Here is a 57,671-nt window from a genome sequence, read left to right as displayed (position 1 = left end):
GATCACGTTGCCGTGGCTGTCGGCCAGCACCTGGATCTCGATGTGGCGGGGGCTCTCGACGTACCGCTCGATGAGGAGGGTGCCGTCACCGAAGGCGGCGAGCGCGGTCCGCGCGGCCGAGGCGAGCGCGTCGGGCAACTCCTCCTTGGAGCGGACGAGCACCATGCCCTTGCCGCCGCCACCGGCCGACGGCTTGATCAGCGCGGGGAAGTCGCGGAAGTCCGCCAGGTTCGCCGACGCGCCCGGCACGACCGGGACCCCCGCGGCGGCGACCGTCTCCTTGGCCCGGATCTTGTCGCCCATGGCCTCGATCGCACCGGCGGGCGGGCCGACGAACACGATCCCGTGGTCGTGGCAGGCCGCCGCGAAGCCGGTGTTCTCGGAGAGGAACCCGTAGCCGGGGTGGATCGCCTGGGCTCCGGTCTTCCGGGCGGCCTCCACCACTTCGGCGGCGTCGAGATAGCTCCCGATCTCCACCGCCAGGTCGGCCGCGCCGGCGTGGGTCGTGTCGCCCTCGGTGTGGACGGCCACCGACCTGATGCCGAGACGGCGCAGCGTGGCGATGACACGCAGGGCGATCTCGCCCCGGTTGGCGACCAGAACGGTGTCGAACATGGCCCTCACATCCTGAAGACGCCGTAGCCGACCGGCCCCAGCGGTGCGTTCGCGCAGGCCCCGAGGGCCAGGCCGAGGACGGTCCGGGTGTCGGCGGGGTCGATGACGCCGTCGTCCCACAGGCGCGCGGTCGAGTAATAGGGGTTGCCCTGCGCTTCGTACTGGGCCCTGATCGCCTCCGGATCGGCGTCGCCCACCATCGACAGCACGGTCGCGGCCTGCTCGCCGCCCATGACCGAGATGCGGGCGTTCGGCCACATCCACAGGAACCGGGGCGAGTAGGCGCGGCCGGCCATCGCGTAGTTGCCCGCGCCGAACGACCCGCCGACCACGACGGTCAGCTTCGGCACCCGCGCGCACGCGACGGCGGTGACCATCTTCGCGCCGTGCTTGGCGATGCCGCCCTGCTCGTAGGCCTTGCCGACCATGAACCCGCTGATGTTCTGCAGGAACACCAGCGGGATCTCCCGCCGGTCGCAGAGCTCGATGAAGTGCGCGCCCTTCAGCGCCGACTCGGCGAACAGGATGCCGTTGTTGGCGACGATCCCGACGGGATGGCCGTGGATGCGGGCGAAGCCGGTCACCAGCGTCGGCCCGTATTCCTGCTTGAACTCCAGGAACCGGCTGCCGTCGGCGATCCGGGCGATGACCTCCCGCACGTCGTAGGGGGTGCGGGTGTCTGGCGGGACGATGCCGTAGAGCTCGCGGGCGTCGTACTTGGGGGCCTCGGTCTCGGTGCGCTCCCACGCCTTCGCCTTCGGGGCGAAGGTGGCCACGATGTCCCGGACGATGCGCAGCGCGTGGGCGTCGTCGTCGGCCAGGTGGTCGGTGACGCCGCTGATCCGCGCGTGGACCTCGCCCCCGCCCAGCTCCTCGGCGGTGACCTCCTCCCCCGTGGCGGCCTTCACCAGGGGCGGCCCGCCGAGGAAGATCGTGCCCTGGTTCCGGACGATGACCGCCTCGTCGCTCATCGCCGGGACGTAGGCGCCCCCGGCGGTGCAGGAGCCGAGCACGGCCGCGACCTGCGGGATGCCCTTCGCCGACATGGTGGCCTGGTTGTAGAAGATCCGGCCGAAGTGCTCGCGGTCGGGGAAGACCTCGTCCTGCTTCGGCAGGAACGCCCCGCCCGAGTCGACGAGGTAGACGCACGGGAGATGGTTGTCGAGGGCGACCTCCTGGGCGCGGAGGTGCTTCTTGACCGTCATCGGATAGTAGGTGCCGCCCTTGACCGTCGCGTCGTTGGCGACGACGACGACCTCACGGCCGCTCACCCTGCCGATGCCGGTGATGATCCCGGCGGCCGGGGCGGCGTCGTCGTAGAGCCCCGTGGCCGCGAGCGGCGAGAGCTCCAGGAACCGGGAGCCGGGGTCGAGCAGCGAGTCGACGCGGTCTCTGGGGAGCAGCTTGCCGCGCTCGACGTGCCGGACGCGCGACCGCTCGGGCCCGCCCCGCGCGGCCGTGTCGAGCCGCTCCCGCAGCTCGGCGACGAGCCGCTCGTTGACCTCGGCGTTCTTCTTGTACGGCGCCCCGCCCGGGTCACCCGAACTGGGCAGAACCGGCCACACGTCGACCACCTCCATCTGGCTACGGCGCTCACGTTAGTCGTCATTAACATTGACGTCTACCATGGGGGGCTGTGACCACACCTACCCGGAATCGACGGGCCGAGATCCTCGCCGCGGCGGCCGGACTGTTCGCCGAGCGCGGCTTCCACGGGGTCTCCATCGAGGAGATCGGCGCGGCGGTCGGGGTGTCCGGGCCCGCCCTCTACCGGCACTTCCGCGGCAAGGAGGCGCTGCTCACCGAGATCCTGCTCGACATCTCCGGCCGCCTGTCCTCCGCCGGGGAGTCGGCCGCGGCGCTGGATCCCGCCGAGGCGCTCGACGTGCTGCTCAGAGGGCACATCGAGTTCGCCCTCGGGCATCCCGAGCTGATCCGGGTGCACGAACGGGAGCTGCACAACGTGCCCGCGGCCGACCAGCGGGCCATCCGCCGGCTCCAGCGCCGCTACGTCGAGGAGTGGGTCGGGGTCGTGCGCGACCTCTATCCGGGGTGCGCGGTCGCGCGGGTGCGGGCGGCGGTGCACGCCGTGTTCGGCCTGCTGAACTCCACGCCCCGGAGCGTCGGGGAGCTCGGGCGGGACGAGATGGCGCTGGTGCTGGAGGTCATGGCCCGGGCGTCGCTGCGCGTCGCTGTTAGCGGCGATTAACGCGCACTCGACCCGACACCTTTACAAAGTAGATTTTTGTGGACGGCCGGGTGCGACGCAAGTAAGGCACTCATGCCATGCGCCCTGGGGCCAGGCCGTTGGCACGGCCACGATCGACTCTCAACGGGTGTCGTAGCCCGATCTCGACTCAAGGATGCCGACGGCGTTGGCCTCGGCCCAGCCGGCCAGTTCCCGGACCACCTTGAGCAGGCTGATCCCGCGCGGGGTCAGCGCGTAGTCGACCCGTGGCGGCTTGGTGTCGTGGACCGTCCTGGTCACCAGGCCGTCGCGCTCCAGCCCCTGGAGGGTCGCGCTGAGCATGCGTTTGGTGATGGGCCTGCTCATCCGGCTGAGCTCGTTGAACCTGCGGGTGGTGTCGTCGAGCTGGCAGATGACGACCACCGACCACTTGTCGCCGATCCGTTCGAGCACGTCGCGGATCAGGGCGAGGCGGCCCTCCTCGCACAGCTCGGCCGGTGGTGACATGAGCGCAGTATACGGCCGATACCAGGTTCCTCCCGGACGGTTCCGCCGGCGATACCTGGTCATGACGAAGTGCCTTCTTGCGGCCCGGCCCCACGCGGTGTGAAGGTACCGATGTCAGACCTGGTATACATCAAGAACCACTCAGGAGCTGGGACGATGCAAGCAATCGGGGTCCGTGAGTTCGGAGGACCCGAAACGCTCCGTGTTCTCGACCTGCCCACCCCCCACGCCGGCCCCGGCGAGGTCCGGGTGCGGGTGCACGCGGCGGCGGTGAACCCGGCCGACACACTGCTGCGCTCCGGCGCGAGCGCGCAGGCGTTCGCCGGCGTGCCGGGCCCGTACGTGCCCGGCCTGGACGTCGCCGGGGTGGTCGACGAGATCGGCCCGGGAACCGGGACCGGGTTGTCGATCGGCCAGCCGGTGATGGCCATGGTGACGCCGCAGGGCGGCTACGCCGAACACGCGGTGCTGCCGGCCGGCTGGGTCGTCCCGGCGCCGGGCGACACCGACCACGCCGCCGCCGCGACGCTCCCGATGAACGGCCTCACCGCGCTGCTGGCCCTCGACCTGCTGGCGCTCGCCCCCGGATCGGTGCTGGCCGTGGTCGGGGCCGCCGGGACCCTCGGCGGCTACCTCGTCGAACTGGCCGCCCACGCTGGCCTGACCGTGGTCGCCGACGCCGCGCCCGCCGACGAGGCGCTGGTCCGCGGGCTGGGCGCGGCCGAGATCGTGGCCAGGGGCCCCGGCGTCGCCGAACGCGTCCTGGCCCGCCGTCCCGGCGGCGTGGACGCCGTCGCCGACACCGCGCTGGTCGGGCCGAGCTTGCTGGCCGCCGTCCGCGACGGCGGCGCGTACGCCCGCTTCCGGACCGCCGAGGAACCCGGCGGCCACGCGTTCGGCGATACCGGCCGCGTCGCGGTGCGCACGGTGTTCGTCCCCGACTACGCAGGCCGGACGGACAAGCTGCACCGCGTCCGCGAGCTCGTCGAGTCGGGCGCGCTCACGCCGCGTGTCGCGGCGACCCTGCCCGCCGCCGAGGCGGCCACCGCCCACCGGCGGCTCGAAGCCGGCGGCGTGCGCGGCCGGCTCGTCCTCACCTTCTGACCACCACCCATCCGAAACAGGAGTCATCGTGTCCGCACGTCTCACCGGCAAAGTCATCCTCATCACCGGCGCCACCTCCGGCATGGGCCGCGCCACCGCCGAACGCCTCGCCGCCGAAGGCGCGAAGGTCGTCCTGGCCGCACGCGGCAAGGAGTCCGGCGACACCCTGGCGGCCGCCATCCGCGCCAGCGGAGGAGAGGCCACCTTCGTCCCCGCCGACGTGACGGTCGAAGGCGAGATGGCCGAGCTCGTCGGGCAGGCGGTGAGCCGGTACGGCCGCCTCGACGGCGCGTTCAACAACGTCGGCGCCGCCACCGCGCCCGGCCCCCTGACCGACCTGAACGCCGGCGCCTGGCACGCCGAGCTGGTCGTCAATCTCAGCAGCGTCTTCTACGGCCTCAAGCACCAGATCCCGGCCCTGAAGGCGAGCGGCGGCGGCGCGATCGTGAACAACGCCTCCGTCGCCGGCGTCACCGGACAGCCCGGCGCGGCCGCCTACAGCGCCGCCAAGCACGGCGTGATCGGCCTCACCCGGTCGGCGGCGCTCGAGACGGCCCCGGCCGGCATCCGCGTCAACGCCCTGGTGACGGGCGGCGTCGACACTCCGCTGCTGCGGTCGGGCATGGGCCCGACCCCGGAGGAGGCCCTGCGGGCGGCCGGAGCGATGCACCCGATCGGCCGGGTCGGGCGGCCCGACGAGATCGCCGCCTTCACGGCGTTCCTGCTGAGCGACGAGGCCCCCTTCATCACCGGGGCCGCCCTCGCGATCGACGGCGGCATGAGCGCCGCCTGACGGCCGGCTCAGGCGCGGATCACGTGGTCGGAGAGCATTCTGACCCGGTCGGCGTGCTTGTCGTGGGCGATGATGACGGGCGGCTCGTTGTAGGCCATCGCGTCGGAGGACCTTCTGAGCTTCACGTATTGGCCGCAGGCGTCGATGGCGTAGGGCTCCATGTCGTCCTGGAGGGCGCCGATCACGGTGATGCCGTAGGTCTCGCCGATGCGGCGGAACAGGGCCACGGCCTCGCGGCGGTGCTCCTTGCCCAGGTTGCGGCCGAGTTCGTCGAGGACCAGCGTCAGGTGCTTGCCGCCGCTCGACGCGATGGCCGCCGCGCAGACCAGTTTGACCGCCTTCTCGTCCATCAGCGCCGTGTTGGCCCGGCGGTTGTAGGGGACGTAGCCCTGGCCCTCGCCGCGTTTCCACTTCGGGACGACCCGCCACGACCAGCGCTGCTCCGGGTCGGCCGGGGCGGCGGGGACGGGGAAGTCGAGGGAGGCGCCGTAGCCGCCGTAGCCGGTGTCGAGGCGGTCGAACTCCTCGGAGACGCGGGTCAGGCGGGCGCGGATGGCCTCGGTGAGGGTCGCGCGGTGGACGGCCGTCGACTGGGCGGCCTCCTCCGCGCCTCTCGTGGCGGCGGCGAGGTCGCGGTGGCGGGTGGTGATCTGGGTCTCGATCTGGCGGCGCTGGTGGCGTTCGTACTCCTCCTGGGCGCGCAGGTAGGAGCCGAGGGCGTTGCAGACCGCCTGGAAGGTGGCCAGTTCCTCGGCGGCGCGGCCGTCCTTGCGGGCCGCGACGAGGTAGGCGAGCTCCTCGGGCTGGTCTTCACCGTCGTCGAAGGTGCCGCGGAGGGCGGCGTCGAGGTGGCGTTCGGCGGCGCGCCACCACTCGTCGGCGGTCAGCTCGTTGTCGGCGAGCCACTCGCGGGCGCCCTCGATCGTGCCGCCCCACTCCTTGACCAGGGTCTCGAGCTCGAGGGCGAGCCGCTGGGCCTCGATGCGGGCGGCCCCCGCGCGGGCCTCGTCGCGGCGGGCGGTCAGGGCGTGGCGGCGGGCCTCCAGGCGGTCGGCCTCGACGTCGCGGGTGCGGGCGCGGAAGTCGAGCGCGGCCACCTGCTCCTCGGCGGCGTCGAGGGCGGGGGTGAGCTCCCCGGCGGCGGCGGCCAGCTCGGTGAGGCGGTCGCGCTGGGCGGTCAGCCGGGTGGCCAGTTCGGCCAGGCGGCCGGCGGCCTCGGCGCCCTCGACCCGGCGTTCGGCCCCGGTGACGCCGTCTTCCGCCCTCCTGACGGCGGCGGCGGCGCTCGCCTGGGCCTCCTCGGCCCGCTCCACCCTTTTGTGGGCCGCCTTGACCCGGGCGTCGCGCCCGGTGACCTGGGCCTCGGCCTGGCCCACGACGGTCACGCCCGACGACGAGACCAGCACGGAACCGGGCAGCGAGGCCAGCGCTTTCGCCGCGGCTTCCAGGTCGGCGGCGTCGACGACGACCGCGTCCCGCGCGGCACCCGCTCCTTCGGCCGCGGCGGGCGCGGCCGGGTCGGGCAGGCCCACGCTGTCGCGGGCCTGTTCGGCGGCGTCGAGGGCGTCGAGCAGGCCGGTCGCCTGGACGCCGGCCAGGCCCAGCGCGGTGAGCTGGACGGCCGCCGGGCCGTTCTCGGCGTCGCGGAGGGCCGCCTGGGCGGTCTCGTGTTCGCGGTCGGCGACGCCGAGGGCCTTGAGCGCCTCGGCGTGGACCTTCCGGGCCTCCGCGAGTTCGGCGCGGGCCTGGCCGGGGTCGCGGCCGTCGGCGCGGCGGCGCTGCTCCTCCAGGGCGGGGATCTGGGCGCGGAGCTGGTCGGCGGTGTTCTGGGCGACCGCGCGTTCGGCCTCGACGCGGGCGGCGCTCGCCTGGGCGGCGGCCAGTTCCCTGCGGGCGGCGGCCAGCGCGCGGTCGAGCGAGTCGTCGCGCAGGGCCGCGATCTCGGCTCTGACCTCGGCGATCGCGCTCTCTGTGGTGTCGGCGGCGGCGTCGAACTCCGCCCGCTGGGCGGTCAGCACGGTGTCGGACGCGGCGGCGTCGACGGCCCGGCGGGCCAGCCTCCCGCGCCAGTGTTTCAATGCGTCGGCGAGGCGTTCGCGGGAGCGGTCGCGGCGGTCGAAGGTGGCCAGCAGGTGGCGGGACTCGTCTTCGAACTCGGCCAGGCGGCGGCGGGCTTCGTCGGCGCGGACCCGCTTGGCGTGTTCGTCGCGGCGGGCCTCGCGCTCCTGGTCGAGCTCGGCGTCGAGGCCGGTCAGCGCGGCGATGGCCTCGAAGATGCGGTCGGGCGAGATCTCGTTGAGGGGCTGGGAGAGGAGGTTGGTGGCGACCTTGCTGCGTACGGAGGTGGAGAGGAACGACACGCACCGGACGCGGTCGCCGTAGAGGACCCGGGTCAGGTCGCGGGCCACGACGTCGCGCCGCCCGGCGCTCCTGGGCAGGCTCGACCAGATGACGTCGGCGTGGGTGACCCGCTCGGCCTCGGAGGCGGCGCCGGCCAGGTGGACGCCCTCGGCCCACCGCACCTCCAGATGCGGGGCCTCCTGGTTGACCCGCACCCACACGGTCACCGGCACCCCGGCCGACGGCACGTCGAAGACCCCGACGATGTAGCCGTGGCCGGCGCTGGCCCACTGCTGGTCGCCGTGGGCGGCCAGTTCGGCGTTGAACAGGAGCTCGGAGACGGCCTTCGCGCCCGAGGCGAACCGCCACTGCTCGTCGCCGAGCAGCGCCGTGATCGCGGCGATGAACGACGACTTCCCGGCCCCGTTGGAGTCCTTCGGCCCGGCGCCCGCGACGACGACTAGTGTGCCCGGCACGATCGGGACGGTGTGGGTCGACAACCGCGAGATGTTGACCGGCTGGAACGCGACCAGCACCCGGTCGCCGACGATGTTGTCCTGTGGCGCCCGCACCGGCCGCACGTCGTCGATCGGCACGACGACCTGGAACAACCCGGAGGCCCCCGGCTCCCCCGGCTTGTTTCCACTCAGATCGACGACCTCGGTCATCCCCGTGCCCTTTCCGTCTCTTCCGTGCCCGCCGGTTCGTGGCGGCGGCGTCTGTCCCTGATGGCGACCGCCAGCGGTGTCTGCGGCCCGGCCGCCAGGATGAGCTCCTCCTGGAGCCGGGCGCGGGCCGCCCGGGTCAGCCGGTGGAACTGCGGTCCCGGCACGTAGCCGCCCGCGCCTTCCTCACTGGTCTTCTGCTGGGCGATCAGGCCCGCCTGGCGCAGCGCCCGCAGCGCGGCCTCCAGCTCGCCGATGGGCAGCAGGGTCCGCCGCCGCAGCTCCTCGGTCGCGACCGGGTGGGGCGACAGCCAGGTGTCCTCGCCCAGCAGTCCCTCGGCCCGGGGGATCGCCACCGTGTGGACCAGCACGAGCGCCAGCACGGCCCGCTCGGCCTCCGGCAGCGAGGTCGCCCGGTAGGCGTCGGTGTAGCCGGAGATCCACGAGTCGGCGCGCTGGAGCAGCACCCGGCCGCGCCGGGCCAGCATTTCCATGAGCGCCCGCCGCAGCGCCGGGTCGCGCAGCGCCGCGAACCGCGCCTCGTGGACCGGCTCGGCCGCCGTCTCGACCGCGACGAAGGCCGCCACGAGCTCGGCCCGCCGCCGCTCGTCGAACGCCCCCAGCAGGTCGCCGAACTCCTCGGCGCCCTCGTCGCGCGACGCGACGACCGGTGTGGTCTCACCCGCGGGCGCGGCGATGCGCCGCATCAGCTCGCGCAGCTGGGCGTGGCCGTCGGCCGTCCAGAGCACGCAGCGCGGGCCGAGGCGCAGGGTCCCGTCTCCGACGAGCACGATCCAGCCGGTGTCGTGGAGCCGCCGCAGCGCGCCGACGGCCCAGCTCCGCACCGAGTCGTCGGTCCGGCCGACCATCGTGCGGTAGCAGGCGAGCACGTCGTCGACCGCCGCCACCACGCCCGGCCACGGCTCGGCGTCGAGATCGGCCCAGCACATGCGCAGGCAGCAGGCCAGCACGCGGCGGGTCTCCCCCGCCCGCTCCACCGGCGCACCGGCGATCTGGTACTCCTCCAGCAGCGAGGGCGAGGCCCCGTCGGGCCAGACGGGCACCCCGACGCCCCCGACCCGGACGAAACCCGGGGGGACGGTCCCGGCCAGCGGCACCAGCCCGGACGACCGCGCCTCGGCATGAAGCTCACCCACGAACCAGGCCCTCCCCCGGCCGACCGGCCACCGGCGATCCGTCACCCATCGGTCCGCTCCAAGCGGCCGTGGGACAGCCAGCTCGGCCGCCCGGCCGGATCGGCCGTCAGCGTGTCGGACCACGCCAGCCGGTAGGGCGCCTCCGGATGCAGGTCGGCCGAGGCGAGGTCGGCCAGCACGCGGCGGATCGTCGACCAGTCGCCGGTGAGCACCTCTTCCAGCGCCACGGCGTCGCGCTCCCCCAGCAACGCCTCCGCCACCTCGGCGAACCGCCCGGGAGGGCCGGCCGCCAGGGACGAGGACGCCCCCTCATCCGGCAGCGACGATCGGGGCGGCGCGGGGCGGACCGGGGCCGGGCGCGGGGCCTCGTCGACCGCGCGGACGATCGCCCCCGGGTCGTGCCACGGCGCGGCGGCGTCGAAGACGAAACCCTCCAGCACGTCGGCGAGGCGTTCGCGGGAGGCCGTCTGGGCGAAGGTGCGCCAGGTCTCGGCGGGCAGCAGGGTGAGGTTGCGGGTCGTGCCGGCCGAGTCGGCCAGACGGCCGGCGGCGCGGCGGGAGGCGTCGCTGTAGGCGTAGATGGCCGAGCGCAGGTCGGTGCAGACCCGGTCGAGGTCGGGCCAGCGGGTCAGGATCGTGGTGTGGAGGCTCTGGGCGCGGCGGGCGATCTCCTCGGTCCCCCACAGCTTGGGGGCCTGTTCGCGCAGCTCCTCGATGGTGCCGGTGGTCAGGGTCACGAGTTCGAGGGCCCACAGGCGGAAGGCGCGGGCGAGCATGTCGGCCGAGCGGCGGGCCTGCTCCATCGTCGTGCGCGGCCCGGCGACGGTCAGGTCCTCCAGCTCCAGCAGGCGGTGCATCTCGCTCTGGCCGCCGTCGTCCATCATCCGCCGGATGAACATCAGGCCGACCACCGAGGTGAACGACGCCCGGTAGCGGAGCTGGTTGGGCTTCGGGAAGACCTCGCGGATCGCGCCCAGGCCGCGCAGCACCCGGAGCCGGTTCTCGAACAGCTCGACGGGGTGGGCGCGGCACGCGTGGCGCATCTGCTCGTGGGTCAGCCACTCCTCGCCCGCCTCGGCGAACGCCGCGAACAGGGTCTCGGCGATGTCGACCAGCGCGGGGTCGTCGATGACGGCGCCGCTGTCGCGGGCCAGCGCGGCGAACATCCTGCGGTAGGTGACCAGCACCGCCTCGTCGGACAGCGCCGAGTCGAGCGTCTCGGGAAGCACGCGCCCCACCGTAGGGCACCCCTCCGACATTCCGTGTTCCTAGGATCGTCCCGTGAACGATCCATGGCCGAGACGGGCCGCTGCGCAGCTTCTCGACCGGCCCAAGGTCGGCGTCGCCGAGCTGGTGGGGCGGCTCCTGGCCGTACAGGCCCAGGACTCGAAAGCGGCGGCGCTCGCGCTCCGCGCCCGGGGAACCGGGTTCACCAGGCAGGACGTGCGGGAGGCCGTCGAGAGGCGGGAGATCGTCCGGGCCTGGGGCCCGCGCGGCACGCTGCACCTGATCAGGGCCGACGACCTGCCCTGGCTGCTGTCGCTCACCCGGCCCTCGACGAGCACCGTCGACCGGCGTCTGGCCCAGCTCGGAGCCGCCCACCTAACCGGCCGGGTCGAGGAGGCCACCTTCGGGCAGGGCCCGCTCACCAAGGCCGAGCTCGGCGAACGGCTCGGGGCGCAGGGCCAGGCGATCATCCACCTGGCCGCCTTCGCGGCGGAGCGGGGGCGGCTGGTGCTCGGCCCCGACCGGGACGGCAAGGCCACCTACGTCCACACCGCCGACTGGCTCGGCGCCCCGATCGTCTTCGAGCCCGACCGCGACCGCGCGCTGCGGGAACTCGGCCTGCGGTACGCGGCGGCGCACGCCCCCGCCACGCCCGAGGACCTCGCCCACTGGTCGGGCCTGAGCCTGAAAGACGCGCGGAGGGCGCATCAGGTCGTACCGGAAAAGGAGCCGTGGACGGGAGTGCGGCTACTACCCGCCTTCGACGAGTTTCTGCTCGGGTGGAAGGAACGTGCCCCGATGACCGTTCCACCGGCCACGATCGCCCCCGGCGGAGGAATCATCCGCCCGGCCGTTGTCAAGGACGGGAAGATCGTCGGAACGTGGTCACTGGACGGAAACGGAGCCGGAATTCCCATTGATCAGGAAATCGCGGACATCGCGAATTTCCTTCACATCACCAGCAAATAGCCGCCGTATCCCAACGCCCCCATGGACACCAATAAGAACAGAAACACCCAGAACGCACCCGGAATGCGGGTCAGCCGGGCGAGCTGGTCGGCGTCGGAGTCGGGGGCCCGGCCGCGCCGTCGCTTGCGCTGGAGCTCGAAGATCGGCCGCACCCCGCCGAGCATGAGGAACCACGCCGTGCCGTAGGCCACCACGCCCTGCACGTCGGGCGGCGCGAGCCACGACACGCAGAACACCGCGCCGCCGACCGCCAGCAGGGAGACCACCCCGAAGACGTTCCTGATCAGCAGCAGCATGCAGGTGAGCAGGCCGAGCACCAGCCAGAGCAGCAGCGTGACGTGTCCGGCGTCGGTCAGCCTGGCCGCGCCCAGGCCGACGAGCGAGGGGGCGATGTAGCCGGCCGCCGCCGTCAGGACCATGCCGGGCCCAGTCGGCCGGCCGCGCGTCAGGGTCACCCCGGACGTGTCGGAGTGGAGCCGGATGCCGCGCAGTTTGCGGCGGGTCAGGACGGCCATCAGGGCATGGCCGCCCTCGTGGGCGATCGTGATCAGGCCCCGGGACAGATGCCACGTCTGCCGGTATGCCACGATGCCGAAGGCCACGACTCCCGCGACCGCGATCACCCACAGCGGCGGCGCCGGGTGGGTGTCGATGAGCTGGTTCCAGAGGGCTTTCAGGGGGGTCACCTCCAGGGAGAAGCCTAGGGGCTCCGGCACCTCCGAGGATTGATCCCGGAACAGGGGGATAACGTCACCATGTGGCAAAGCTCCGAATGCGGACATGGATGAGACGTGACGCCTCCCCCGAGGCCTCGATGGACCCCCGAAAGCCCGATGACAACCCCGTCAGGCAGAGCGTCATCGACAACGCGATCTACCTGAACGGACACCGGGTCGACTCGCCCCTGTCCCTCGCGGGCGCCTTCTCCGCGCTGCGGGCCAACCCCGGCTCGATGGCCTGGATCGGCCTCTACCGTCCCGAGGACAGCGAACTGCTCAAGGTCGCCGAGGAGTTCGGCCTGCACGACCTGGCCATCGAGGACGCCATCGTCGCCCACCAGCGCCCCAAGGCCGACCGCTACGGCGACACGCTGTTCATGGTGCTCCGCGCGGCCAACTACCTCGACGCCGAGGAGGAGGTCGCGTTCGGCGAGCTGCACATCTTCCTCGGGCCCGACTTCGTGATCACCGTCCGCCACAGCGAGGCCCCCGACCTGTCGCTGGTCCGCAAACGCATGGAGAACGACCCCGACCTGCTCCGCCAGGGCCCCCAGGCCGTGCTGTACGCCATCCTCGACACCGTCGTCGACGCCTACGCCCCGGTCGTGGCGGGCCTGCAGAACGACATCGACGAGATCGAGGTCCAGGTGTTCGGCGGCGACCCGGCCGCCCCCCGGCGCATCTACGAACTGTCGCGCGAGGTCATCGAGTTCCAGCGGGCCACCGTGCCGCTCACCCAGATGCTCGACGGGTTCATCCAGCACGCCCCCAAGTTCGGCGTCGACCCCGAGCTGCAGAGCTACCTGCGCGACGTGGCCGACCACGCGATCACGGTCACCGAGCGGGTGGCCGGGTTCCGGCAGATGCTCCAGGACATCCTGATCGTCAACTCGACCCTGGTCAGCCAGGCCCAGAACGAGGAGATGACCAAGCTCACCAGCGCGAGCATCGCGCAGGGCGACGAGGTCAAGAAGATCTCCGCCTGGGCCGCCATCCTGTTCGCGCCCACCCTGGTCGGCACGATCTACGGGATGAACTTCGACCACATGCCCGAGCTCCACTGGGCCCTGGGCTACCCGTTCGCGGTGCTGCTCATGGGCTGCGTCTGCCTGACGCTCTACCTGGTGTTCAAGCGCCGCGACTGGTTGTGAATCACATGACATCGCCAACTATCGAGATATATCTTTGAGAATATCTCGATAGTTGGAGGCTTCAGCATGCCCGCTCCCCCCATCCCGTCCCTCCTCCAGATCAGGCGCGGCAACGTCCGGGCCGCGCTGCTCGCCCTGCTCGCGGAGGAGCCCCGCAACGGCCATCAGATGATCGAGGAGATCTCCCGCCGCAGCGGCGGCCTCTGGCGGCCCTCCCCCGGCTCGGTCTACCCGTCGCTCCAGCAACTGGAGGACGAGGGCCTGGTCGTGGCCGTGGAGTCGGCCGGAACCCGCGTCCACACCCTCACCGAGGCCGGGCGGAAGATCGCCGACAGCCGCACCGGGGTCGAGCCCTGGACCGAGGTGGCCCAGGGCATGACCGAGGACCGCCACGAGATGCGGCTGCTCTGGGGTCAGCTCGCCGAGGCGTTCATCCACCTCACCCACGTCGCCACCGACGAGCAGGTGGCCCAGACCAAGAAGCTGCTCAAGAGCACCCGCCGCGAGATGTTCCGCATCCTGGCCGGCGACGACGACGAGGAAGGAGACCGATGAACGCCGTCGAGGTCGCCGGCCTGCGGAAGTCCTACGGCAAGGTCGAGGCGGTCAGAGGGATCAGCTTCGACGTCGCACACGGCGAGGTGTTCGGCTTCCTCGGCCCGAACGGGGCCGGCAAGTCCACCACGATCAGCATGCTCTGCACCCTGAGCAACCCCACCGGCGGCAGCGCCCGGGTCGGCGGCCACGACGTCGTCAAGGAACGGGACGAGGTCCGCCGCAACATCGGCCTGGTGTTCCAGGACCCGACCCTGGACTCCTATCTCACCGCCGAGCAGAACCTGCTGTTCCACGCCGAGCTCTACGGCGTGCCCAAGTCGGTCGTGAACGAGCGGCTGAGGCAGGTCATGGAGATGGTGGCCCTGTGGGACCGCCGCGACAGCAAGGTCAGCACCTTCTCCGGCGGCATGAAGCGCCGGCTGGAGATCGCCCGCGGGCTCCTCCACTCCCCCCGCGTGCTGTTCCTCGACGAGCCCACGGTCGGGCTCGACCCGCAGACCCGCTCGGCGATCTGGGGCTACATCAACGAGCTCCGCCGCACCGAGGACATCACGATCTTCATGACCACCCACTACATGGACGAGGCCGAGTACTGCGACCGCATCGCGATCATCGACCACGGTGAGATCGTCGTCATCGACTCCCCCGAGGCGCTGAAGGCCAGCGTCGGCAAGGACCGGGTGCAGATCCACACGTCCGACGACCAGGCCGCCATCGCGGCCTTGAAGGAGCGGTTCGACCTCGACGCGGCCGTCCACGACGGCGCGGTGACCTTCGCGGTGGCCTCCGGGGAGGAGTTCGTGCCGAGACTGTTCGCCGGACTCGGGCTGCCGATCACGGGGGTCAGCGTCCACCGACCGACGCTTGACGACGTGTTCATGAACTACACCGGCTCGACCATCCGCGACGCCGAAGAGGAGTCGGGCGGGATGAACCAGATGATGAGAGCGAGGCTGCGCCGATGACCGCGACCGAGATCGCCGCGGTGCGGCTGCCCACGGGCGGCCTGGCCCATGACGTGCGCGCGGTGAAGATCGTGCTGCGCCGCGAGATGCTGCGGTTCGTCAACGACCACACGCGGCTGGTGTCGTCGCTGGCCCAGCCGATCCTGTTCCTGTTCGTGCTCGGCACGGGGCTGGGCTCGGTCGTCAAGAACGCCATCCCCGGCGTGGACTACCGCACCTTCATCTACCCCGGCGTGCTCGCCATGACGGTGATCACGACGGCGATGTTCTCGGCCGGGTCGATCGTGTGGGACCGGGAGTTCGGGTTCCTGCGGGAGATGCTGGTCGCGCCGGTCAGCCGGGGCGCGATCGTGATCGGCAAGTGCCTGGGCGGGGCGATGGTGGCCACTGCGCAGGGGGTCGTCATCCTGGCCATGGCCGGGCTGGTGGGGGTGCCCTACAGTCCCGGGCTGATCCTGACGCTGCTGGCGGAGATGCTGCTGGCGGCGTTCACGATCACCGCGTTCGGCACGCTGCTGGCCGCCGGGATGAAGAACATGCAGACGTTCTTCGGCATCATGCAGATGGCGATCATGCCGATGATCTTCCTGTCGGGCGCGATGTACCCGCTGGCCAACCTGCCCGCCTGGCTGCACGTCCTCACGGTCGTCAACCCGCTGACCTACGCGGTCGACCCGATGAGGGAGGCCGTCTTCGGCCACCTCACCGTCGAACCCCAGGTGCTGGCCCTGCTGAACCCGGGGATCACCTGGTTCGGCTGGCGGCTGCCGGTCTGGTTCGAGCTGGTCATCGTGGCGCTGATCGGCTTCACGCTGCTGCAGCTGGCGATCGCGCGCTTCCGGCGTACCGAATGAGAGATGCCCGGGACGCGTGGGGTGTCCCGGGCATCCTCCTGTACGGGTGTTACTTCACGAGCACCCAGTCGGACTTGCTGGTGCTGGGCTTGGTGTCCTTGTCGCCCGCGAAGACGACGCGCCAGTCACCCGACTTCTTGGCCGTGGCCGTGGTCGAGAACTCGCCCGAGCCGTCGGTCCAGGCGGTCTTGACGTAGGTCCACTTGCCGGTCTTCGTCTTGAACCAGACGCTGACCTTGGACTTGTAGCCGTCCCAGCGGCCGTGGTCCCAGGTCTGCAGCTCACCGGTGAGGGAGAGCTTCTTGCCCTTCTTCACCGGCTCGGGGGAGGCGTTGAAGTCGACGACGCGGCTGGCGTCGTGCGGCTTCGGCGGCCTCGGGCGGAAGACGGTGACCTGGTCGCTGTCACTGCTGGAGCCGTGGGTGAAGCCCTTGACCCCGTCGTACTCGGCCTTCCACCAGCCCGACTTCAGGGCCTTGACGCGGACCGAGAAGTCACCGCGCCAGTTGGTGCGGTCCCAGGCGACGCGCTTCCAGCGGAAGTGGCCCTTCTCCTTGAACAGGATCGTCACCCGCTGGTTCTTCAGGCCGTCGTGGCCCTTGGAACCGTGGATGACCAGGCGGCCCGACGCGGTCAGGACGGAGCCGAACTTCGCCGGCTCGGGGCCGACGCCGAACCTGACGATGTCGGTGGACCAGACCTGGACCACCCGGAACTCCTTGGTGGCCTCGGTGGTGCCGCCGTCGTTGGTCGCCTTGACGACCAGCTTCCACTCACCGGCCGACTCGCCGCGGCCGAACGGGAACGTTCCGGAGTACTTGCCGTCCGGGGTGCCCTCCGGCTTGGTGAGGGTGAGGGCCTCGGCCTTGCCGTGCCTGGGCGCGATCGTCGCCTCGACACTCTTGGCCGCCTTGCCCACCACGAAGGTGAAGGTCGCGGTGACCTTGTCCCGGCCGGTGACGACCACGACGCCGGGGTTGATCGTGATGTCGCCGACGGTCGGCTTGTCCACCGTCGTGGCGTTCGCCGCGGAACCGGTGGCTAATCCCACCGACGCCACAGCCGCCGCGAGAATCACGGCGCTGATGCGTTTCAACATGCGGGTGTTTTCCTTCCCCCAGGTGTTGAACGCGACATGAGGGTGCCGCGCATTTCCTTCTAGTAGACGGCTTTTGCGCCGGAATGGTTTGATCCCATGACATGTTGTCATGAAAACTTGTCAAATCTGGCGCGTATGCGCAAGGGACAGGACGGCACCCGCGAGGTGGCGACATAATCGGGCATGTGGCGCGGGACACTGTTGAGACGCATTTCGCCGAGGTCGTCGGGGCGCTTCGCCCCCCGGAGGCGAAGGGAGACCCGGAGCTTCCGGTCCGTCCCGGTTCATCCCTGACAGGAACCCAGGCGATGCGGGTGTACGACGCCCAGCTCGCCAGCCGTCTCTGCGACGTGGCCGCGCGCTGGCTGCGGGAGAACGAGCTCGGCCACTACACGATCGGCTCGGCCGGCCACGAGGGCAACGCCGCCGTGGCCCTGGCCGTGCGGGCGACCGACCCCGCCCTGCTCCACTACCGGTCGGGGGCCTTCTACCTGACCCGGTCGGCGCAGGCCGGGCGGGTCGCCAACGAGGGCCTGCGCGACATCCTGCTCGGCCTGGCCGCCTCTTCTGAGGAGCCGATCGCGGGCGGACGCCACAAGGTCTTCGGCCACCCGGCGCTGGCCGTCATCCCGCAGACCTCCACGATCGCCAGCCACCTCCCCCGCGCGGTCGGCGTCGCCTTCGCCATCGAACGCGCCCGCCTGCTCGGCTCCGCCACCCGGTGGCCCGCCGACGCCATCGCGGTCTGCAGCTTCGGCGACGCGTCGGTCAACCACGCCAGCGCGCTGTCGGGGTTCAACACGGCGGCCTACGGCACCTACCGGGGCCTGTCGCTGCCGATCCTCTTCGTCTGCGAGGACAACGGCCTCGGCATCAGCGTCCGCACCCCGCCCGGCTGGGTCGAGGCGTCGCGGCAGGGCCTGATCGAGTACTTCTTCGCCGACGGCTCCGACGTCGCCGAGACCTACGACGTCGCCCTGCGCGCCGCCGCCCACGCCCGCGAGCACCGGGTCCCGGCCTACCTGCACCTGAAGACGGTCCGCCTGATGGGCCACGCGGGCTCCGACGTCGAGATCGGCTACCGCACCCGCCGCGAGATCGCCGCCGACCTCGCCCACGACCCGCTCGTGGCCACTGCCCGCCTCCTCGTGGAGGCCGGCCTGGAGACGCCGGAGGATCTCCTCTCCCGGTACGAGGCCGAGCGCGACCACGTGCTCAAGCTCGCCGTGGAGGCCTCCCGCCGCCCGAAGCTGACCAGCGCCCGCGAGATCACCGCCCCCCTCTCCCCCCGCGACCCGGTCACCGTCGCGACCGCGTCGGCCCAGTCCGGGACCGCCCGCGAGGCGAGCTTCCGGACCCTCCCCGAGGACGAGGGCCGCCTCACCCTCGCCCAGGCGATCAACCGCACCCTCGCCGACCAGATGCTCCACGACCCCGGCATGATCGTCTTCGGCGAGGACGTCGCCCGTAAGGGCGGCGTCTACGGCGTCACCCGCAACCTGGTCCGCCAGTTCGGCACCGACCGGGTCTTCGACACCCTCCTCGACGAACAGGCCATCCTCGGCCTGGCCCTGGGCTCCGGCGTCTCCGACCTGACGCCGGTCCCCGAGATCCAATACCTGGCCTACCTGCACAACGCCCTCGACCAGATCCGCGGCGAGGCGTCGTCGCTCAGCTTCTTCTCCCAGGGCGCCTACCGGAACCCCCTGGTCGTCCGGGTGCCCGGCCTCGCCTACCAGAAGGGCTTCGGCGGCCACTTCCACAACGACAACTCCATCGCGGCGCTGCGCGACATCCCCGGCCTGGTCATCGCCGCCCCCGCCCGCCCCGACGACGCGGCCGCGATGCTCCGCACCTGCCTGGCCACCGCCCGCTCCCACGGGACGGTGTGCGTCTTCCTGGAGCCCATCGCGCTCTACCACACGCGCGACCTGTTCGACGAGGGCGACAACGGCTGGCTGGCGGCCTACGCGCCGCCCTCGCGGTGGGCGGAGACGCACGTGCCCGTCGGCCGGGCACGCTCCTACGGCGACGGCACCGACCTGACGATCGTGACCTTCGGCAACGGCCTGCGGATGAGCCTGCGCGCGGCGGTCCGGCTCACCCAGGAGGAGAAGAAGTGCCGGGTCCTCGACCTGCGCTGGCTCTCCCCCCTGCCGATCGACGACCTGATGAGATCGGCCGAACTGACCGGCAACGTCCTCATCGCCGACGAGACCCGCCGGACGGGCGGCGTGTCGGAGGCGATCGTGACCGCACTGATCGACAACGGCTTCACGGGCCGGATCGCCCGGGTGACCTCCCAGGACAGCTTCGTGCCCTTGGGCGCAGCGGCGGAGCAGGTCCTGCTGAGCGAACAGGAAATCGAACACGCCGCCCACAAGCTCCTCTCCTGACGCGTGTACGACACGCTGGAGCAAGGGCCTCTCACGGAGTTGTTTTCCGCCTCATGTCAGCGGTTCCGCCGAGGCCATGCGCGAGGGCACGGCGGCCCGGCCCTCGCGGACGCGGAGCTGAGCCGCGACGCGGAGCCGGAGCTCTACCAAGTGGCTGACCACGCCAACCGCCCTCCTCGCGCAGCGAGTCAAGGATGTCGTCGAAGGTGCGGAGTCACCGCAACGTGGAGCCGGCCCGGCCCTTGTGGACGCGGAGCTGGGCCGGGATGCGGACCCGGAGTTCCGCCACGTGGCTGACGACGCCGACCGCCCGGCCGCCCTCGCGCAGCGAGTCGAGAATGTCGAGGACGTCGTCGAGGGTGTCCTCGTCGAGGGTGCCGAAGCCCTCGTCGACGAAGAGGGTGCCGATCTCGGCGCCGCCCGCCTCCGCCGCGACCACGTCGGCCAGCCCGAGGGCCAGCGCCAGGGAGGTGATGAAGCTCTCGCCGCCCGACAGGGTGGCCGGGTCGCGGTCGATGCCGGTCCAGGCGTCGAGGACGCGCAGCCCCAGGCCGCCGCCCGATCGGCTGCGGTGGCCGGCTGTCTTCCTGACGTCGTATTGGAGCAGGTAGCGGCCGCCCGACATGTGGGTGAGGCGTTCGTTGGCGGCGTCGGCGACCTGGCGGAGGCGTTCGCCGAGGACATAGGAGGACAGGGGCATGTCCCACTGGTTGTCCGAGGAGGTCCCGTTGGCGAGTTCGGCCATGCGGCGGGCCAGCCGGTGGCGGCGGTCGGCGGGGGCGCGGCGTTCCTGGGCCCGGGTGAGCTCGTCGGCCAGGGACCGGAGCTGGGCCAGCCGGGCGACGGCACGGTCACGGGTGGAGACCTGGGCCGATCGGGCGGCGTCGGCCTCGTCGTGGGCCTGCTGGAGGGCGGGGAGATCCGGTGCCGGCCGCGCGGCGGCGGCCATCAGCTCGGGGTCGGCGAGGGTGCGGACCACGGCGGCCAGCTCGTCGCCCAGTTCGCGCAGGCGGCGGCCCATCTCGTCGATCTCGGCCGGGGTCCGCCGGGCGGCGGCCACGTCGTCGAGCCCGGTGAAACCGGCGTCGACGGCGGCGGCCAGCGCGGTGTCCCTGGCGGCGGCCAGTTCCCTCTTCGCCTCGGCGAGGGCTTCGGAGACCTCGGCGGCGTGCCGGTAGGCCTCGGTCTCGGCCCGCAGCCGGGTGACCCGGTCGTGGAGGGAGGCGTCGTCGCCGCGCAGCCGGTCGAGACGGCCCCTGAGCTCGTGCTCCTCATGAGCGAACCGTCCTCGGGCGGCCCTGGTCTCCATGAGCAGGTTGGTGTCGCCGGTCTCCTGGGACCGGAGGTTCCTGACTTCCTCGATCAGGCGCTCAGCGGTCTGCTGCGCGGCGAACCGGCGACCGACGGTCGCGGCCAGTTCCTCGACCACTCGCTCGGCCTCGGCCAGGAGACCCTCCGCCGCGGGGACGTCAGGCCGGACCGCAGGATCCCAGCCCGCCGGGTCATCGATGAGAGCACTCACCTTGAGGTCAGCGGCTGCCCCAACCCTCGTTGAACCCGCGCTCAAGGAACGCACGCCGGTCTCGGTCAGGGAGTCGCCCGCAAGACCGGTCTCGGCAGGACCATCGCGCAGAGAACCCAAATGCGCCTGATCGTCGCCCCCGCCCGAGGAGCCCACATCCGCAGGGCCGACGGTCGTCGCGCCGGAGACATGGCCGGCGGAAGGCGCTCCGCCGGTGCTGGGCGTCGCATCCGTGACCTCTCGCATGGCCTCAGAGGATTGAGGTCCTTGCGCCAGAGGGGTGCCTCTTGTCGCTCTCGTAACTTGGCGGATGGCTTCGGCCAGGCGGTCGGACAGGGCGGTGGTCTCGACGGCCGCTGTCAGGGCCGCGCTGATCGCGGTGGCCTCCTCGGTGAGGCGGGTGCGGCGGGAGGCGACCGTCTCGCCCGGGTCCAGGGCGGCGGACAGGCGGACCGTGAGGCGGTCTTCCTCGGCGCGAGAGTTTTCCTCCCTCGTCTGGAGGTCGCGGAGCGCGAGGGCGGTGTCGGCGGCCCGTTCGCGGACCTCGGCCAAGGCCGCTTCCAGGCGGGTGACCTCCTCGCGGTGGCCGGGCTCACGGGCGGCGGCCGACTCCAAGGCGGTCAGGTCGGCCTCCGCCTCCTCGCGGGCCTGTTCGGCCTCGGCCGGGGAGAGGCCGTCGGAGGCGTCGGCGGCGCGTTCGTGCTGGTTGCCCAGGTGGACGACGGCCGCCTCGGCGTCTTCCCGTGCCGCCTGGGTGGCGTCGGCCTCGGACTGGGCCGCCTCCTCGTCGTCGGCGGTGGCCATCTCGGACCGGGGCTCGGCCGGGGCCGGGTGGTCGGGAGAGCCGCAGACCGCGCACGGGTCGCCCTCGGACAGGCGCAGGGCCAGTTCGGCGGCCATGCCGTCGATTCTGGCCTGGCGGATCTCGTGGAGGCGGTCGACGGCGGCCTGGGCGGCGTCGACCGCCGCACGGCGGGCGTCTTCGGCCGTGGCCAGGTCGGCGGCGAGTTCGTCGCGGCGGATCACCGCGCTCAGGCGTTCCTCCGCCGCCAGCAGGCGGGATCGGGCCGCCGGGAGGGCCGCCGCCTGTTCGCGGCAGGTGGCCAGGCGGGCGGCGGCCTCGGCCAGGAGGCCGGGCAGGGTGGTCAGGCGGTCGGCCAGCTCGGCCTCGACCCCGGCCAGGCGGGCGGCCTCGGTCTCGGCGGCCTCACGGCCGGCCCGCAGGGCGGACAGGCGGGCCTCTTCGGAGTCGAGCGCGTCGAGGCGGGCGAGTTCGTCGCGCCGGTGGCGTTCGAGGGCGGTGAGCTCGGACCCCGCCAGGCCCGGATGACCGGCCGCCGCCCGGACCGCCGTCGCCTCGGCCAATGCGGCCCGGGTGGCGTCGCGGTGGCGGACCGCCTCCAGCAGGCCCGCCGCGCGGTCGCGGAAGGCCTCGGCTCCGGGGAGGGCGGCTTCGGCGACGGTGGCGGCGGCGCGCTGCTCCTCGGCCTCCGAGAGTTCGGCGGTGGCGGCCTCCAAACGGTCGGCCATGCTCTGGAGGCGCTTCTCCAGGGTGACGATCTCGTCGTTCAGATGGTCCTGTTCGCGGATCACGCCCTGGAGGCGGGCCTCGTCGCCGAGCGCCTCCTCCAGGCGGATCAGTTCGTCGTGGCGGGCCCGTTCGGCCCGGCGGTGGTCGGTCTCGGTCAGGCCCGCCGTGCCCGCGTCGAAGGCGGCCGACGCGGTGGCGGCGGTCCGGTCGCGCGCGGAGAGCTGGTCGAGCAGGGGGACCACGCGGGCGGCCGAGGCCGCCTCGGCGAGGATCACCTCCAGGTCGGCGCGTTCCTCGGCGCGGGCCTCCAGCTCGTCGCGGCGGACTCGGGCGGCGGTGTGGCGGCGCTGCCGGTCGGCCAGGTCGCGGGCCTCGGTCAGCTGGTCGCGGGCGATGCGCAGGGCCTCGTCGGAGACGGCCGCCTCGGCCGAGGCGACGGCGGCCGAGGCGGCGGCGAGCAGGGCCGACGACCACTCGACGGGGTCGTCGGAGTCGGCCACCTGGGACAGCAGGTCCGGTCCTGCCGCGCCGCGCATGCGGTCGGCGCGGGCGCGGACCTCCTCGGCCGTCTGCTCGGCGACCCGGCCGGTCTCGCGGCGCTGGTCGGCCAGCCATTTCTCCATGTCGGTGAAGACCCGCACGGTGAACAGGCGCTCCAGCAGCTTGCGGCGGTCGTCGCCGTGGGCCTTCAGGAACTTCGCGAAGTCGCCCTGCGGCAGCATCACCACCTGGCCGAACTGGTCGGCGTTCATGCCGAGCAGCCCGCCGATGAAGTCGCCGGCCTCGTCGAGGCGGGTCGTCACCGACGCCCAGTCGCCGCCCTTGAACTCCTGGACGATCACCTTCGCCTGTTCCTGGCGGGTGCCCTCGCCCCGGAGCTTCGGCCGGGACCACGCGGGCGAGCGGGTGACCCGCAGCAGCCGCCCCCGGATGGTCGTCTCCACCACGACCTGCGGGCCGACGCCCGGCGGCGCGTGGTCGCAGCGCAGGGACCGCGCGTCGTTGCGCTGGCCGGGCACGACGCCGAACAGGGCGCAGCAGACGGCGTCGAGGATGGTCGTCTTGCCCGCGCCGGTCGGCCCGTGGATGAGGAACAGCCCGGCCTCGCCGAGCCGGTCGAAGTCGACCTCCTCCGTGCCGGGGAAGGAGCCGAAGGCCGAGATCGTCAGCCGGTGGAGGCGCATCAGGCCATCGTCTCCCTGATGCGGCAGGCCATGGCGGCCTCTTCGAGGAGGCGCCGCTCGTCGGGGTCGGCGGGCTCGCCGCGGACCTCCCGGACGAAGTCGAGCGCCACGTCGATCTCGGGCCGCCCGGCCAGCCGGGGGCGCGCGGGCGCGGCCTCGGCCGCCTCGTCGGGGGCGAAGTGGAGGTCGACGGTGTGGGGGAACCGGGCCCGCAGCCGCTCCATGGCGGCCTTCGGCCGGACGGGGTCGGTCAGGGTCGCCTGGATCCAGTCGCCGAGGGGCGGCAGGGCGAGCAGGTCGTCGAGGCGGCCCCGCAGGCGGGTGAGCGGGCGGGGCACCGGCGCGGGCACGAACTCCACCGCGCCGCCCAGCTCGACCAGCCACGACCCCTTGAGGTGATCGGCCTCGGAGAAGGAGTAGGCGATCGGGGAGCCCGAGTAGCGGACCGTCTCGCTCATCGTCTGGCGGCCGTGGAGGTGGCCGAGGGCGGTGTAGGAGACCCCGTCGAAGACGCGCAGCGGCACGTGGGCGACCCCGCCGACCCTGATGTCGCGCTCGCTGTCGCTGGCCGCGCCCCCGGTGACGAACGCGTGGGCCAGCACCACCTTCGCTGGGGCGGCGTCGGACCGTACGCGATCCATGACGTGGGTCATGGCGGCCGTGTGGGTGCGCTCCGGGAGGCCCCACGGGGTGCGGACGAGCTCGGGCTCCAGGTAGGGAATCCCATAGAAGGCGACGTCGTTCACGACGACGGGGACCCAGGCCTGGTGGGGGTCGGTGCGGAGGTGGATGCGGTCCATCAGGCCGGCGCCGAAGCCGAGGCGGACCGGGGAGTCGTGGTTGCCGCTGATGATCACGGTGTGCGCCCCGAGGCCCCGTAACCGCCGTAGGGTGTCGTCGAACAGGGCGACGGCGTCGACCGGCGGCAGGGCCCTGTCGTAGACGTCACCGGCCACGAGCACGGCGTCGACCCGCTCCGCCCTGACCGTCTCGACCAGATGGTCGGCGAACGCCGCCTGGGCCGAAAGGAGGCTTTCGCGGTGGAACGACCGGCCCAGGTGCCAGTCAGACGTGTGCAGCAGCCGCATGGCGCACGAAGCTAACAGGTCCCACCGACAAATGGGGCCTCCCCTGAGACATGGTCATCACGTAATGACTTAACCTGGCGACCAGGGGGCATCGTAAGGAAGAGGGCACGACTCGGACTATGGATGATCCATCGGGGAGCGGCCTGATGAGCATGGGGCGGGGCACGCTGACGGTTCTCGCCGGTGTCCTCGTCGCACTGCTGGCGGTGATCGGCTATCTGCTGCCGCCGCCGACGTTCGACCCGCCGCCGCTCGAACCGCCGGCCGCGTTCCGCGATCTTCCGGCCCAGCCGTCGAGCGAGACGCGGCCCCCCGCGACCCTCTATCCGATCACCACCCAGACGCTCACCGTGCCGGTCCGGGGCGACGAGCTGGTCACCACGATCCGCAGCCCCCAGGGGCCAGGCCCGTTCCCGGCGATGGTGTTCGTGCAGGGGTCGGGGTCCGGCGACCGGGGCGAGTTCACCACGCAGGCCGAGTGGCTGGCCCGCCACGGCATCGTGACGCTCGCCTACGACAAGCGCGTCAACGGCTACTCCTTCCGCAGCCGCGACTTCACGCTGCTGGCCGACGACGCGGTCACCATGATCAAGCTGCTGCGCCAGCGGCCCGGCGTCGACCCGGCGCGCACCGGCCTGTGGGGAGTCAGCGAGGGCGGCTGGGTGGTCCCGATCGCGGCGTCCGCGACGCCCGACATCACCTACACGGTGCTGGTCTCCTCCCCCAACGTCTCGCCGATGCGCCAGGTCGCCTGGGCGCTCAACGAGCAGCTGCTCCGGCTCCACGCCCCCACCGGCGTCCGCGACCTGCTGACCCGGGCCATGGGCGGCGTCGGTTTCAACTTCCTCCGGTACGACAGCGCGCCCGCCCTCCACGGCATGCGCCAGCCCACCCTCGCGCTCTACGGCACGGGCGACCCGTCGATCCCGTTCGTGGAGAGCACCCAGACGCTGATCGACGCCAAGCCCGCGCCCAACTACACGATCCGGTTCTTCGCCGGGGCCGACCACGCGATGCGCCGGCACGGCGGGCCGTTCGTGCCCGACTACCTGCCGACGCTGGCCAACTGGATCACCGGCCTGCCCGCCCAGTCGCCGGTCAAGATGGCCGGGGCGAAACCGGTGCAGCGGTTCGAGGCCAGCGACGTGCCCGCCGCGCCCTGGTACGGCGGCAGCACCTTCCTCGGCCTGACCCTGTCGCTGGCGGCGTTCGGCTACGTCGCGGCCCCGGTGACCGAGATCTTCGTCCGGCTGCGCGGCCGGGATCTCCAGCACCAGACCAACGCCCGCGTCTGGCCGCCGATCCGGCGACGGCTGCGGCACCTGATCTGGACCGGCCTGGCCCTGCTGGCCTCGGTGCTGGCGTTCATCATGCTGATCGTGCTGTTCTCGGTGAACCAGGCCGGCGCGTGGCCCGCCGTCCAGGCCGGATGGCTGGTGGTGCGGGTGCTGGCCGTGGTCATCCTGGCGCAGCTCGTGGGGGCCACCGGCGCGGTGCTGGTCGGGTTCCGCGACGGCTGGCAGACGACCGGCGGGCAGCAGGTCGCGATCACCGGCGTGCTGGGCGGCACCGCGCTGATGCTGATCACCGCCGCCTACTACGGCCTATTCGGCTTCCCCTGGTAGGACCTCCGGCAGCGCGTAGGCCAGCCAGCGGTCCATCTCGTCGAACACCTGCTTGCGCACCGGCTCGGCCGACAAAACCAGGTCGTGGACGCCGCCCGCGACCCGCACCACCGTCACGCGGTGGCCGATCCGGGTGGCGTAGCGGGCGATGTGCTCGACGTCGAGCACGGTGTCGGTGCTGCGGACCTCCGGCGCGAAGTCCTTCACCCGCAGGCTCTGGCCGGAGCAGAGCACCAGCACCGGCACGTCGACCCTGAGCCCGCCCTGCAGCCGGTGGTGGGCGCGGCGGATCGCGGCCAGCCAGGCGGCGTGCACCGGGAACCCGCCGAGAGGCTTCCACTCCAGGTCGAAGTCCCACTCGCCCTCGCGGGAGCGGTGGATGCTGTCGCCGTAAACGGTGGAGACGCCCAGCGGGATCACCGCCCTGGCGGGCAGCCGCGCGAACACCCCCTTCAGCGCGTCGGCGACCCCCCTGACCAGCACCGGGACGTTCAGGTCGAGGAACGGGCTGTTCAGCACGAGCGCCTGCACGAGCCCCCGGCCGCGCACCCGGTCGGCCCACAGGGCGGCGACCAGTCCGCCGGTCGAGTGGCCGTTGATCACGACCTCGTCGTGATCGGCCCGGATGATCCGCACGGCCTCGTCGATCTCCGGGAAGTACTCGGTGACGCTCCGGACGAACCCCCGCGTCTGGTACGGCAGCAGCGACCGCCCGTATTTGCGCAGGTCGAGCGCGTAGAACGAGACGCCCTGGCCGACGTAGTGGTCGGCCAGATGGGCCTGGAAGAAGTAGTCGGTGAAGCCGTGGAGGTAGAGGACCGCCCGGCGGGAGCCCGGCACGACCCGGCGGACCAGAGCGGCGACGACCTCGCCCTCGTCGTCGGGCGGCAGGGGGATCGTGATGACGTCATAGTCCGCGCCAAGGATGTCCTCCGACATAGCCGACAGGGTACGCGAACGGGGTGAATCGGCTGCGAACTCGCCGGTGTCTGGAAGGTAAAGGCGTTCGGCCCCCTCGGACGGTTCAATGTAATCGTGGCGACACGGTCCGTGACCACTAAATCGAGCTCTTCGGGGATGGGCGTGCGGAAACCAGGTCAGGTGATCGGATGGGTCGCGTTGTCGGTGCTGTTCCCGGGGGTGGCGCATCTGCGGGCGGGATGGCGGCGGACCGGCGCGTCGGTGCTGGCGATCTATCTGTCGGGCGTGGCGGTGGTCATCACGGTGGCCCTGATGTCGGGGGCCGACCTGGCCGGGCGGCTGATCGGGCGGCTCGGGCTGGTGGCGGTGATGTCGGGCACGCTCGGCGTGGCCTGGTTCGTGCTGGTCGTCCACTCCTACGTGGTGCTGCGGCCGGGCCGCCTCTCGGTGCCGGGACAGCTGGTCTCGGGGGTGCTGACCGGCGTGCTGGCGGTCGTGTCGGCGCTGCCGTTCGGGCTGGCCGCCCACTACGCGGCCGTGTCGCAGCGGACGATCGACGGCCTGTTCACGAGCTCGGGCGAGGTGCCGGCGGGTGAGCCGTTCGGCGGGCGCGAGCGGGTCAACATCCTGCTGCTCGGCGGCGACCTGGCCGGGAACCGGGTGGGGGTGCGGACCGACAGCATCAACGTGGCCAGCGTCGACGTGCGGACCGGCCACACGGTGATGTTCGGGCTGCCGCGCAACCTCGAAGGCGTCCGGTTCCCCGAGGGGAGCCCGATGTACAACCACTTCCCGTTCGGCTTCCGGCTGCCGTCCGGGCCCGGCGGGGCGCGCGAGGACCTGCTGTTCTCGGTCTGGGAGTACGCCGACCAGCACCCGGAGGTGTTCGGGGGACGCACCGGCATGGGGGCGCAGACGCTGAAGGAGACCGTCGGCGAGATCCTGGGGATGCGGATCGACTGGTACACGCTGGTCAACATCGGCGGCTTCGCCAAGATCATCGACGCGATCGGCGGGCTGGAGCTGACCGTCGGCCAGAACGTCGTCTACGGCCGCCACCACGAGGGCCTCATCCCGGCCGGGACCCGGCGGCTGACCGGCGAGCAGGCCCTCTGGTTCGCCCGCTCCCGCACCTTCTCCGACGACTACGCGCGGATGAAGCGGCAGAAGTGCGTGTTCGCGGCCCTGCTCGACCAGGCCGAGCCCGCCACGGTGCTGACCCGCTTCACCGAGATCGCCACGGCGACCGAGGGGCTGCTGGAGACCGACATCCCCGTCCCGATGCTGGAGCACCTGGTGCCGCTCGCGGCCAAGGTCAAGCGGGCGGGCGTGACGAGCGTCCAGTTCGTCCCGCCGATGATCAGCACCGCCGCGCCCGACTGGGAGATGATCCGCGCCGCCGCCGCCAAGGCGATCTCCGGCGGCACCGGAGGGCACGGCCCGGCCAAGCCTCCCAAGATCACCGAAGGCTGCGCCGCCGTCGAGCCGTGACGCGCCCCTGGCGGAAGCGGGGGTCGACGCCGGATGCGGTGAGGACCGGGCGCGGGGGCCGGGGTCGCGGCAGGCGGAGCCGTAACGGAGAAAGCCTTCATCACGCGGAGGCGTGACGGAGCGGCCTCAACGCGCGGAGTGCGGGAAGGGAAGCCTCTAGCGCAGGGCGAAGCTGTCGCGGGCCATCCGCCTGACCCGCTCCTCGTCGACCGTGTGGCCCAGCCCCGGCTGGGTCAGCGGGATCGCGACCACTCCTCCCGACGCGCCGACCGGCGGGTCGACGATCTGGGCGTTCCTGGGCGGTTCGGTCACGTCGCTCGGGAGGGTGCAGCCCGGGAGCGCCGCGACGGCGACGGTGGCGGCGCGGGCCAGGCCGGTGCCGCGGCCGTCGGCGCAGGTGATGTCCCAGCCGGCGCGGCGGGCGCGGTCGTGGGCGGTCTTCACCCTGGCGAGCGAGCCGAACAGCGAGGGGCGGAGCATGAGCGCGCGGCCGGCCCGCGCCGCGATCGCCTCGTCGAGCTCGGCCAGCGACCGCGCCTCGACGACGACCGGGATGGTCAGCCGCGACTGGAGCTCGGCGCTCAGGTCGAGGTCGTCGCAGGGCCGCTCGATGCCCGACAGGTCATATCCGGCCAGGGACTCCAGCTGGCCGATCTCCGTGTACGCCCGCCGCGCGTCTACCGTGATCGCCAGCGCCGGGTAGGCGGCCCGGATCGCGCGGAGCGGCTCGACGTCCCACCCCGGGTGGATCTCGACGGTGACGTGGGCGTATCCGGCCCCGACGAAGCGGTTGACCCCGTCGACGGCCGACTGCAGCGACCGGACGGCCGGCAGCCGGACGGTCGCCATGAGGGAGGTGCGGGTGCCGCCCAGCGCGTGGGCGAGCGGCACGCCCGTCATCCTTGTCGCCAGGTCCCAGCAGGCCATGTCGGCCGCGGACCCCAGCTCGGGCAGGTCGTGGGGGGTCTCCCAGTCGACCCCGATGAGGATCTGCGCGAGGCTCTCCTCCAGCGTGCTCCAGACCTTGGGATCGGGGTGGACGACCTCGCCCCACCCCGCCATCCCGCCGTGGTCGGTGAGCTTGACCAGGATGCTCTCCGGCCGCCTGCCATAGGGCAGGACCAGCCTGAAGACATCGACCTCACGGACACGCGGCACAGATGGTCCCCCTAGTTCTCAGAGTTCCATGGTGACACGCCGGGACAGCAGCGCCCCCGCCAGCGCCATCACCACGAGCAGGGCGAAGCAGACGGCATAGGCTCCCGTCGCGGTCAGCACGGCCCCCGTGACGGCCACCGCGACCACGGTCATCCCCGACTCGCCGACACTGAGCGAGGCGCTGTTCTTGCCCTCCTCACCGGGCCGGGACAGCTCCAGGACCAGCACGGACAGCGTCGGGTAGATCATCCCGATGCCGAGCCCGCAGACCACCCAGCCGATGAACGCCACCCAGATCGGGACGGCGGGCAGGAAGGCGAGCGCGGTCACCGAGATCCCGGCGGCGACCAGCAGGTGGCCGCCCCACAGCCGCAGCAGCCGGCCGCCCGGGTACTTGCCCTGCAGCCACGACCCGGCCGACCAGGCCAGCGCCCCGCCGGTCAGCGCGATGCCCGCCTCGGTCAGCGACAGGCCGCGCTCCTTGACGAGCATGAGCGGCACCAGCACCTCGGCGGCGAAGAACGCGCCCATGCTCAGCCCGCGCAGCGCGACGACGGTCGGCAGCCCCCGGGCCGCCCGCAGCGTCCCGGCCGGGACCAGCATCGGCAGCGCGACCATCAGCACGATCAGGCCGGCCGCCATCAGCGGGTAGTTCCGGTCGTCGGAGCCGTATTGGAGCACCGCCGCGCCCACCGCCGCGGCCCCGCCCCAGGCGAGCCGCGCGGCGAACGGTCCGGTGTCCGTCTTCTCCTCTTCGTGCTGGTGGGGCTCCCGGGAGGCCAGCCCCCGCCAGAAGATCACCGCGGCCGGGATCGCGAGCACCGCGACGCCCAGGAAGACGGCCCGCCAGGTCCACGCCTCGGTGACCGTGCCGGTGATGGCCGGGCCGACCACCGAGGGCAGCACCCAGGCGGCGGCCAGCAGCGAGAAGACCTTCGGGTGCATGGCGCCCGGGTAGACCCGCGCGACCAGCACGTAGATGGCGACGTTGAACATCCCGCCGCCCAGCCCCTGGATCAGGCGGCCGGCGATGAAGATCTCCATCGTGGGGGCCAGACCGGCGACGACCAGACCGGCGACGAACGCGGCCAGGCCCGTCCAGAGCGGCTTGTCGGGGCCGGAGACGTCACCCCAGCGGCCGCCGGCGACCGTGCCGACGAGCGCGGCGGCGACGGGGCCGCTGAAGGCGAGGCTGTAGAGGCCCCAGCCGCGCAGCTCCTCGCCGATCTCGGGCATGGCGGTCGCGACCGCCAGGTACTCGAACGCGACCAGCACGATGAGCGCGGTGATGCCGGTGCTCAGGGCCCGGTAACGGGCCGAGAAGACGGCCGGTGGCGGTGACGTGGATGTCATGAGAGAAACCATGATTCGGACATTACGGATGGGAAGCGTACCGGGCATCGGGCCCTGGCCCCAGAGGACATGAGACCTTCGGCCGAATCGTCAAGCGTTGCGTTCGGCCCAGGCCGTGATGTCGCGGCGTTCGATGGCGGCGGCCATCAGGTCGGGGAAGGCGTCGGGCGTGCAGGCGAAGGCGGGGACGCCCATGGCGGCCAGGGCCGCGGCGTTGTCGTGGTCGTAGAAGGGCGCGCCCTCGTCGGACAGGGCCAGCAGGACGATCACCTGGACCCCGGCGGCCGTCATCGCGGCGACCCGCCTGAGCATCTCGGCGCGGACGCCGCCCTCGTAGAGGTCGCTGATCAGGATGAAGATCGAGTTGGCCGGGCGGGTGATGAGGCCCTGGGAGTAGGCGATGGCGCGGTTGATGTCGGTGCCGCCGCCGAGCTGGGTGCCGAAGAGGAGCTCGACCGGGTCGTGGAGCTGGTCGGTCAGGTCGACCACGGCCGTGTCGAAGACGACCAAGGACGTCTTCAGCGAGCGCATCGAGGCCAGCACCGCGCCGAACACGCTCGAGTAGACCACCGACGCCGCCATCGAGCCGCTCTGGTCGATGCACAGCACGACCTCGCGCTGGACCGACTGCTGCTTGCGGGCGTAGCCGACCAGCCGCGACGGCACGACCGTGTTGCGGTCGGGGAGGTAGTTCTTCAGGTTGGCGCGGATGGTCCGGTTCCAGTCGATGTCGGCCGGACGCCGGGGGCGGTTGGTCCGGGCCGCCCGGTTGAGCGCGCCGGTCACCGCCGCGCGGGTGCGGTGCTGGAGCTTGCGTTCCAGCTCGTGGACGACCTTCCGCACCACCACCCGGGCCGACTCCCTGGCCTTCTCGGGCATCACCCGGTTGAGCGACAGGAGGGTGCCGACGAGGTGGACGTCGGGCTCCACCGCCTCGAGCATCTCCGGCTCCAGGAGGAGACGGCTGAGGTCGAGGCGGTCGATGGCGTCCTTCTGCATGACCTGGACGACCGTCGAGGGGAAATAGGTCCGGATGTCGCCCAGCCAGCGGGACACCCTGGGCGCCGACCCGCCCAGCCCGGCCGAGCGGGGCGACGACTCGCCGCCGTCGCCGTCGAGGTCGTAGAGGGCGGCCAGGGCGGCGTCCATGCCGGCGTCGGACCCCGACAGGCCGCCGAGGCCGCCGGGGGCCTGTTCGGCCGCCCCGCCGAGGACCAGCCGCCAGCGGCGGGCCCGCTCGTCGTCGTGCGTGTCCATCAGCCGCTCCCCAGGATTCCCATGACGGTCCGCACGGCCGGGGCGGCGCGGTCGTCGTCGTAGTCGATGTCCTTCTCGGTGGCCGAGCCCGACCGGACCCGGCTCGCGATCGATCGGCGCTCCGGCGGCGCGAAGGAGCCGAAGGTCCGCCGCAGCAGGGGCAGGACCTCGACGAACGCGTCGCCGCGCAGGCCCATGAGCCAGTCGTCGACCATGGCCAGCAGCCGGGGGTCGTGGACCAGCAGCAGCCCGCCGCCGGACAGGAACCCCTCGATCCAGGCCGCCGCCCGCGCGGGCGGATGGGCGATCGACACGGCCCGCGACATGCGCGCGTCGGCGTCGCCGAGCCGGTCGGCGTCGAAGAGGATGCGGACGATCCGGCCCTCGACCACCCCGGGCAGGCCGGCGCGGTCGGCGAGGGCGCGCAGGGCGGCGAGCCAGCGCTCCCGCCCCTCGTCGAGCAGCGCCGACGCGCTGGTCACGGCGTCGACGTGGACGACCATGCCGCGCGCGTTCTCGTCGTCGAGCCCCGAGACGGCGGCCGACAGACCGGCGCAGATCCGGGCCAGCAGCGACGTGGCGATCACGGCCAGGCCTTCGGCCGGGGTCCCCCGCACGTCGCCGTAACGCTGCGCGCGGACCAGCGCGGGCAGCGCCGCCATGAGGTGGCGGATGTCGGTGTCGACGGCCGCCCGGTCGCCGATCGCGGCCAGCACCGACGGCAGCGACCCCGGCAGGTCGGCGAGCAGCGCCCGCTCGACCAGACCGGTGAGGTCGGCCAGCGCGGCCCCCTCCTTGGCGGCCAGCTCGGCGATCCGGGCGACGGCGGCGGCCGGGACGGTCACCCCGAGCGGCGCGGCCTCGATGAGCGAGATGTCGAACTCGGGCCGCCACTGGAGCGCCCAGGCCTCCTTGAACGTGCCCTTCCCCCGGGTGTGCCGGGGTTCGCCCCACGGGACGCCGAGGAGCCGGAGGCGGTGGAGCAGGCGGCTGCGGTCGAGGTCGAGCGGCTTGCGCAGGTCGAGTTCGAGCTCGCGGTCGAGCGCCTCGGGCTTGAGGCGCAGCCGTCGCTGCTCCTCGCGGAGGTGCCGCTGGAGCGGGACCATGGGCGTGGAGTCGGGCACGTGGCCCAGCCGCTCCCCCACGACCATGCGCCGCTGGATGAGCTCGACGGGCAGCTCGTCGCCCTCGCACAGGACGGCCCGCGCGGCCTCGGTGACCTCGGCGAGCCCGGCCAGCGGCCGGTCGCGGACGACCGCGAGGCTGTGGGCGAGCCGGACCGACTCGATGACGTGGGCCGACGAGACGGGGATCCCCTCGTCGCGGAGCACTCCGGCCGCGTCGGTCAGCCAGCGTTCGACCGGGCGGTCGGGGGTGGCGAACAGGTGGGCGTACCAGCCCGGGGAGGTGACTCCCGCGCCGTAGCCGCTCCAGTGGGCGAGCCGGCCGTGGGTCCACGGGACCCAGGTCATCTCGGCCTTGACCTTGGGCAGGCCCTTGAGGATCCGGTCGTCGGCGGCGGCCGGTCCGATGGTGGTCAGCGCCGGGACGTGCCACGCCCCGCACACGACAGCGATGTTGCCGAAGCCCTCTTTGACGGCGACCCGGACGGTCCGGCGCATGTACGCCTCCCGCCGGGCCTCCCTCTCGTCGGGGGTGTAGCCCTCCCGGACGGCGGCCATGGCCTCGGCGATCACCTCGAAGGGGGTGTCGCCCCGGTGTTCGACGGCGTCCTCCCACCAGCGCTCGGGGTCGTCGTAACCGGCCGCCGCGGCGAGCGAGGCGATCGGGTCGATCCGGACGACCTGGGCCGGGGTGGGGTCGTCGTCCCCCGGCTCGGGCTCCTTCTCCGCCAGCGAGTGGGCCGCCGGGAGGTCGCAGAAGCGGGCCGGGACGCCGGCCTCGGCCGCGTATCTCAGCGCCTGCCATTCCGGGGAGAAGGTCGCGAACGGCCAGAACGCCGCCTTCGTCGGGTCGCCGGGGACGTGGGCCAGCAGCGCCACCGGGGGTTCCATGCCCGGGTCGGCGGCCAGGGCGACCAGGCCGTCGGCCTCGGGCGGGCCCTCGATCAGGACGATGTCGGGCTTGAGGCGGGCGAGCTCGGCCGCCACGGCGCGGGCGGAACCGGGGCCGTGGTGGCGGACGCCCAGCAGGGTGACGGTCACCGGGTCACCCGGCGTCGCGGCACGCGCGGTAGAAGTCACGCCACTCCTCCCGTTCGCGGACGACCGTCTCCAGGTACTCCTGCCAGATCACCCGGTCGGACACCGGGTCCTGCACGACCGCCCCGACGATCCCGGCCGCCACGTCGGAGGGCCGCAGCACCCCGTCGCCGAAGTGGGCCGCCAGGGCGATCCCGCTGGTCAGTACCGAGATGGCCTCGGCGGTGCTGAGGGTGCCGCTGGGCGTCTTGACCTTGGTTCGGCCGTCGGAGGTCACCCCCGAGCGCAGCTCGCGGAAGACCGTCACCACCCGGCGGATCTCCTCCAGGCCCGCCGGGGTCTCCGGCAGCTCCAGCGACCGGCCGAGCTGGGCGACCCGGCGGGAGACGATCTCCACCTCCTCCTCGGCGGAGGCCGGGACGGGCAGCACCACCGTGTTGAAGCGGCGGCGCAGCGCGCTCGACAGCTCGTTGACGCCCCGGTCGCGGTCGTTGGCGGTGGCGATGACGTTGAAGCCCTTGGCCGCCTGGGTCTCCTCGTTGAGCTCGGGGATCGGCAGCGTCTTCTCCGACAGGACGGTGATCAGCGCGTCTTGCACGTCGGAGGGCATGCGGGTCAGCTCCTCGACCCTGGCCAGCCGCCCCTCGGCCATGGCCCGCATCACCGGGCTGGGCGTCAGCGCCTCCCGCGAGGGGCCCTCGGCGAGCAGCCGGGCGTAGTTCCAGCCGTAGCGGACGGCCTCCTCGGCGGTCCCGGCGGTGCCCTGCACCAGCAGGGTCGAGTCGCCGGAGACGGCGGCGGCGAGGTGTTCCGACAGCCAGGTCTTGGCGGTGCCGGGCACGCCGAGCAGCAGCAGCGCCCGGTCGGTGGCCAGGGTGGCGACGGCGACCTCGACGATGCGGCGCGGCCCGATGTACTTCGGCGTGATCACGCCGCCGGGGTGGTCGGCGTCGCCCAGGATGTACGTGGTCACCGCCCACGGCGACAGGCGCCAGCCGGGCGGGCGGGGCCGGTCGTCGTGCTTGGCCAGGACGGCCAGTTCGTCGGCGTACTGGTCTTCCGCGTGGGGCCGCAGCACGGTGGGGGTCGTCACGAGAACTCCTTGATCATGTCGGAACGGAAGCGGAGCAGGGCGGCGGCGGTCCGCAGTTCGCCGATGTCGGGCAGCTGGTCGAGGTCGTAGTGGCCGGCCGGGTCTAGGCGTTCGCCCGCCAGGCGGGCCAGCTCGCCCGCGTTCCACGGCTGGCTGGAGGCGATGTCGGCGACCCGCTGGAGCACGGCCGCCGCCAGCGGGCCGCTCCACGGTCCGGGCACCCCGCCGAGCATCATGATCAACTGGCCGTCGACGTTGCCGGCCCGGACGATCTCGGCCGCCCGCCACGACCGTTCGTCGGGCGGCAGGACTGCCAGCAGGTCGGTCAGCGGTTCGACGTCGAAGAGGGCGCGGGCCCAAGCGGGGTCGTCCTGCAGGATGGCGGCCCGGATCCAGCCCATGTGGATCTCCCTGGCCCAGTCGCCGATGGTCATCCGGACCAGCTCGGCCGGGTCGGCGCCCAGGTGGCCGGGCCAGAAGCCCAGCGGCGTGTGCGCGATGACCTGCTGCAGCCACCAGCTTCGCGGCCCGGTGCCCGCGGGCGGCCGGGACCGGACGCCGTCGCGCTCCATGACCGAGTCGCACGCCGCCGGGGCCACCGCGTCGAGCCGGGAGCCCCGCCGGGTGAGCAGCCCGGCGGCCCGCTCGGCCATCCGCCTGCCGAGCCGGGAGTCGGGCAGCTTGGTGAGCAGGTCGGCGGCGGCCTGCCGGACCTCCCGGCGGCGGTCGTCGAGGGCCTTCTCCAGGAAGGGCTCGTCGGCCATGGTCAGCCCGTGGGCCAGGACGCCGATGAACACGGCCCGGTCGTCGGGGTTCTCCTTGGCCCAGGTGACCTCCAGCAGGTCTCTGGCGTCGCCGGGCGAGGCGGCCCGCAGCGCGGCGAGGAAGGTCTGGCGGTCGCCGCGGGTGCCGAACTCCCACGGCCCGTGGTCGAGGCTCTCCTGAGCCCCGGAGCTCTCCTGCAGCAGGTAGCCCCACTCGTGGTTGAGCCCGGCGAGCCAGCGGCCCCGCGCCCCGGTGACGACGGCGAGGTCGGCCCGGATGGACCTGTCGCGGGCCCCGGCGGCGAGCAGCTGCGGCAGCAGCCGGGCCGGGACCCGGAGCGACCTGCGGGCCGCCAGCTCCAGCCATTCGGGCAGCACCCGGGGGAACTCACCGCCGAGCAGCCGGGCCAGCCGGTCGGCGGCCGGACCGGGCACCGGGGGCGTCCCGTCGGCGGGCGCCTCGTCGAGCGGGCTCCCGCCGCCCGGCCGCTCCCCGGCCCGCCGGGCGACCACCTGGGCGGCGGCCTGCTCCAGCAGGTCGAAGGGGGTGTCGGCGCCCCGGCGTTCGGTCCCGACGAGAGCGGTGGAGACGAGCTCGTTCCACCCGTTGCGCCGATCGAGCCTCACAGCACCACCACCTCGTCGTTCTCGTCCCACGTCGTGAGGGGACGCAGGCCGTCAGGGGTCCATTCCACGGCCACCGTCACCGGACGGCCGCCCGAGACGGCGATCAGTCTCCACGGGTCGCCGGCCGACGGGCGCAGCCGGAGCCCCTGGCCCGAGCCGCCCAGCAGGCACCACTCCTTGCCGTCGCGGCCCACCCGCGCCCCGGTGATGACCAGCGGCCACGACTCGGTCCACGGGTCGCGGGTCAGCACGTCGGCGATCACCTGCGGCACGCCCTCGACCTCGACCCCCGAGGCCGGCGTCCTGGCCGGGACGGCGGGGCCGTAGCGGTCGGCGATCAGCGCCCTGAGCGGGGCCGCGCCCGGGTAGTAGGAGACGTCGGCGTCGATCCGGGTGCCGAGAACCAGCGACGCGTCGAGCGGCTGGCCCGGCGGGGCGAACGACAGCACGAGCGCCACCCGACCGGTCGCCCGGCCGTGGAGCCAGACCCGGCGCGACAGCAGCCGGTCGCGCTCCTCGTCGCGCCGGGCGATGACCTGCCACTCGTCGCGGATCGGCGGCAGGGCCAGCACCGTCTCCTTGGCGACCTGGTAGCCGACCCGCTGGCGGACCGTCTCGCGCAGGTCGCCGGGCAGCTCGGCGGCCCGGCGGTGGGCCACGGCCAGCAGGTGGACCATGGCGTATTCACCCAGCAGGCGGCCCGGCCAGTTCTCGTCGCGGAAGACGCGGGTGAGGCCGGTGAAGGTCCCGGCGAGGCCGGGCGCCTGGGCGTCGACGAGGCGCTTGGCCAGGTCGCTCCACTCGGCCAGGCCGGTCTGGCGGGCGTCGGCCAGGCCGCTCGCCACCTGGTCGGACAGCCAGCGTTCGAGCTCGGCCAGGCCCGCCGCGACGCGCTCCTCACGCTGCCTGACCCGGCTCTCGTCCTTCTCGGCGTCCTTCGCTGTAGGCGCTTTCGCGGCCTTCTCGGCCGCCTTCTCCGTGGCCTTCTCGGCGCGGGCGGTCCGCTGGGCGAACCATTCGGCCACCCAGGGGGCCGGTTCGGCCGCGGGCGGCACGCCGTCGGCGGACCACAGCAGGAGCAGGCCCAGCGCGTGTTTGCAGGGGAACTTCCTGCTGGGGCAGCTGCAGCGGTAGGCGGGCTCGGAAAGATCGACGCACGCCTGGTAGGGCTTGGACCCGGATCCGGCGCACTCGCCCCACAGCGCCGTTCCGGACACCCCCATGGCGGACCACTTCCTGGGCGCGCTCACCCCGCCGGCCGCCTTCTGCGAGGCGGCGTCGGGCGCGAGCGCCAGCACCTGGTCTCGACTCCATCTTTCGGTCACGCGCCGCACCCTAGCCCCGCCGGACGACAAAAAGCGCGCCGTGGATCAAGGCCTCCGGGATCTGTCGGGGTGACGTGCCATACTCGCAGCGTGGTGGGCCGAAAGACACAAAACGGGCTCGTGGGGCGGGCGCTCCAGCTCGACCGGCTGTCCCGGGTGCTCGACGCTGCGGTCGGCCGGATGGCCGGGGTGGCGCTCGTCGGGGGCGACGCGGGGATCGGCAAGACGCGGATCGTCCGCGAGCTGACCGCGATCGCGCGCGAGCGCGGCTTCACGGTGCTGGTGGGCCAGTGCGCCGAACTGGGCGACGCGCTCCCCTATCTGCCGCTCGCCGACGCGCTGCGCAGTCCCGACGCCGCCGCCGCCCTGGAGTCGCGGCCGGTCCTGCGGCGGCTGCTGCCGGGGGCCGACACGGGCGGGTCCGACGCGCTGAGCGGGGCGCTGGCGCAGCAGCGGCTGTTCGGCGCGACTTTGGGCCTGCTGGGCGAGCTGGCCGACCGGGCGCCGACGATGATGGTGTTCGAAGACCTCCACTGGGCCGACCACTCCACCCGTGACCTGCTGGTCTTCCTCACGCGCATGCTGCAGCGGGAGCGCGTCGTCCTGGTGGGCACCTACCGGACCGACGATCTGCACCGCCGCCATCCGCTGCGGCCGGTGCTGGCCGAGTTGCAGCGGCTGCCGCTGGTCGTGCCGGTGGAGCTGCCGCCGCTCGACGACGACGCGATGGCCACCCACCTCACCGCTCTGGGCGGCGGGAACGCCGGGCTGATCGGCGGCGTCGTCGGGCGGGCCGGCGGGAATCCGTTCTTCGCCGAGGAGCTGCTCCAGGCCGGCGCGAGCGGCGACCGGCTGCCCGCGACCCTCGCCGACCTGCTGATGGCCCGGGTCGAAGGGCTGTCCGACACCGCCCAGCAGGTGCTCCGGGTGGCGGCCGTGGCGGGGCGGCGGGTCGACCACAACGTGCTGCGCGCGGTGGCCGGGCTGGCCGACGGCCCGCTGGAGGAGGCGCTGCGCGAGATCGTCTCGCGCGGGCTGCTCACCGTCGACCAGCACATCGGCTACGACTTCCGCCACGCCCTCCTCCAGGAGGCGGTCTACGACGATCTCCTGCCGGGCGAGCGCACCCGCCTCCACATGGAGTTCGCGGCGCTGCTGACCGCCTCCGGCGGCCGGGCCGCCGAGCTGGCCCACCACTATTCGGCCGCCCACGACGTGCGCGGCGCGCTGATCACCTCGCTGGAGGCGGGCCGGCGGGCGGTCGGCATGGGCGCCCCGGCCGAGGCCCACCGCCACTTCGACCGGGCGCTGGAGGTGTGGGAGCAGGTCCCCGACGCCGAGGCGATCACCGCCACGACCCGGATCCGGCTCATCCTCGACAGCGCCGCGGCGGCGGCCGACAGCGGCGACAACCACCGCGCCATCGCCCACCTGCGGCGGCTGCGCCAGATCGTCACCGAACCCCAGCTGGTGGCCGAGACCAACGAGCGCCTGGCCTGGTACCAGGCCGACGGCGACGACTTCGCCGGCATGGCCGAGGTCGCCGAGACGGCCGTCAAAGCCGTCGACCAGGGCCCCGAGACGCCGATGCTGGCCCGCGCCCTGGCCACCCACGCCCGCACTTTGTGGGCCGTCGACCGCATCGACGACGCCCGCGAGGCCGCCGACCGCGCCCTCGCGGTGGCCCGCCGCACCGGCTCGGCCGACGCCGAGACCGTGGCGCTGGTCTCCCTCGGCCTCCTGCAGGAGGCGCTCGGCGACCTCGACCGGGCCGAGGAGCTGCTGTCGATGGCGGCGGCGAAGACCTCCGGTTCACTTTCCGGTCATCTGCGGGCGCAGTTCAGCCTCGCCCGGCTGCAATACGAGCGCGGCGACCTCGACGCGGCGGCCAAGTCGACGGAGCTAGGGCTCCAGGTGGCCCGCGAGAACGGCCTGATGTGGAGCACGTTCGGCACCGACCTGCGGTTCCTGCGCTACCTGATCTCCTTCGCCGACGGCGACTGGGACGCCGCCGAGAAGCGGGCCGCCATGTTCGGCGTGCGCGTCGGCACCCCGCCCGAGGCGCTGCTGTCGTCGTTCGCCCTGTTCGTGGAGGTCGGCCGGGGCCGCCCGGTGGCGGCCGAGCGGCTGCGCTGGCTGGAGCCCTTCTGGGGCGCCGATGACCTGGTCACCTACATGGCCCGGGGCATGGCCGCCGAGCTCGCCCTGTGGCGCGGCGACCCGCACGAGGCGCTCGGCCACGTCGACGCGGTCGTGGCCGTGCAGCAGCCCCACGACTCCGGCCTGATCCGCATCTCCGCCACCGGTCTGGCCGCCCTCGCCGACCTGCCTCCCGGCGACCCCGCCAGGGCCCGCGGCGCCGAGTTCGCCGAACGCGCCCGCTACGCCGCCACCCACGGCCCCGTGGGCGCCCGAACGGGTCTCGGCCCGGAGGGCCAGGGCTGGCTGGCCCGCGCCGAGGCCGAATGGCACCGCCTGAACGGCACCGCGACACCCGAGGTGTGGGAGCGCGCCCTGGCCGCGTTCGAGGGCGGTTACGTCTACGAGCAGGCCCGCATCCGCCGTCGCCTCGCCGAGACCCTCCTGGAGCGGGGCGACCGCGACCGGGCCCGCGCCGAGTGGGAGAAGGCGGTCGCCGTCGCCGACCATTTGGGCGCCGCGCCCCTGCGCCAGGCCCTCGACCTGCTGGGCCGCCGCGCCCGCTTCACCGTCCACGAATCCGCCGAACCGGAGGCGGCGAGCGTCCTCGACGCCCTGACCGGCCGCGAACGCGAGGTCCTCGCCCAGGTCGCGGCCGGCAGATCCAACCGCGAGATCGGCGAACGCCTCTTCATCAGCCAGAAGACGGCCAGCGTCCACGTCTCCAACATCCTGGCCAAACTCGGCGCCACCACCCGCACCCAGGCCGCCGCCATCGCCCACCAAGAAGGCGTGACCGCCGCCGACTGACCCGTTCGGCAGGAAGATCGCTACCCTCGGACCGGGCACCCCGCATTCCCGGGAAAGAGGAGCCGTGATGCAGAAGCCGCCGCTGGCCGAGGAGCTCGGGCTGGAGCCGCATCCCGAAGGGGGCTGGTTCGCGGAGACGTGGCGGTCGCCGGTGATGTTCTCGCCGGAGGGCTACGAAGGTCCCCGGCACAGCGCCACCGCCATCTACTTCCTGCTCGAACCGGGCGAGGAGTCGGCCTGGCACGTCGTCGCCTCCGCCGAGCTCTGGTTCTGGCACCGGGGCGGGCCGCTGGTCCTCACGTTCGGCGGCGGCGGTGACCAGCCGGAGGCCGGGGACAGCGTCGTGCTGGGACCGGACGTCCGGAACGGGCAGCGGCCGCAGGTGCTGATCCCGCCGGGTGTCTGGCAGGCGGCCAGGCCGGCGGGCGAGGAGGGCGTGCTGGTCAGCTGCGTCGTCTCGCCCGGGTTCGAGTTCGCTGACTTCAAACTGGCCGAGTAGGGACCGGGCGGTGGGCGACCTTCGCGTGGAGGTGCATGTCGTGCCAGCCGTCCGCGTGCAGGGTCGCGCTGTGGAGGAGGCCCTCCTGGCGGTAGCCGGTGCGTTCGGCGACGCGGCACGACGCGGGGTTGCCGACGCTGTGGCGGAGTTCGATGCGGTGGAGCCCCAGGTCGTCGAGGGCCCAGCGGGTCATCTCCGCGACCGCCGCCGTCGTGACGCCCTTGCCGCGGCCCTCGGGCAGCGTCCAGTAGGCGGCCTCGGCCAGGCCGAGTTCCAGGCTGAGGGAGCGGAGGGCGACGCGGCCCGCGACCACGCCCTGCCTCTCGACGACCCACGACGCGCCGGTCTCCAGCGTCCACCGGGCCCGCCAGCGGGCGATCACCGTGGCGGCCCTGGCGTGGTCGGCCTCGTGCTCCAGGTTCCACAGGCGGATGTCGGGGTCGGCGAAGGCGGCCACGACGACGGACTCGTCGCCCGACTCGCGGAAGGGGCGCAGCAGCAGGTCTCCGGTCCGCAGCACCGGCTGGGCCCGATCGCGCATGGCGCCGGCGGGGACGACCTCGGGGATGACGTACACACGCCCATCCTGCCGCCCGGAATAGGGTGAACAGCACGCGCACGACGAGGAGGTCGCACGATGGCCCGGCAGATCGTTTCCGTCATCGGGGGTAAGGACGAGGCGTTCGGAACGCCCTATGTGTCCATGAACCCCGCCCGGCTCACGCAGGTCGTCGCCGAGGTGGCGCTGGCCGACGCGGCGACGTTCGCGGCGGCGTGCCGGAGCGCGGCGGGGGCGCAGAAAGAATGGGCGAAGGTGCCGGCGCCGGTGCGCGGCCGGGTGATCGCCTCGATCGGGCGGCTCGTGGAGGCCAACGCCGAGTCGCTGGCGCGGCTGGTCACCGAGGAGATCGGCAAGCCCTACGCCGAGGCGCTCGGCGAGGTGCGGGAGATCGTCGACACGTGTGACTTCTTCCTCGGCGAGGGGCGGCGGCTCTACGGGCAGACCGTCCCGTCGGAAATGCCCGACAAGAACCTGTTCACCTTCCGCACCCCGGTCGGGGTCGCGGCGGTGATCACGGCGGGGAACTTCCCGGTGGCGGTGCCGTCGTGGTATCTGGTGCCGGCGCTGCTGTGCGGGAACGCGGTGGTGTGGAAACCGGCCGAGTACGCCGCCGCGACCGCCGCCGCGCTGCACCGGATCTTCTCCGCCGCCGGGCTGCCCGACGGCGTGTTCAACATCGTCTTCGCCGACGGCGAGCAGACCTACGCGGGGCTGGAGGCGGCCCTCGAAGAGGGCGTCGTCCACAAGGTCGGGTTCACCGGCTCGTCGGAGGTCGGGCGGCGGATCGGCGAGCTGTGCGGGCGGCACCTCCAGTCGGCGTGCCTGGAGCTCGGCGGCAAGAACCCGATGGTGGTCATGCCCGACGCCGACCTGACGCTGGCCGTCGAGGGCGCCCTGTTCTCCGGGTTCGGCACCGCCGGTCAGCGCTGCACCTCGCTCGGCACGGTGCTCGTCCACGAGTCCATCCACACCGACTTCGTGGCCCGGTTCACCGCCGCCGCGCAGTCGGCCCATGTCGGCGACCCGTCCCGGAAGGTGCTGATGGGTCCGCTGCTCGACCGGAAGTTCGCCGACCGCTACGAGGAGTTCCTGACCTGGATCGGCGACCACCACACGGTCGTCGGCCCGATCGGCCGGATTACCGAGTCGAACCCGTGTGGCCACTTCGTCGGCGACGACCCGAACGAGGGGCTCTACTACCACCCGGTGATTGTCGACGGCGTGAAGCCCACCGACCGGCTGTTCCTGGAGGAGACGTTCGGCCCGATCGTGGGCGTGACGACGTTCTCAACCCTCGACGAGGCGATCGACCTGGCCAACCTGCCCGGCTACGGGCTGTCGTCGTCGATCTACACGCGGAACCCGCAGGCCGCGTTCCGCTTCCGCGCCGGGGTGTCGGCCGGGATGGTCAGCGTCAACAACTCCACGTCGGGCGCCGAGGCGCACCTGCCGTTCGGCGGCAACGGCAAGTCGGGCAACGGCAGCCGCCAGTCGGGCATGTGGGTGCTCGACCAGTTCACCCGCTGGCAGGCGATGAACTGGGACTTCTCCGGGCGGCTCCAGAAGGCGCAGATGGATGTGGCGGAGATCGTCCCGGACCTGGAATTCAGGATTTGAAAGGCTTTCTTCCGTTACGGCTCCGCCTACACCGGCCCCGACCGCCGTCCCCGCCCCGCGCCGTCTCCGCGCGCCGGCCCCCGCTCCCGCCGCTCACCGTGACGACGTGAAAAGGTCCGGCCCCCACGCCGGAGCCGGACCTTTCCGATCAGGGGGTCACGCGCAGCGGGAGACCAGGTCCCAGTAACCGGAGCGGGTCTCCTGGAGACTGCGCTGCGTGCTGCCGGTGACGCCGAGGTAGTCGTTGGAGCCCTTGGCGTACACGAGGAAGAAGAACTCCACGTAGGCCCGCCCGGCGGAGACGTGGGCGTTGTTCGTGGCGGTCACGCACTTCCTCGCCGGGGCGGTCGGGGTGACCGTCGGGGACGCCGAGGGACGGGGCGTGACCGAAGGGCTCGGGACCGTGCTCGGGCTCGGGCTCGGGCTGACGGTCGGGGTGGCCGACGGGGTGGCCGACGGGGTGGCCGACGGTGAGGGCGACGGGGACGCGGTCCCGGTCCCCGTGTTCAGCAGCACGTTGGGCGAACCGCTGCCCGGGTTCGTCACGGCGCCGGTCACGCCTTCGCGGACCAGGGTGTCCCTGATCTGGGCGGGGGTCGCGGCGGGCGTACCGGCGAGAACCAGGGCGGCCGCCCCCACGACGTGCGGGGTCGCCATCGAGGTGCCGCTGATGGTGCTCTTGGCGGTCGGGGAGTTGTACCAGGCCGAGGTGATGTCGGTGCCCGGCGCGAAGATGTCGAGGCAGTCGCCGTAGTTGGAGTACGACGCCCGCGCGTCGTTCTTGGCGGTCGCGCCGACGGTGATGCCCTCGGGCACCCGCGAGGGCGACGACGAGCAGGCGTCGCGGCTCTCGTTGCCGGCCGCCAGGCCGTAGGTCACGCCCGACTTGATGGAGTTCTTCACAGCGGTGTCGACGGCGGTCGAGGCCGAGCCGCCGAGCGACATGTTCGCGACGGCCGGCTTGGCCGCGTTGGCGGTCACCCAGTCGATGCCGGCGATGACGCCTGAGTTGCTGCCCCGCCCGGCGCAGTCGAGCACCCGCACGCCGACCAGCTTCACGCCCTTCGCCACGCCGTAGGCGGTGCCGCCGACGGTCCCGGCGACGTGGGTGCCGTGGCCGTTGCAGTCGGCCGCGTCGTCGTCGTTCTGCACGAAGTCCCGGCCGGACGACGCCCGCCCGCCGAAGTCCTGGTGGGTGGTGAGGATGCCGGTGTCGATGATGTACGCCGTCACCCCCGCCCCCGTCCCGCTGTAGGTGTAGCGGGAGTTCAGCGGGAGGGCGCGCTGGTCGATGCGGTCCAGGCCCCACGACGGCGGGTTGGCCTGCTCGGCGTCGATCGTCACGACGGCGTCCTGCTCGACGTAGGCGACGTCGGGGTCGGCGGCGTAGGCGCGCGCCTCCTTGGCGGTGGCCTCGACGGAGAAGCCCTTGATGGCCCGGTTGTAGACGTTCGTCACCTCCCCGCCGTTCTCGGCGGCGAGGTCGCGGGACTGCGCGCGGACGTCCGTCGTCTGCTTCAGCACGACGATGTAACTGCCGGGGATCGCGTCGGGGTTGGCCGTCCCCATGACGGTGGCCGGGCGGGCCTGAGCAGGCACGGCCAGCGACGCGCCCGCGAGCGCGGTGGCAGCGAGCAGCGCCGCGACTCGGGGGATTCGGTGCATCGGGGGTCCTTTCCTGGGTGGCGCACGCAGACGAAACGCCCGAATGAGGGCATGACGAAACGCCAGGTCAGATGGGGCGGAATCACCCGCCTGTCCCGAGCTTCCAGGAAATTTCCGGTCAAAACCGGCGGTATATCATTTCCGGTCTGACGCCCTGAGGGCGCGGACGACTGCTAGTACAGTCGGCAGTTCGTCGTCGTCCAGCGCGTCGACCAGGTCGCGCAGCTGCTGCCGGATCGCCCCCGGATCGTGCGCCAGCCACCGCCCCCGGGGCCGCCGCGGCCCCAGCAGCGTGACGAGCGAGTCGGCCGGCAGCCCGAGGATCGACTCCAGCTCCCGCACCGCCGCCAGCGACCGCGACCGCTCCGGCCGGGACCGCCCACGCTGCCAGTTGCTCAGACTGGCCAGGCTGACATGGGCCCCCCGCTCGGCGAGCCGCGCGTGCAGCCGCTCCAGGGAAAGACCCCGGGCCGCGATGGCGGCCCGGAGCGCACGTTCGAACGGCCCGGTGCGGAGCAGGACGGCGAGCTCCCGTTCGGGGCCCCGCGACCGGTCGTTAATCACACATGCCACGTTTACACCGGTAAGGGTAGCTAGTCCATGATGTTGTCCCGAGACGGCCGTCACCTTTTTGAACGGCTCCGTTGCCGCCGATCGCCAAGTGACGGCAGGTGAGTAGTGCTGTACTGATCGCGCGGAATCATCGAGCGCGTGGGCGGTGCCGGGCGTACTCGCAGCCCGAACATCCGGACTCGGCCTATGTGCGGTTGCAGGGCGTCGGCCACATCCGCGTGCATCGCCACCGGCCCGTGGTCGGAACGGTGAAGACGATCAGTGTCAAACGGGGGGGCCACCGCTGGTTCGTCGTCCTGTCCTGGGATGACGTCCCCGCCACGCGGTTGCCCACGACCGGGACCGTGGTCGGCGTCGACCTGGGAGTCGCCAGGCTGCTGACGACCAGCGACGGCGATCATGTCGCCAACCCGCGCCACCTCGCGGCGAGCGCCGATCGGCTCGCGGCGGCCCAGAGGGGGCTCGCCCGCAAGGAACGGGGATCCCGGCGCCGCCGCCGGGCCGTGGCGCGCATCGCGGCTCTGCACGCGAAGGTCGGCCGTCAACGACTCGACCACGCGCACAAGGCCGCGAACACGCTGGTGCGAGACGACGACGTGATCGTGCACGAAGCACTCCAGATCGCGAACATGACCCGCCGTGCCAGGCCCGAACCGGACGCGGACGGGTTCCTTCCCAACGGCGCGGCCGCCAAGTCCGGACTGAACAGGAGCATTCTCGACGCGGGCTGGGGGGTGTTCCTGACGATCCTGTCCTACAAGGCTGAAAGCGCCGGTCGAGAGCTGATCGCGGTGAACCCGGCCGGCACGTCCCGTACGTGCGCCCGATGCGGGCACCGCGCTGCGGACAACCGTGTCAGCCAAGCCGAGTTCCGATGTACGGCGTGCGGTCACACCGCACATGCCGACGTCACCCTCCGCCGAGCCGTGACGGCTTTGCGGGAAACCGGCGCTTTCAGGCATCGGAGGAGTCACTACTGCTGGGTGATCTTCACATCATCAACGGCGGCCTCGACCAGTGAGGCGGTGCCGGTGTCGGCTGCGGAGACCGTGATCTGGACGGTCTGGCCGGCGAAGGCGGCCAGGTTGACCGAGGCCGCGGCCCAGGCGCCGTTGCGGTTGCTGGCCGCGCCGAGCTGCTGGAAGACCTGGGTTCCGTTGACCGAGACACGGAGGTAGTCGGTGGTGGAGGAGTTGCTGCCGTGGGCCAGGTACCAGGAGAACGACAAGGTCAGGGTGCCGGTGCTGGGCAGGGTGATCTGCGGGGAGCGGATCGAGGTGACGCCGCCGTCGAGGTCGTAGTCGCCCGCCGAGGCGCCCGCGAGGGGGCCGGTGACCAGGTCGAACGAGCCGCTGACGGTGGTGCCGAGCTGCTTGGCGCCGCTGGAGGTGGTGGCGTCGGGGTTGGCGCGGGTGAACTGGCCGAGGGTGGCGGTGTCGGTGCCGAGCGGGTTGGCCGTCCAGCCGGTGGCGGTCTCGAAGTCGTCGCTGTAGACGGTGGTGGCCGGCGGGCCGCCGCCGCAGTACTGCGACTGCTTGCCGATGACCTTGTAGACGCAGTCGGCGCTCTCCAGGAACAGCAGCGTGGCCTCGCGGTTGCGGGTGGTCTGCGGCACGATCGCCTCGTCGGGCGGGTAGAAGCCGGGGTTGGACGCCACGGGGTACATCTCGAACGTGTAGGAGAAGATCTTGTACGCGCCCCACATCCAGTCGTCGATCGACCCGTCGGTGATGTAGAGGTCGCTGGCCTGCTCGGGCGTGTAGTTGTTGGTGGCGGCCATCTGCTGGCCGAGCACGGCGTGGGCGTCGCGGTCGTCCTGGGTCAGGCCGGCGGCGGTGTTGGCGGTCGTGTAGCCGTAGGGCCACAGGATCAGCTCGCCGTAGGAGTGCCAGTCGATGTGCGCCTTGATCTGCTGCGTCCCGCTGACGACGCGGCCTCGCACGAAGTCGGCGATGGCCCGCACCTCGGGCGCCGACTCGGCCGACGGGCCCCGGTAGGTGTCGGAGGAGGTCGTGCCGGAGGAGCCGCCGCAGCAGCCCCAGTTGTAGGCCCAGTTGCGGTTGAGGTCGGTGCCGACCGCGCTCGACCCGGTGTTGGGCTGGCGGTTCTTGCGCCAGCTCCGGTAGGAGCCGGTGGCGATGTCGTACTCGCTGCCGTCGGGGTTGACGTTCGGGACGATCCAGATCTCGCGCGAGTTCACGATGTTCGTGATGCGCGTGTCGCTCCCGTAGGAGTCGGTGAGCAGGTTCAGCAGGTAGACGGCCATCTCGACGGTCAGGTGCTCGCGGGCGTGCTGGCCGTGGGTGAAGAGCACCTCGGGCTCGGCCTCGTCGGTGGCGACGTTGTCGCTGATCTTGACGGCGTAGATCTCCCGGCCCTGGTACGACGTGCCGATCGAGACCTTCCTGGCCAGGGTGGGATGGTCGGCGAGGACGGTGTTCACGACCGCGTTGAGCTCGGCGACGTTGTGGTAGGCGCTGTCGGCGGGCGGGAAGTCCAGGGGCTGCGGCACGACCGGGGTGAGCCGGTTGGGCGCGGCCTGGACCGTGTGGCCGAGGGCCCGGATCGCCGCGACCTCCTGGCTCGTGGCGGTGACCACGATGCGGTCGGCGGCCACCTCGTCGATGGCGGCGCCGGTGCGCGCGACGGCGGTGCGCTGCTCCTGGGTGCTCACCCCGTCGACGGTGTACTGGCGGTTGGGCGGGGGTTCGGCCCCGGCTCCGGCGCTCGTCAGCCCTGTGGTGAGGACCAGGACGATCAGTGAGAGAACAACTGTCAGGCGCTGCTTCATGAGGATTAACGTGAATCGGCCCTGCCGCCGAGGCAAGGCCGACTCGCGATCTTCCGGCAAGTCCGTCGTCCGGTGGACTCAGGACTGCGGTTCCTTCGTTCTAATCTGTGTTTTCTACTTCTCCCGGCCGTCGTATCCGAGCAGCCTCATGGCCACTTCGGGGTCCATCGCGGCGGCGAGGAGCTGGGCCCGTTCGTTGGCCCGGTCGCGTGCCTCCTCGGCGCGCCGCCGGTTGGCCTGCTGCGCACGGACGACCCCCACGATGATCGCCGCGATGGCGACGACCCCGAGCAGGCCCAGGAAGAACACGATGACCGTGTTGGCCGGCAGGCCCGGCACCAGTTCTGCCGTGGCGCTCGTGGCGCCGCCGGAGACGGCGATCACCACCAGCACCAGCGCGGCCAGCGCGAGCGCGGCGCCGAACAGGCCCCACAGCAGCCCGCGCGACCGCGAGCTGGCGGGCTTGGCCGCCGCCGTCTCGGGCGGCGGCGGGGCGCCGTTGCCGTTGGAGGTGGCCCACGGGACGAAGTCGACCGCGCCGTTGCCGTTGACGGGGACGACCGCGCCGGAGATGGTCCCGGCCGGGGCGAAGGCGGGCGCGGCGCCGTTGCCCACGATCACCGAGGCCGGCTGGAGCGCGAGCTGGCGCACGCGCGGCTGCGGCATCGTGACGGTGACCTTGGCGTGCTCGCGGTGCGCCGTGACGGCCGCCTCGTGGTACTCCTCCAGTTCCCGCTGGAAGTCCTCGTCGTCGTAGACGGTGCCGTCGATGAGCGGGCCGTGGGTCCGCTCGATGACGGCCATGACGTCTTCGCCGTTGAGGGTCTTGTGGGTCTCCAGCGCGTGGGCGACGGCCAGGACCTGCGCGCGGTTCTCGCGGAGCAGCTCCTCGGTCTTCTCCAGCAGCCGCGCCAGGGTGAACTCGATGCGGGTCGGCGCGCTCTCGGGCCCGATGTCGCTCTGCCGGTCCTTGAGGTTGGGCGCGAGGAACCCGATGGTCCCGGGGGGCCGCCGCCGGCTCTGGTCGGGGGTGCCCATGCCGAGGCCGAGCTCCTGGAGCGCGGGCAGCGCGGAGATGCCGACGCCCATGCCCCAATGGGTCTCCATCAGACCCGCGACGTAGGTCGCGTTCATCAGGTCGCCCGAGACGCCCGAGGAGTTGTCGTCGCCGAAGAACATGCGCTCACCGGCCAGCGAGGCGACCGACACCATGATGTCGGCCTCGTGCTCCGACCTCCACCGGGTGAACTGGTCCTCCGGCTTGATGCTGGAGACCATGCCCAGGTAGTCGGCGCCCTTCTCGATCGTCGCGATGTCGATCTCGAGGTGCTGGCGGGTCCGGTAGGCCACGACGGCGTGGCAGGCCTCGTGGACGGCCACCGCGTGGCGCTCGCGCTCGATGTACTCGACGTCGTCGGGCGGGCCGAGCTGCTTGAGCCGCTTGGCCCTGGTCACGTCGGCCCAGGTGATCACCTCGCGGCCGTCGCGGATCGCGGTGATCAGGGACTCGTTGACCAGGTCCTTGATCGTCGCGCCGGTGGCGTAGGGGGTGATCGTGGCGAGCTTGTCGATCTGCTCGGCGGTCAGTTCGTGCCGCACCTTGTTGAAGTAGCCCTCGTAGGTGCGGATACGGCCGGGCTTGGACGGATAGCCCACCTTGTAGATCCGGTCGATGCGGCCGGGCCGCAGGAGCGCCTCGTCGAGCGCGTTGGGCATGTTCGTCGCCATCATGACGAGGATCCGGTACTTGGGCGGCGGCTTGGGCCGCATGCCGAGGATCCGGCGCACGTGGCGGTTGATGATGCCGCGCGGCTTCTTCAGGCCGGACAGCTCGGTGAGCAGGGCCTGCAGGGTGCCCATGTCGCCACCGCCGCCGCCCATCATGTTGCCGCCCATCATGAACCGGCTGCGGCGGCCCGTGTCGGGGGCCGCCTCGGTGGTGGCGGCGAACGACTTCTGGAACAGCGTCTGCTGGGCGCCCTCGGACAGGTAGGACATGCCGTGGCAGGCGTCGCCGAAGGCGGGGCTGAAGCCCTGGCCGGTCTGCGGGCCCTGCTGGGCCAGCGAGCCGCGGCGGCCGAGCGAGTCGGCCTCGTCGAAGAAGACGATGACGCCGCCGTAGCGCAGGGCCAGCTTGCGCAGCTTGCGGAACAGCGACTTGACCTTGAGGATGCCGACGCCCATGAACATGTTCGTGAACGCGCCCGGGTCGACGAAGACGTAAGGCCTGCCGGTCTCGCCCGCGACGGCCTCGGCCATCAGGGTCTTGCCGGTGCCGGGCGGACCCCACAGGAGGAGACCGCTGGGTACGTATCCGCCGCGCTGCTCGATCTCGTCGGGCCGCTCCAGGAAGACGATGTTCTCCTTGACCCGCTCGACGACGTGGTCCTGGCCCCAGACGTCGCTGAAGCGCGTCTTGATGTCGTCGGGGAAGTAGGTCTCGACGCCGCCCTTGGACAGGAACCAGAAGATCGCCACGAACTGGAGGACGACGAACACCAGGATCATGCTGTACTGGATGATCATCGGCAGCCACGACCAGACCAGCGCCGGGAACTGGAACAGCGCCATGATCGGCGACATGTCCCCCGGCAGGAGCTGGGCCAGGACGAAGGCCAGCAGCGTGATCCAGAAGATCCACTTGATCGCGCGGGTGATCCGGAACCGGTTCCAGTCGGAGAAGGTCCGCTGGTTCCAGTTGTTGAAGCCGCCGAAGACCTTCTTGGTCCAGAACTGGTGGTAGCCGGCCGAGCGCTCACTGATCAGGAAGTGGATCTGCCGGACGAAGTCGAGCCCGATCAGCCAGAGCAGCCAGGGCGTGGCCTCCGCCTGGTAGGCGAGCGCGTCCCAGAAGTTCATGACGCCTTCGAACTCGCCCATCGTCTTCATGGCGAGCAGCAGGAAGATCGCCGACAGCACGATGATGATCTTCGCGCGGTCCCAGAAGGCCATCTTCTTGCGGGTGCGCGGGTCCCTGTCGTCGGGACCTGATCCGGGTGGCCGGAGTCCCTCGTATTGCGGCGGGGGGGCCGTTTTCATGTGGGCTCCTTACCCGAGGTTGTTCTTCACCTTGAACGACTTCGCGATCGAGTCGAACTCGGCCTGGCGCTGCTGGAAACACGTCGCCGAGCAGCGGATCAGGAACGTCGACAACTTGCCGCCGTCGGCCGACACCCAGCTCGTCTGCTGGAACGTCTGCAGCGGGCCCCCCATGTAACGGAGGCTGAACTGCAGGCGCACGCCTTTCGCGCCGTTGTCGCCTTCGAGCACGTCGTCGGCGGTGAGTTCGAAGTTCTTGTACGGGTAGTCCTTTTCCTGTTCCTTCTGAGCCAGCTCCGCCGGGGTCATCGTGACGGGGAAGTTCAGGAGGGTGCGCAGGGCGTTCAGCGACACGTCCTGCTTCTGTCCCTCGGTGAGGGTCTGCACGATCGCGAACGCGAAGGGTTCGTTCGGCCCTCCCGGCCCACCGGTGAAGAAGTGGTCGATGGAGGGCTGTGCGTGACCGTCGTAGGCGACGGTCCAGATTCGCTCCTTCATCACCTGGCTGGTCGCCGAGGACGGATCGCCGAGGAACGCGGCGTCGATGGATTTCTGATCGACCTGATGCCAGGCCGCGGGGACTTTGAAGTAGGTGCCGCCGCCCGAGTCACGCACGAATGTGTAATCCGAGCCGCCGCACCCGGACAGACCGGCCATCAGCGCAGCGACCGCGAAGGTCGCCGCCGTGCCGGACCCCGCCCGCCATGTCTTCACAGGGCCATACCTCCGCTTTGCGGGTCTACGAGGTAGTAGTGCCCGTTTTCCAAGTATCCCGCTACCGGGACGGTTGTTACATCTTGGAAAACTTGACCAAATCTTGCCCGGATCTTAGCCGCAGTTGTGACGTGATCATAGGGCGGCGGCGACCGCTTGCCAGAACACCCAACGTGCGGCGGCAGCGTAGGCCGCAAAGGATAAGACGGGCGTAAGTCGCACTTCCCTCAGATCTATCGGTGATACGTGAACTCGGCGAAGGATATGTGACCTGCGGCAAAGCGACGAATCGGCGCACGTCAGGCTCGGAGAGGCGGTGGGGAGCCGAATCCCCGGCCAATATCGGCACCGGCTTATCCCGGGTTCTGCACGCTAATTCGGACGTATCGAAAAGCGTGAACCGTGGCGTACGGGACGACTGGTGCGGCGGTGATCTCTCGCGCCACGCGAGACGCGTCCGGTCGGGGGGCTAGGCTGCGGGCCATGCCCACCGCACTCGTCACCGGCGCGACCGCCGGGATCGGCGCGGCGTTCGCCCGCCGCCTGGCCGCCGACGGCTTCTCTCTCGTGCTGGTCGCCCGCGACCGCGACCGGCTGGCCGAGCAGGCCGCGCTGGTCGCCCGCCGCTACGGCGTCGACGCCGAGGTGCTGCCCGCCGACCTGTCGACCGACGACGGCCTGAAGGTCGTCGAGGAGCGGCTGCGCGAGGGCGTCGACCTGCTGGTCAACAACGCCGGGTTCGGCAACCGGGCGATGTTCCTCAGCGCGCCGGTCGAAGACGAGCTCACCATGATGAAGGTCCACTGCGAGGCGGTGCTGCGGCTCACCTACGCCGCCCTCCCCCACATGCGGGCCAAGGGCCGCGGCGGGGTGATCAACGTGGCGTCGGTGGCGGCGTTCTTCACCCGGGGCACCTACGGCGCGTCCAAGGCCTGGGTGGTCAACTTCAGCGGCGCGGTCGCCGCCGAGACCAACGCCGACGGGGTGCGGGTGATGGCGCTCTGCCCCGGCTTCGTGCACACCGAGTTCCACCAGCGGGCCGGCATGGACACCACCAGCATCCCGAAGTACCTCTGGCTGGAGGCCGACCCCGTGGTGCGGACCGCGATGCGCGACCTGGCCCTCGGCAAGGTCGTCAGCGTGCCCGACCCGCGCTACAAGGTGATCGTCGGCGTCGGGCGGCTGCTGCCGCAGAACCTGACCGCCCGCATCTCCACCCACATCGGCCGCCGCTTCAGGTGACCAGTCGTTCGTAGACGCCCGACATCTGGTCGACGAACCGGGGCAGCCCGAAATAGAGCCTGGCCTTCTCGGCGGCGGCCTCCCCGAGACGCCCCGCGTAGCCGGGGTCGCGCAGGATCCGGACGACCGAGGCGGCCAGCAGCCCCGGGTCGGGCTCGGTGAGCAGCCCGGTCACCCGGTCGTCGACGACCTCGGGCACCCCGCCCACCCGCGTGGCGACGGCGGGCACCCCGGCGGCGGCGGCCCTGACCAGCTCCAGCGGGATGCCCTCGTAGTCGCTGGTCAGCAGCATGACGTCGGTCGCGGCGTGGACGACGTCCAGGTCGGCGCGGCGGCCGAAGAACCCGATGGCGTCGCCGAACCGGCCCGCCTTGGCCCGGGTGTCGGTGGCCAGCTCGCCGCCGCCGACCACGACGACCTTCGTCATCGGCAGCCCGCGCAGCACGAGCGCGATCGTGTCCAGGAACCGGTCGGGCCGCCGCTGCTTGGTGATCCGCCCGACGTAGGCCACCACGGGCACGTCGGCCGGCAGCCCCAGCCGGGCCCGCGCCACCTCGCGGCTCGGCCGGGCTCCCGTCCGCACGCCGGGTCTGACCACGACGTACTGACCGGGGGTGCCCACCCCGGCGGCGAGCAGGTCGTCGCGGACCTGGGCGCCGTCGGCGATGAGCCGCTCGCTGAACCTGGCCAGCCGCCGCTCGACCGCGGGCCTGCGGGGGTGGACGTCGAAGGTGTGGACGCGCGCCGGGACCCCGGTCATCCGCGCCGCCGTCCGGCCCAGCGCGCCCGCCCTGGCGGTGTGGGTGTGCACGATGTCCGGCCGGAACCGGCGCATCTCGCCGACCAGCCGGGCCAGCGCGCGCGGGCCGTCCTCGGGCAGGAGGTGCGCCCGGTCGTGCGGCGTGGCGGTGTAGAGGCGCTGCTCGAACCGGCCGGGGTCGAGGTGGTCGAGCAGCGTGACGGCCTGGAGCGCGGGTCCCCCGGCGTCCAGCTCTGTGATCACCCGCATGACCCTGATGCGCTCACCCATGGCCCGGCCCCCCGTTTCGCCCCGTTGCGGTATGTCTGCCCGGCGGGCAGTCTCGCCGAGGCGGAGCCCGCGGAGAGGCGTTCACCAGCGGGAATGTCAACCGCTTGCGAAGGATTAGCGGCCCGTTTGCCACGGTGACCCGGTTTGACCCCATTCAACCCGTCGCCGGGGTGGGCGGGAGCGACCTGCTCGGGTGTCCAATATTTGCGCAAAAGGCGGCGCAAGCCCGCGCGTGGCACCTCCGAGTCGTGATCGCGGCGTCCCTACCGTCTCTCTCGCCCACCCGACAGCGAGGAGCACCGTGGCGCACCATCTGATCACCGGGGGCAGCGGTTTCGTCGGCTCCCACCTGACCGGGGCCCTGCTCGCCCGGGGGGACACGGTCACCGTCCTCGACGATCTGTCCACCGGGCCGGCGGCCAACCTGCGGCATCTGCGCGGGCACCCGGCGCTGACCTTCCTCCAGGGATCGGTCCTGGACGCGCCGCTGGTCGACGAGCTGGTCGGCGGGTGTGACGCGGTCGTCCATCTGGCGGGGGGCGGGGCGGTGCTCGACGCGGCCCGGCGGCACGGGCGCAAGGTCCTGGTGGGCACCGGCGACCACACCTCCGGCGAGGGGCGGCCCGGGGCGACGTCCCGGACCGAGAAGGACCTGCTCGTCGTGGTCGCGCGGCTGTTCGACGTGGCCGGGCCGCGGCAGGGCGACGAGCACCTGGTGCCGAGGCTGATCCGGCAGGCGCTGACCGGGGTGGACCTGGTCGTGCCGGGCGACGGGTCGCGGACGCGGTGTCTCACCCATGTCCGCGACGTGGTGGAGGCGCTGACGCTGCTGCTCGACGAGCCGTTCGCGCTCGGCGGCATCTTCGACGTCGGGACCGACGAGGAGGTCAGCGTGCTGGAGCTGGCCAAGGCCGTCGTCGAGCTGGCCGGGAGCCCGTCGGGCATCACCTTCCACGGCGGCGCCGCGGAACCGGCGGCCCGGGTGGCCGACGCCTCGCGGCTGCGGGCGCTGACCGGCTGGCGGCCCCGCCGCGACCTGGACGAGATCCTGCTCGACACGATCAGCGAGGCCCGGGTCCGGTGAACCCCGCGATCGTGCTCAGCACGGCCGTCTCGGCGACCGCCGTGGGCGCGCTGGCCATCGTGCCGCTGCGCCGCCTGGCCCTGCGGGTCGGGCTGGTCGACCACCCCGGCGGCCACAAGGCGCACCTGTCCCCGACCCCCTGCCTGGGCGGCCCGGCCATCATCCTCGGCACGGCCCTCGGCGTGAGCGACGACCCGCGGGTCCGCGCCCTGATCTTCGGCGGGCTGGTGTTCGCCCTGGTCGGCCTGATCGACGACGCCCGCCCGCTGGGACGGCTGCCCCGGCTCGCCGTGGAGACCCCCGCCGCCCTCCTCGTCGCGGTCAACGGGGTGCGCGCCGACCTGACCGGCGTCCTGTGGCTCGACACGGCGCTGACGGCGGCCTGGCTGGTGTTCGCGGCCAACGCGTTCAACCTCCTCGACAACATGGACGGCGCCCTCGGCACGGTGACCGTGGTGACCGGCCTGACCCTCGGGGCCGCCGCGCTGGCCGCCGGGGCGGGGCGGGTGGCGCTGGTGCCGTTCGCGCTGGCCGGGGCCGCCGCCGGGTTCCTCGTCCACAACTGGAGCCCGGCGCGGATGTTCATGGGCGACTGCGGCTCGCTGTTCGTCGGCTTCACCGTCGCCGGCGTGTCCCTGCTGGTCTTCGACGGGGCCGCGCGGGCGCCGGCCGGGGCGCTGCTGGCGACGTTCACCGCGACGGTCGACACCGGGGTGGTGCTGCTGGCGCGCGCCCTCCACCACCGGCCGCTCACCCGCGGCGGCACCGACCACGTGGCCCATCGGCTGCGCCGGGTCGGGCTGCCCGTGCCGGTGATCGTCTTCGTTCTCTCGGCGAGCGCGGGGGTGAGCGGCGTCATGGGCGTGGCGGTGACCTCGGGCGTGGTCCCGCCGCTCGTCGCGCTGTTCGGCGCGGGCGGCGCGGCGGTCGCCGGGGTGCTCGCGTTCCAGCAGGTCGACGTCTACCGGGTGGCGGTGGCGGCATGAGGGAAGGGGTCCGGCTGGTGCGCCGGGGCTGGTGGATCCTGCTGCTCGCCGCCGTCGGCGGGGCGGGGTGCGCGCTGCTGGTGACCGGGCACATGCCGGTCAAGTACGCCGCCACGGCCTCGATGATGATCGACCAGAGGGACGCGCTGTCGCAGCAGCGGCTGAAGTCCTACGCCGGGCTGGTGACCAGCAGGCGGCTGCTGCTGGAGATCGCCGTGACCGAGCGTCTCGACCCGGCGGCGCTGGCGGGCAACGTGCGGGCCGAGACGGTGCCCGGGACGGTGCTGCTGCGGGCGATCGTGACCGACTCCGACCCCGCCCGCGCCGCGCGCGTCGCCAACCGGATCGGCGACGAGCTCAGCGGGCTGATCCACACCCTCGGGAACCGGCCGGCGATCAAGGTGGCGGTGATCGATCCGGCGACGGTGCCCGTCTCGCCCGTGTCGCCCAAGCCGCCGATCAACGTGGCGGCCGGGATCCTCCTGGGCCTGGTGTTCGCCTACGGCCTGCTG

The 57,671-nt window shown here is 72.4% G+C and carries 43 protein-coding genes and 1 pseudogene (2 of these 44 running past the window's edge); 19 read left to right on the top strand and 25 right to left on the bottom strand.

The genetic code is table 11. From position 1 onward, the window contains the following. Window positions 1–615, bottom strand: the 5' end (the start) of a protein-coding gene (locus AW270_RS08085) for an acetyl/propionyl/methylcrotonyl-CoA carboxylase subunit alpha (RefSeq protein WP_061292338.1). 1,191 nt of this gene lie to the left of the window's left edge; the window shows 615 of its 1,806 coding nt (coding positions 1–615); the start codon lies at window positions 613–615; its stop codon lies beyond the left edge, outside the window. A 5-nt stretch (window positions 616–620) separates the two neighbouring features. Then, window positions 621–2,195 (bottom strand): carboxyl transferase domain-containing protein, encoded by a 1,575-nt coding sequence (locus AW270_RS08080; protein ID WP_061292335.1) that lies wholly within the window; start codon window positions 2,193–2,195, stop codon window positions 621–623. Window positions 2,196–2,251: 56 nt separating this feature from the next. Here AW270_RS08080 and AW270_RS08075 point away from each other — a divergent pair, with 56 nt between their 5' ends. Next, on the top strand, window positions 2,252–2,824 hold the full coding sequence (locus AW270_RS08075) for a TetR/AcrR family transcriptional regulator (protein ID WP_061292334.1): 573 nt from the start codon (window positions 2,252–2,254) through the stop codon (window positions 2,822–2,824). A gap of 120 nt (window positions 2,825–2,944) precedes the next feature. Here AW270_RS08075 and AW270_RS08070 read toward each other — a convergent pair whose 3' ends face one another. Continuing rightward, the gene (locus tag AW270_RS08070) at window positions 2,945–3,310 is read right to left on the bottom strand and encodes a winged helix-turn-helix transcriptional regulator (protein WP_061292332.1); all 366 of its coding nucleotides are present in this window, start codon (window positions 3,308–3,310) and stop codon (window positions 2,945–2,947) included. A 156-nt stretch (window positions 3,311–3,466) separates the two neighbouring features. On the opposite strand from AW270_RS08070, the gene AW270_RS08065 reads away from it, so the two are divergent. Together AW270_RS08065 and AW270_RS08060 are read left to right on the top strand one after the other, a co-directional pair. Next, entirely contained in the window at window positions 3,467–4,414 is a 948-nt protein-coding gene (locus AW270_RS08065) for an NADP-dependent oxidoreductase (RefSeq protein ID WP_061292330.1), read from the top strand. 28 nt (window positions 4,415–4,442) lie between these two features. Continuing rightward, window positions 4,443–5,207 (top strand): SDR family NAD(P)-dependent oxidoreductase, encoded by a 765-nt coding sequence (locus AW270_RS08060; RefSeq protein ID WP_061292328.1) that lies wholly within the window; start codon window positions 4,443–4,445, stop codon window positions 5,205–5,207. 8 nt (window positions 5,208–5,215) lie between these two features. On the opposite strand, the gene AW270_RS08055 is transcribed toward AW270_RS08060, so the two are convergent. From AW270_RS08055 to AW270_RS08045, 3 genes are read right to left on the bottom strand one after another with little or no spacing between them, the layout of a single operon-like run. After that, window positions 5,216–8,215: a coiled-coil domain-containing protein gene (locus AW270_RS08055; RefSeq protein ID WP_245674612.1), complete on the bottom strand. Its 3,000-nt coding sequence runs from the start codon at window positions 8,213–8,215 to the stop codon at window positions 5,216–5,218. Continuing rightward, a complete protein-coding gene (locus tag AW270_RS41065) occupies window positions 8,212–9,369 on the bottom strand; it encodes a hypothetical protein (protein ID WP_245674611.1) in 1,158 nt (385 codons plus the stop codon). Before AW270_RS41065 ends, AW270_RS08055 begins: the two co-directional genes overlap by 4 nt. 41 nt (window positions 9,370–9,410) lie before the next feature. Next, window positions 9,411–10,598, bottom strand: a complete 1,188-nt coding sequence (locus AW270_RS08045) for a hypothetical protein (RefSeq protein ID WP_245674610.1) — start codon at window positions 10,596–10,598, stop codon at window positions 9,411–9,413. Between the two features lie 52 nt (window positions 10,599–10,650). Here AW270_RS08045 and AW270_RS08040 point away from each other — a divergent pair, with 52 nt between their 5' ends. Next, on the top strand, window positions 10,651–11,565 hold the full coding sequence (locus AW270_RS08040; protein ID WP_061292324.1) for a winged helix DNA-binding domain-containing protein: 915 nt from the start codon (window positions 10,651–10,653) through the stop codon (window positions 11,563–11,565). On the opposite strand, the gene AW270_RS08035 is transcribed toward AW270_RS08040, so the two are convergent. After that, entirely contained in the window at window positions 11,547–12,251 is a 705-nt protein-coding gene (locus AW270_RS08035) for a M50 family metallopeptidase (RefSeq protein WP_245674609.1), read from the bottom strand. The genes AW270_RS08040 and AW270_RS08035 overlap by 19 nt on opposite strands. Before the next feature lie 98 nt (window positions 12,252–12,349). On the opposite strand from AW270_RS08035, the gene AW270_RS08030 reads away from it, so the two are divergent. The 4 genes from AW270_RS08030 to AW270_RS08015 all read left to right on the top strand — a co-directional run bounded on the left by AW270_RS08030 (window position 12,350) and on the right by AW270_RS08015 (window position 15,812). Further along, window positions 12,350–13,435 (top strand): magnesium and cobalt transport protein CorA, encoded by a 1,086-nt coding sequence (locus tag AW270_RS08030; protein WP_245674608.1) that lies wholly within the window; start codon window positions 12,350–12,352, stop codon window positions 13,433–13,435. Window positions 13,436–13,501: 66 nt separating this feature from the next. Further along, a complete protein-coding gene (locus AW270_RS08025) occupies window positions 13,502–13,990 on the top strand; it encodes a PadR family transcriptional regulator (protein WP_061292320.1) in 489 nt (162 codons plus the stop codon). After that, window positions 13,987–14,958: an ATP-binding cassette domain-containing protein gene (locus AW270_RS08020; protein WP_061292318.1), complete on the top strand. Its 972-nt coding sequence runs from the start codon at window positions 13,987–13,989 to the stop codon at window positions 14,956–14,958. The genes AW270_RS08025 and AW270_RS08020 overlap by 4 nt, the downstream gene beginning before the upstream one ends. Next, the gene (locus AW270_RS08015; protein WP_061292316.1) at window positions 14,955–15,812 is read left to right on the top strand and encodes an ABC transporter permease; all 858 of its coding nucleotides are present in this window, start codon (window positions 14,955–14,957) and stop codon (window positions 15,810–15,812) included. The genes AW270_RS08020 and AW270_RS08015 overlap by 4 nt, the downstream gene beginning before the upstream one ends. Window positions 15,813–15,861: 49 nt before the next feature. Here AW270_RS08015 and AW270_RS08010 read toward each other — a convergent pair whose 3' ends face one another. Then, a complete protein-coding gene (locus AW270_RS08010) occupies window positions 15,862–16,911 on the bottom strand; it encodes a hypothetical protein (RefSeq protein WP_061292314.1) in 1,050 nt (349 codons plus the stop codon). 308 nt (window positions 16,912–17,219) lie between these two features. Between AW270_RS08010 and AW270_RS08005 the strand changes: the two genes are divergently transcribed. Further along, window positions 17,220–19,307 (top strand): thiamine pyrophosphate-dependent enzyme, encoded by a 2,088-nt coding sequence (locus tag AW270_RS08005; RefSeq protein ID WP_157521756.1) that lies wholly within the window; start codon window positions 17,220–17,222, stop codon window positions 19,305–19,307. 214 nt (window positions 19,308–19,521) lie between these two features. Here AW270_RS08005 and AW270_RS08000 read toward each other — a convergent pair whose 3' ends face one another. Both AW270_RS08000 and AW270_RS07995 read right to left on the bottom strand, forming a co-directional pair. Then, window positions 19,522–23,544, bottom strand: a complete 4,023-nt coding sequence (locus tag AW270_RS08000) for an AAA family ATPase (RefSeq protein ID WP_061292310.1) — start codon at window positions 23,542–23,544, stop codon at window positions 19,522–19,524. After that, a complete protein-coding gene (locus tag AW270_RS07995; protein WP_061292308.1) occupies window positions 23,544–24,632 on the bottom strand; it encodes an exonuclease SbcCD subunit D in 1,089 nt (362 codons plus the stop codon). Before AW270_RS07995 ends, AW270_RS08000 begins: the two co-directional genes overlap by 1 nt. Before the next feature lie 146 nt (window positions 24,633–24,778). Here AW270_RS07995 and AW270_RS07990 point away from each other — a divergent pair, with 146 nt between their 5' ends. Then, window positions 24,779–26,257, top strand: coding sequence for an alpha/beta hydrolase family protein (locus AW270_RS07990; protein ID WP_061292306.1), 1,479 nt, complete (start codon window positions 24,779–24,781; stop codon window positions 26,255–26,257). Here AW270_RS07990 and AW270_RS07985 read toward each other — a convergent pair. Next, window positions 26,237–27,196: an alpha/beta hydrolase gene (locus AW270_RS07985; protein WP_061292304.1), complete on the bottom strand. Its 960-nt coding sequence runs from the start codon at window positions 27,194–27,196 to the stop codon at window positions 26,237–26,239. The genes AW270_RS07990 and AW270_RS07985 overlap by 21 nt on opposite strands. Window positions 27,197–27,358: 162 nt before the next feature. On the opposite strand from AW270_RS07985, the gene AW270_RS07980 reads away from it, so the two are divergent. Then, window positions 27,359–28,669 carry an LCP family protein gene (locus AW270_RS07980; RefSeq protein ID WP_061292303.1) on the top strand — a complete coding sequence of 437 codons (1,311 nt, stop codon included), beginning with the start codon at window positions 27,359–27,361 and terminating at the stop codon, window positions 28,667–28,669. Between the two features lie 156 nt (window positions 28,670–28,825). Here AW270_RS07980 and AW270_RS07975 read toward each other — a convergent pair whose 3' ends face one another. The 7 genes from AW270_RS07975 to AW270_RS07945 all read right to left on the bottom strand — a co-directional run bounded on the left by AW270_RS07975 (window position 28,826) and on the right by AW270_RS07945 (window position 38,408). Further along, window positions 28,826–29,827 (bottom strand): enolase C-terminal domain-like protein, encoded by a 1,002-nt coding sequence (locus AW270_RS07975; protein WP_061292302.1) that lies wholly within the window; start codon window positions 29,825–29,827, stop codon window positions 28,826–28,828. Between the two features lie 18 nt (window positions 29,828–29,845). Next, on the bottom strand, window positions 29,846–31,180 hold the full coding sequence (locus tag AW270_RS07970) for an MFS transporter (RefSeq protein WP_245674607.1): 1,335 nt from the start codon (window positions 31,178–31,180) through the stop codon (window positions 29,846–29,848). Between the two features lie 90 nt (window positions 31,181–31,270). Continuing rightward, window positions 31,271–32,437, bottom strand: coding sequence for a VWA domain-containing protein (locus AW270_RS07965; protein WP_061292300.1), 1,167 nt, complete (start codon window positions 32,435–32,437; stop codon window positions 31,271–31,273). Further along, a complete protein-coding gene (locus tag AW270_RS07960) occupies window positions 32,437–34,641 on the bottom strand; it encodes a DUF5682 family protein (RefSeq protein ID WP_157521755.1) in 2,205 nt (734 codons plus the stop codon). Before AW270_RS07960 ends, AW270_RS07965 begins: the two co-directional genes overlap by 1 nt. Further along, on the bottom strand, window positions 34,607–35,692 hold the full coding sequence (locus AW270_RS07955) for an ATP-binding protein (RefSeq protein ID WP_061292296.1): 1,086 nt from the start codon (window positions 35,690–35,692) through the stop codon (window positions 34,607–34,609). Before AW270_RS07955 ends, AW270_RS07960 begins: the two co-directional genes overlap by 35 nt. Next, window positions 35,689–37,083 (bottom strand): DUF5691 domain-containing protein, encoded by a 1,395-nt coding sequence (locus tag AW270_RS07950; RefSeq protein WP_061292294.1) that lies wholly within the window; start codon window positions 37,081–37,083, stop codon window positions 35,689–35,691. The genes AW270_RS07955 and AW270_RS07950 overlap by 4 nt, the downstream gene beginning before the upstream one ends. Beyond that, window positions 37,080–38,408 (bottom strand): SWIM zinc finger family protein, encoded by a 1,329-nt coding sequence (locus AW270_RS07945; protein WP_061292439.1) that lies wholly within the window; start codon window positions 38,406–38,408, stop codon window positions 37,080–37,082. The genes AW270_RS07950 and AW270_RS07945 overlap by 4 nt, the downstream gene beginning before the upstream one ends. A 90-nt stretch (window positions 38,409–38,498) precedes the next feature. Here AW270_RS07945 and AW270_RS07940 point away from each other — a divergent pair, with 90 nt between their 5' ends. Together AW270_RS07940 and AW270_RS07935 are read left to right on the top strand one after the other, a co-directional pair. Beyond that, window positions 38,499–41,357: a helix-turn-helix transcriptional regulator gene (locus tag AW270_RS07940; protein WP_245674606.1), complete on the top strand. Its 2,859-nt coding sequence runs from the start codon at window positions 38,499–38,501 to the stop codon at window positions 41,355–41,357. Window positions 41,358–41,424: 67 nt separating this feature from the next. After that, a complete protein-coding gene (locus AW270_RS07935; protein ID WP_061292292.1) occupies window positions 41,425–41,856 on the top strand; it encodes a cupin domain-containing protein in 432 nt (143 codons plus the stop codon). Here AW270_RS07935 and AW270_RS07930 read toward each other — a convergent pair. Then, window positions 41,840–42,433 (bottom strand): GNAT family N-acetyltransferase, encoded by a 594-nt coding sequence (locus AW270_RS07930; protein WP_218009119.1) that lies wholly within the window; start codon window positions 42,431–42,433, stop codon window positions 41,840–41,842. The genes AW270_RS07935 and AW270_RS07930 overlap by 17 nt on opposite strands. Window positions 42,434–42,493: 60 nt before the next feature. On the opposite strand from AW270_RS07930, the gene AW270_RS07925 reads away from it, so the two are divergent. After that, on the top strand, window positions 42,494–44,035 hold the full coding sequence (locus tag AW270_RS07925) for an aldehyde dehydrogenase family protein (RefSeq protein WP_061292290.1): 1,542 nt from the start codon (window positions 42,494–42,496) through the stop codon (window positions 44,033–44,035). Between the two features lie 156 nt (window positions 44,036–44,191). On the opposite strand, the gene AW270_RS07920 is transcribed toward AW270_RS07925, so the two are convergent. Both AW270_RS07920 and AW270_RS07915 read right to left on the bottom strand, forming a co-directional pair. Continuing rightward, window positions 44,192–45,700 carry a S8 family peptidase gene (locus AW270_RS07920; RefSeq protein ID WP_061292288.1) on the bottom strand — a complete coding sequence of 503 codons (1,509 nt, stop codon included), beginning with the start codon at window positions 45,698–45,700 and terminating at the stop codon, window positions 44,192–44,194. Window positions 45,701–45,835: 135 nt separating this feature from the next. Then, on the bottom strand, window positions 45,836–46,273 hold the full coding sequence (locus AW270_RS07915) for a hypothetical protein (RefSeq protein WP_218009118.1): 438 nt from the start codon (window positions 46,271–46,273) through the stop codon (window positions 45,836–45,838). Between the two features lie 98 nt (window positions 46,274–46,371). Here AW270_RS07915 and AW270_RS37575 point away from each other — a divergent pair. Next, window positions 46,372–47,172, top strand: a pseudogene (locus AW270_RS37575) (RNA-guided endonuclease InsQ/TnpB family protein); the annotation flags it as partial. Between the two features lie 74 nt (window positions 47,173–47,246). Here the strand turns inward: AW270_RS37575 and AW270_RS07910 are convergent. The 3 genes from AW270_RS07910 to AW270_RS07900 all read right to left on the bottom strand — a co-directional run bounded on the left by AW270_RS07910 (window position 47,247) and on the right by AW270_RS07900 (window position 52,760). Then, window positions 47,247–49,064 (bottom strand): M14 family metallopeptidase, encoded by a 1,818-nt coding sequence (locus AW270_RS07910; RefSeq protein WP_061292286.1) that lies wholly within the window; start codon window positions 49,062–49,064, stop codon window positions 47,247–47,249. A 114-nt stretch (window positions 49,065–49,178) separates the two neighbouring features. Next, entirely contained in the window at window positions 49,179–52,103 is a 2,925-nt protein-coding gene (locus AW270_RS07905) for an AAA family ATPase (protein WP_061292283.1), read from the bottom strand. Window positions 52,104–52,112: 9 nt separating this feature from the next. Beyond that, on the bottom strand, window positions 52,113–52,760 hold the full coding sequence (locus tag AW270_RS07900; protein ID WP_157521754.1) for a hypothetical protein: 648 nt from the start codon (window positions 52,758–52,760) through the stop codon (window positions 52,113–52,115). Between the two features lie 540 nt (window positions 52,761–53,300). Between AW270_RS07900 and AW270_RS07895 the strand changes: the two genes are divergently transcribed. Continuing rightward, on the top strand, window positions 53,301–54,059 hold the full coding sequence (locus AW270_RS07895) for an SDR family NAD(P)-dependent oxidoreductase (protein WP_061292279.1): 759 nt from the start codon (window positions 53,301–53,303) through the stop codon (window positions 54,057–54,059). Here the strand turns inward: AW270_RS07895 and AW270_RS07890 are convergent. Further along, window positions 54,052–55,089: a glycosyltransferase gene (locus AW270_RS07890; protein ID WP_061292278.1), complete on the bottom strand. Its 1,038-nt coding sequence runs from the start codon at window positions 55,087–55,089 to the stop codon at window positions 54,052–54,054. The two genes, AW270_RS07895 and AW270_RS07890, sit on opposite strands and share 8 nt — an antisense overlap. A 301-nt stretch (window positions 55,090–55,390) precedes the next feature. On the opposite strand from AW270_RS07890, the gene AW270_RS07885 reads away from it, so the two are divergent. The 3 genes in view from AW270_RS07885 to AW270_RS07875 are tightly spaced (each overlapping or abutting the next) and all read left to right on the top strand, a layout consistent with a single transcriptional unit that may run on beyond the window. After that, window positions 55,391–56,173: an NAD-dependent epimerase/dehydratase family protein gene (locus AW270_RS07885; protein ID WP_063819127.1), complete on the top strand. Its 783-nt coding sequence runs from the start codon at window positions 55,391–55,393 to the stop codon at window positions 56,171–56,173. Next, complete coding sequence (locus AW270_RS07880) at window positions 56,170–57,159, top strand: glycosyltransferase family 4 protein (protein WP_061292274.1); 990 nt, start codon at window positions 56,170–56,172, stop codon at window positions 57,157–57,159. The genes AW270_RS07885 and AW270_RS07880 overlap by 4 nt, the downstream gene beginning before the upstream one ends. After that, window positions 57,156–57,671 carry the beginning of a tyrosine-protein kinase domain-containing protein gene (locus tag AW270_RS07875; protein WP_082801382.1) on the top strand. The gene runs 735 nt beyond the window's last position, so only the first 516 of its 1,251 coding nucleotides appear in the window; it begins with the start codon at window positions 57,156–57,158; its stop codon lies off the right edge, out of view. The genes AW270_RS07880 and AW270_RS07875 overlap by 4 nt, the downstream gene beginning before the upstream one ends.

Source organism: Herbidospora cretacea, from assembly GCF_001570605.1.
Taxonomy (GTDB): Bacteria; Actinomycetota; Actinomycetes; order Streptosporangiales; family Streptosporangiaceae; genus Herbidospora; species Herbidospora cretacea.
This window is presented reverse-complemented; position numbering and strand designations above follow the sequence as displayed.

Coding starts and splice junctions, on each gene's coding strand:
- AW270_RS08080 (WP_061292335.1), bottom strand. CDS start 2,195: ATGGAGGTGGTCGACGTGTGGCCGGTTCTGCCCAGTTCGGGTGACCCG.
- AW270_RS08070 (WP_061292332.1), bottom strand. CDS start 3,310: ATGTCACCACCGGCCGAGCTGTGCGAGGAGGGCCGCCTCGCCCTGATC.
- AW270_RS08065 (WP_061292330.1), top strand. CDS start 3,467: ATGCAAGCAATCGGGGTCCGTGAGTTCGGAGGACCCGAAACGCTCCGT.
- AW270_RS08055 (WP_245674612.1), bottom strand. CDS start 8,215: ATGACCGAGGTCGTCGATCTGAGTGGAAACAAGCCGGGGGAGCCGGGG.
- AW270_RS08030 (WP_245674608.1), top strand. CDS start 12,350: ATGAGACGTGACGCCTCCCCCGAGGCCTCGATGGACCCCCGAAAGCCC.
- AW270_RS08025 (WP_061292320.1), top strand. CDS start 13,502: ATGCCCGCTCCCCCCATCCCGTCCCTCCTCCAGATCAGGCGCGGCAAC.
- AW270_RS08020 (WP_061292318.1), top strand. CDS start 13,987: ATGAACGCCGTCGAGGTCGCCGGCCTGCGGAAGTCCTACGGCAAGGTC.
- AW270_RS08015 (WP_061292316.1), top strand. CDS start 14,955: ATGACCGCGACCGAGATCGCCGCGGTGCGGCTGCCCACGGGCGGCCTG.
- AW270_RS08010 (WP_061292314.1), bottom strand. CDS start 16,911: ATGTTGAAACGCATCAGCGCCGTGATTCTCGCGGCGGCTGTGGCGTCG.
- AW270_RS08005 (WP_157521756.1), top strand. CDS start 17,220: ATGCGGGTGTACGACGCCCAGCTCGCCAGCCGTCTCTGCGACGTGGCC.
- AW270_RS08000 (WP_061292310.1), bottom strand. CDS start 23,544: ATGCGCCTCCACCGGCTGACGATCTCGGCCTTCGGCTCCTTCCCCGGC.
- AW270_RS07995 (WP_061292308.1), bottom strand. CDS start 24,632: ATGCGGCTGCTGCACACGTCTGACTGGCACCTGGGCCGGTCGTTCCAC.
- AW270_RS07990 (WP_061292306.1), top strand. CDS start 24,779: ATGAGCATGGGGCGGGGCACGCTGACGGTTCTCGCCGGTGTCCTCGTC.
- AW270_RS07985 (WP_061292304.1), bottom strand. CDS start 27,196: ATGTCGGAGGACATCCTTGGCGCGGACTATGACGTCATCACGATCCCC.
- AW270_RS07970 (WP_245674607.1), bottom strand. CDS start 31,180: ATGACATCCACGTCACCGCCACCGGCCGTCTTCTCGGCCCGTTACCGG.
- AW270_RS07965 (WP_061292300.1), bottom strand. CDS start 32,437: ATGGACACGCACGACGACGAGCGGGCCCGCCGCTGGCGGCTGGTCCTC.
- AW270_RS07935 (WP_061292292.1), top strand. CDS start 41,425: ATGCAGAAGCCGCCGCTGGCCGAGGAGCTCGGGCTGGAGCCGCATCCC.
- AW270_RS07925 (WP_061292290.1), top strand. CDS start 42,494: ATGGCCCGGCAGATCGTTTCCGTCATCGGGGGTAAGGACGAGGCGTTC.
- AW270_RS07920 (WP_061292288.1), bottom strand. CDS start 45,700: ATGCACCGAATCCCCCGAGTCGCGGCGCTGCTCGCTGCCACCGCGCTC.
- AW270_RS07910 (WP_061292286.1), bottom strand. CDS start 49,064: ATGAAGCAGCGCCTGACAGTTGTTCTCTCACTGATCGTCCTGGTCCTC.
- AW270_RS07905 (WP_061292283.1), bottom strand. CDS start 52,103: ATGAAAACGGCCCCCCCGCCGCAATACGAGGGACTCCGGCCACCCGGA.
- AW270_RS07900 (WP_157521754.1), bottom strand. CDS start 52,760: ATGGCCGGTCTGTCCGGGTGCGGCGGCTCGGATTACACATTCGTGCGT.
- AW270_RS07895 (WP_061292279.1), top strand. CDS start 53,301: ATGCCCACCGCACTCGTCACCGGCGCGACCGCCGGGATCGGCGCGGCG.
- AW270_RS07890 (WP_061292278.1), bottom strand. CDS start 55,089: ATGGGTGAGCGCATCAGGGTCATGCGGGTGATCACAGAGCTGGACGCC.